The following is a 42,404-nucleotide window of genomic DNA, read 5'->3' as shown; positions in this document are numbered from 1 at the left end:
TTTAAAAGCCGTAATTCGTTACGGCTTTTTTACGCCTGAAATTTACCTTTTACCGGTAGAAAAAATAACATTTTTTTTAGTCCATTGTTTTTTTTTCATAACTTTAATTCTTCAATTTGCAGAAGAAAAAAAATCAGAGTACAATAAGATAATCTAACCTCTTTAATAATAAAATTATGGTAGTACAGTATCAGGGAGAACAACACGGAAAAGCGACAACATTTACAATAAGAATCATAGGAAACAATTTATCTAAAAGTAGTTCGAATTACCAGATTGATTTATTGGTTGGGGACAAACAATTGCCAACTTTTACAACGGGAATTCATCAGAGTTTGTCCAATTGTTTAAAAGAGATCTATTTGTTCAGAAAGCACAATGGTATTGTATTTCAGCCTTCGTCAGAAAAAGTAGCGCCGCTTTTAGTTCCTTATGATCAGGTTTTATACAATTATAATAAATATGCTTTGTTTATGGCTTAGGCCGAAGTTTGTTTATCGCAAAATATTTAGAAAGACTGTCTTTAGGGCAGTCTTTTTTTTGTTTTATAATGCGGCTTTTGAATTAAAGTTTTTATATTTTTTTCTTTTGGGTATTTCTGTTTCATAAATTTTATTATGTTTGCTAAATCGATTTAGCAACACTCAGAACCCTTTTGTTTATGAAGAAAATTCTTTTAACCTGCTTTTTTATTATTGTTTCGAATGCATGGATCAATGCTCAGGAACTGAAGTCTCCCGATGGGAACTTGATATTGACATTCAATTTAAATACAGAGGGTGCTCCGATTTATGCTCTAGCCTATAAGAAAAAAGAAGTCATCAAAGAAAGCAGATTGGGTTTTATTTTAAAGTCGGATATCAAAATGAATAAAGGTTTTCAGATTGCAGGAACAAAAAAACAATCAGAAGACAGTTCTTGGAAACCAGTACTAGGAGAGCAGAAAGAAATTAGAAATCAGTACAATGAATTGAAAGCTGATTTGATACAGGAAAAGAGCAAACGAAAGATATCCATTTATTTCCGTCTGTTCAATGATGGTTTGGGATTTCGATATGAGTTTCCGGTACAGGATAATCTGCGTCATTTTGTGATTCAGGAAGAAACTACCGAGTTTAATTTAACGGGAGATCATAAGCTTTTTTGGATTCCGGGGGATTATGATACAAACGAGTACAGTTATACCACTTCAAAAATTTCGGAGATGCAATCTTTGATGTACAATGCTGCTCACGTTTCGATGGCAGCACAAACAACGATTAAAAATCTGGCTACGCAAACGCCTTTGATGATGAAGACTAATGACGGACTTTATATTAATATTCATGAAGCAGCTTTAAAAAATTATCCGGCAATGTGTCTTAATGTTGATGATAAGGCTTATTCGCTGAATTCACATTTGGTTCCAGATGCTGTTGGGAATAAAGGATACCTTCAAACCGGAAGTTTTACGCCCTGGAGAACGATTGTGGTGAGTGATGATGCGCGAAATATTCTGGCTTCAAAAATGATTTTAAATCTGAATGAGCCATGTGCATTTGATGATACCTCATGGATTAAACCAGTAAAATACATTGGAGTTTGGTGGGAATATTTTACCGGAGGAGGATCTACCTGGGCGTATTCGGATGATCAGGATGTGGTGATTGGTACGACTGATTTTTCTAAATTGAAACCCAATGCAACACATGGGGCCAATACAAAACACGTGAAAGACTATATAGATTTTGCTGCTACAAATGGTTTTGATGCCGTCCTGGTAGAAGGTTGGAATGAAGGATGGGAAGATAATACCGCTTTTAAAAAAGAGCGTATTTATAGTTTTACCAAAGCCTATCCCGACTTTGATGTAAAAGATTTGAGTTTGTATGCGAACCAAAAAGGAGTGAAAATCATCATGCATCATGAAACGACTTCTTCAATTGCAGAATACGAACGACAATTGCATGATGCCCTAGATTTCATGGTTGATAATAAGTACAATGCTGTAAAGACGGGTTATGTAGGGCCAATTATTCCCAGAGGAGAACATCATGACGGACAGCAAATGGTCAATCATTATACCTATGTAGCCAAAGAGGCGGCAAAGCATAAAATCATGGTAGATTCCCATGAAGCAGTTCGCCCGACCGGATTGCATCGTACCTATCCCAACTGGTTTGCGCAGGAATCAGCTCGCGGAACTGAGTTTGAGGCTATGGAAGGAATTCACCCGGACCATACTACAATCTTGCCGTTTACACGACTTATGGGAGGTCCGATGGATTATACACCGGGAATTTTCCAGGGAGATTTATCGGTATACGGATCAAAGAAAAACAAACTGAGTACCACATTAACAAAGCAGCTGGCTCTTTATGTGACCATGTACAGTCCGTTACAGATGGCGGCCGACTTACCTGAAAACTATATGCGTTTCAAGGATGCTTTTCAGTTTATAAAAGAGGTCGCATTAGACTGGGATGAAAGTTACATTCTCGAAGCCGAACCGGGCGATTATATAACAATAGCCAGAAAAACCAAAGGAAAAGAAGAATGGTTTGTAGGCGGAATCACAGATGAAAATCCGCGCACCGCTTTGATTGATTTTAGCTTTTTGCCTGCTGGTAAATCCTATAGTGCAACGATTTATGAGGACGGAAAAACGGCAGATTATAAAACCAATCCGCAATCGTATAACATTCGTAAAGTGACAGTAAACAGTAAAACGAAACTAAAGCAAAAACTTGCTTCCAGTGGTGGAGTTGCTATTTCTATTAAGTAAGAAGTAAGAAGTGGTACACGGATTCCACAGATTCGCTAAAGCGAAAACGCGGATTAAACTGATTTAAAAAACAGCTAAAAAAAATCTGCATTATCTGCCTAATCTGCGAGAGAAAAAATTTAGGCATAGAATTAAAAAACCTTCCAATCCGTGGCAAAAAATAATAAATAACCAGAGGACGAGACCAATCCGTTCCTCTCAATGACATAAAAAATGAGCATGAAAATTTATCCTTTACAATTTGAACCTATTCTAAAAGAAAGAATCTGGGGAGGTGAAAAACTAAAAACAATTCTGAATAAACCCATCACATCAAAAATTACAGGAGAAAGCTGGGAGTTGTCTACCGTAGAAGGAGATGTAAGCATTGTTGCCAACGGAGCATTAAAAGGGCAATCGTTAACCGATCTAATTGACCAATCACCAAATAAAATTTTAGGAACAGCAGTTTACGAACGATATGGAAATCAGTTTCCTTTGTTGTTTAAATACCTGGACGCAAGAGAAGATTTGTCAATACAAGTGCATCCGAATGATCAATTGGCCAAAGAACGTCATAATTCTTTTGGTAAAACCGAAATGTGGTATGTGATGCAGGCGGATGCCGATGCAAGAATTATTGTTGGTTTTAAAGAAGATTCAAGCAAAGAAGAATATCTGGAGAATCTTAACAATAAAACACTAGTTTCGATTCTGGATGATGTAAAAGCCAAAGCCGGTGATGTTTTCTTTTTGGAAACGGGAACTGTTCACGCGATAGGTGCAGGACTGGTTGTGGCGGAAATTCAACAGACATCAGACATAACGTACCGTTTGTACGATTTTGACCGCACAGATGCTCAGGGGAATAAAAGAGAATTGCATGTTGATCTGGCATTGGATGCAATCAATTATAAGAAAGTCAATACGCAAAAAAGATATGAAACTGCCGTAAACAGATCAAATGTGATGGTAGATTGCCCTTATTTTACCACCAACTTTCTTCCGCTTGACGGAACATTGGAAATAAGTAAAAAAGGAACAAGTTTTACCGTTTACATGTGTACCGAAGGCAATTTTGAAATTCGCTATGAAAATGTAAATTATCAGTACAAACAAGGTGATACCGTCCTGATTCCGGCAGGAATGCACAGTTACGCCATAAAAGGGAAAGCTTCAATTTTAGAAGTATACATCGCGTAAAGAAAGTCAAGAGAAATATTTTTGTCACGTTACAGGTTTTTAAATAGACTCATCAAGACTTTATCGTTTTGAAAAATAGAGAATTGAAGAGAATTCATATTAAAAAAATAGCGATTTTCAGGAAGTAGAAAAAATGATTAATGGAGAAAATACCTGTAAATACTGATGATTATATGTTTAATTAACTTTAAAATAATGATTTGTATAAAAAAAATATTTACAAAATCGTTTTAGTAACTCTTTTTATATATATTTGTGATATAATTAATAACTGCTTAATAAAAAATTAACTTATTTGATGAAAAAGATTACTATTAAGGATATTGCTACAGAGGCTCAGGTATCCATATCTACTGTATCTTTTGTCATCAACGGTAAAGGGGAGAAAATGGGCATTAGTCCGGCGGTAATCAAAAAGGTACAGGAAGTGGCCGAAAAGCTCAATTACAGGCCAAGTATGATTGCGACCAGCCTTAGAACCGGGAAAACCAGATCTATTGGACTTATAGTCGAAGATATCTCGAATCAGTTCTTTGCAGATCTTGCCAGAGTTATAGAAGATGAAGCTAAGAGCATTGATTACAGAGTTTTTTATTGCAGTACAGGAGGAGATGACGGACGTTCTGAAGAATTAATACATAGTTTGTTGCAGGCAAATGTAGACGGCTTTATTGTGACGCCAACGCAGAATTTAGAAAATAGTATTGACCTTCTTTTAAAGTTAAAAAAACCGGTAGTATTAATCGACAGGTATTTTCCGGGACAAAGAGTGAGTCATGTGGTGATGGACAATTATGAAGCCTCCAATTCGGCTGCAAAATTTCTGATCAGTAAAGGACGCAAAAATATTGCGGTGGTAAATAATACATCCGAGATGATTCAGATGAAGCTTCGTGAGGATGGATACAGAGATGCTTTGAAGGAAGCAGAAATGTACAACCCGTCACTTGTTCTCCACATGGATTACCATACGAATGAAGAAACAAGAATCGCCGGAATAATTGGTTTTTTTGAGAAAAACCCTGAGATTGATGCCGTTTTGTTTTTAGCAAATTACATGGGACTTGCAGGACTTCAGGCTTTTAGAAGAATGGGGGTTAAGATTCCGGAAGACATTTCGGTTATTAGTTTTGACGACCACGACAGTTTTAAATTGCATACACCGACTATAACTGTTATTGCACAGCCCATAGAAGATATCGCTGTGAAATCCATCCAGTTGTTAATGAGTCAGATGACTGATATGGAAAAATTTGAAATAGAAAAAAGTCTTAAAAAAGGAAAATTGATTGTTAGAGAATCGGTTTAAAATTTTGAGAAAAAAAATAAAAAAGAAAAGAAACGGTTCGTTTTTTTTTAACCGTTTTACTAAATCGTTTTAGTAAATTTTAGATCAATTAAATTGGAAATGAGTTATGTTTCTGATCAGTTTACGATATCGATTTCTTAAAAGAGTGCTTATAAACATGACTATAAATAAGGCCGGGATATTTATAAGGTGCAAACCTTATAAGTATCCTAATTAAAAAGGAGTTCAAAATTTTTATTAATTATTTAAAACAATCAAATTTAAAACAATCACAAAAATCAAAACAAACAAATAACCAAAAAAAAATGCTTATGAAACGAATATTGGCAGTGTTAGGAATGGTGTTGTTAAGCAGCTTAGGAGCTGTGGCGCAAAACCGATTGATAACAGGCATAGTGGCTGATGCAGAGAACAAGGGAATTGTTGCTGCATCGATTGAGGTTCAGGGAAAACCGTTTAGTGCAATTACTGATGCGGAAGGCCGATTTAAAATGAATGTTCCTGAAGGACCGGTTACTTTAAATGTATCTTCTATAGGTTTTACACCGCAGTCGATAGTATTGCAGCAAAACCAAAACAAAATTTCAGTGGTATTAGTAGAAAATACTCAGGAATTAAAAGATGTTGTAGTAACGTCATTTGGAGTTAAAAAACAAAAGAAAAGTTTAGGTTATGCAGTTGGAGAATTGAAAGGCGATGAACTGACAAAAAATAAGGAAATTAACTTAGGAAATGCTCTTCAGGGAAAAATTGCCGGAGTTAACGTTTCTGCGCCAGTTACGGGACCGGGAGGATCCAGTCGTGTAGTAATTCGTGGAGCAACTTCGGCTTCAGGATTGAACCAGCCTTTGTATGTTGTCGATGGTATTCCAATTGATAACAGTCAGCAAGGAAACGCAGGAATGTGGGGAGGAGCTGATAAAGGAGACGGTATGTCTTCCTTTAATCCTGATGATATCGCGTCTATGTCGGTATTAAAAGGTAGTGCGGCTTCTGCTCTTTACGGATACAGAGGATCAAACGGTGTAATTTTAATTACAACCAAAAAAGGAAAGAGCGGAACAGGAATAGGAGTAGATTTTAGTACTAACGCTACATTTAACACGCCTGCAAGTTTATTAAACTGGCAAGATAAATATGGAGCGGGAGCACCGGTAAACGGCGTAGCTACAAGATTTAATAACCTACAGGAACTTAGAGATTCTTACTATTTTGCGTGGGGAGACAAATACGATGGAACACCATCTCTTGGTATTGATGGAACGACCAGACCTTATCAGGCTTACGGAAAAAATAATGTTGAAAATTTCTACAGAACCGGATTTTCTTCCAGTAATACTTTAGCAATTTCGGGAGGAAGCGAAACTACTAATTTCAGATTGTCTTTCGGAAACACCAAAGACGAATCTATTTTGCCGGGAACAAACTTTGGTAGAAATAACATTTCTTTAAGTTTAAATTCAGCAGTAAATAAAAAAATAAGCATCGAGACTAACGCTCAGTATATCACAGAGAAAAATCACAATAGACCTTATTTAAATGATTCGCCAAGAAACCCTTCTTTCCCAACCACTTTCCTGACACCGGGTACCGATATCAGATGGATTAGTAACGGTTTTGATGCAAATGGCGGAGAGGCAGATTATTTTGGAGCAAATGTTTATCATACAAACCCTTATTATGCAACACAATCACCTTTAAATGATGATCTTAGAAAACGTTTTATTGGTTCTGCAAAGGTAAATTACAACATCACCGACAAAATTTACGCAAAAGGTGTTATTGGAGTGGATGATATTAATTATGAGTATACTGAAATTGAACCAACAGGAATTAACTATAATCCTGGAGGGTCTTACGAGAACAGAATCGAAAACCGTTCAGAATACAATGCTTCGGCTTATTTAGGATATAAAGGCGATATCGCTAAAAACTTGTCATTAGATGCTTTCATTGGAGCTAACCGTCAACACAACAGGTTTAGTGGAATAAAAATGAAAGGGAATAACTTTATTGTTCCGTTCCAATATTTCTATGGAAATACACAACCGGCTCAAACAGAGAAATTATTTGGTGAAACCGAAGTAAACTCTCTTTTCTATTCAGCCGATTTAGGATACAAAGATTTCTTATATCTTAGTTTAACAGGTCGTGAAGACTGGTTCTCTACTTTAGATCCATCCAGCAACAGCACGTTTTACCCATCTGTAAGTTCAAGTTTTATTTACTCTGAAATAATCGATTTACCAAAATGGATGTCTTATGGAAAGTTAAGAGCAGGTTGGGGTAACGTAGGAGGTGGATTGCAGGAAGCTTATGCCTTATCTTTGAATTATACTGCACCAGATGGACAAACCGATGCTTTGGGACAACCAATTTTGGGTGTTAAAGGAGAAACAGTTCCGAACAAATTTTTAAAGCCTTATAATGTAACTACAATCGAGTTTGGTTTTGAAAATACCTTCTTCAATAACAGAGTAAGTACAGATTTGACTTTCTACAGCAAAAAAACGACAAATGATATTACGGATGCTGATATTTCTCAAGCTTCAGGTTACAGAACTACTAAAATTAACGTGGGAGAAATCCTGAACAAAGGGGTTGAATTTGCCATCAATGTAAAAGCAGTTAAAACACCAAGCTTCTCCTGGAGTGTAGGATATAATTTTGCTTATAACAATAGTGAGGTTCTTAATCTTTCAGACAAGATTACAACCAAATCATTGGAAGGAAACAGAGACGGAAGAGCTTCTGTGGTGTTAGAAAAAGGACAGCCTTTCGGAGTAATCAAAGCATATGACTATTTAAGAGATGCTAACGGAAATATAGTAATCGACACTAATGGTAAATTCCTGAGAGGAAACCTGATTATTGCAGGACAAGGTGTTGCACCAACTTCAATGGGACTTTCAAATGACTTCCAGTACAAAAACTTTACACTTTCCGTTTTTGTGGATGCTAAATTTGGAGGAGAGATTTATTCTGCGACCAACCAGTTAGGAACCCGCTACGGATTAACGGAAGAAACAGTTTCTGGCCGTGAAGGTGGAGTTGCAGTAAAAGGAACAGATGTTAACGGAAATGCAGTAAACACAACTGTTTCTGCTTATGATTATTGGAGAAGCTATAGCGATGTAACTTCAAATTTTGTGTACGATGCCGATTTTGTGAAACTAAGAGCCATTTCATTTAGCTATAATTTTCCAAAAACATATTTGTCAAAAACCCCATTCCAAGCGATCAGCTTAGCGTTTTCAGCACATAATTTATGGACGATTTACGACAAAGTTCCAAACATTGACCCGGAATCCAACTATTCTAATAGTAATGCGCAAGGTATGGAAAGAGCTTCTATGCCTTTGACCAGAAACTATGGAGTAACGCTTAATGTGAAATTTTAATAATCAAACCGAAAGATGAAAAATAAATATATAAAAATATTTTGTATCGCAATTGTGGGGGCAATGACATTGGCTTCATGCGATAAAGGATTCGAAGAGTTAAACAAGAATCCAAATGCTTTGCTTGATCCGGCTGTAAAATCAATGTTTACACTTGCCGAGATCTACGTTGACGGACAGGATTTTTCAAATACCAGAGGAAATAATCTGTATGCGGCACAAATCGTTCAGCAATTTTCTTCATTAGGAGGACCAGGTTCAAAATATAGTTATTCTCCGGAATACTCTGCGGCACTTTTTGGAGAGTCGTACGGTAAAGGATTGAATCAGATTTTTCAATTGATGTCGGTTGCAAAAGACGCACCGGAAAACTCAAATATGATTCAGGCTTGTAGAATCATGAAAGTGTTTATGTTTCAAAAATTGACAGATACTTACGGTGAAGTTCCTTATTTTGATGCAGGTAAAGGATACAATGGAAACGTTTTTGCTCCGAAATATGACACGCAGGAAGCTATCTACAATGATCTTTTAAAAGAATTAGACGAGGCAGGTGATGCTTTAGACGCTAATAAACCATTCGTAGGGAATGCCGATTTGTACTACCAAAGTAATGTAGCCAAATGGAAAAAACTGGCCAACTCTTTAATGTTGAGAGTAGCGATGCGTTTATCAAAAGTAAATCCTGCCAAAGCAAAACAATACGTAGAGAAAGCAGTATCGAAAGGAGTTTTTACTTCAAATGATGATAGTCTTGTTTTAAAACATGATTCAGGTCCGGTTGGGGTTAAAACCAATCCAATTACCTCTTCATGGGTTCAAAATGATCTGAACAAAGGAGAGGCGAATATTAAATTCAGTAAAACATATATCGATGCGTTGAAAAACAATAACGATCCGCGTTTAAGAATTTATGCTAAACTGGAAGCTTCAGGAAACAACAATCCGGCAAGTCAGCAAGGTCTTGCTAATGATGCTAAAGAATTTCCGGGTGGAGACAAAAAGAAGTTCTCAGATCCTAACACTTCTACAGTATTACGCTTAGATGCTCCTACTTTAATTATGTCCTACGCTGAGGTTCAGTTTATATTGGCAGAAGCAGCAGTAAAAGGATGGAGTGTTGGAGGAAATGCACAAAAGTTTTATGAAGACGGTGTAAAAGCAGCTATGGAAGTGCTTACTATTTTTGGCGACAAAGTACCGGCAGTTACGTCTGCAGAATATACCGCTTATATTACTGCAAATCCGTTTAAAGCGGCAGGAACCGAAGCTCAGAAAATCGAACAGATTATCACTCAAAAATGGATTGTATTACTATTCAATGGTTTTGAAGCATTTTCAGAATACAGAAGAACAGGATATCCGGTTTTAGTTCCGGTAAATGATCCAACAGGAGAAACAAAAGGAACTATACCAAGAAGATTAATCTACGATCAGTCAGAATTGATTACCAATTCCGCTAATTATAAAGAAGCAATTGCTCGCCAGGGGTTGGATTTAATGACAACCAGAATCTGGTGGGACAAGCAATAGTTTTATGCGTTAGGTGAGTTAGTTGAGTTAAGCCGGGTAGGGATACCTGTACCTCCCGGCTTATTTTTTAATTTTCTGTTTGATTTTCACTAAATTAGAGGAGTTGTATCCGAAAAAGTTCCATAAATCTTAATCCCTTTTTTTCGCAAAAGAAATTAGCTTCTGCTGAAAAAGATGGAATTATCATCCAAAGAACATCACAATTAGGACAGACTTTTAGGAAATCGAAAATCAGAAATCGAGAGTTTAAAATCAACGATCTAAAATGAATTAAAGCTTGGCAGCCGTAAAAAAAGGAAATGATTTCAGAGTATTTTGTTAGTTACTTTTATTCCGTATTAAACCCTTAAGCGAGAAGGAAATAATTAAAAAATAATTATCCTTCTCCAACTGCCGGCGACAGCATTAAAAAAATACAATAATTTATTATTCAGCGAAAATGGAGTATACAAAAAGATTTTATTGGTTTGTCGGCGTTTGTCTCGCCAATTTTTCATTGGCGGCAAATGCCCAAAACAAAGATTTGAAAACCGGCTGGCGGTATCGGGAGACTAAAACTACCCAATGGTACCCTGCAACAGTTCCAGGAGAAATACATACCGATTTACTGAACAATAAAACCATACCGGATCCATTTTACCGGGATAATGAAAAAAAACTGACCTGGATTGAAAAGAAAGACTGGGAATATAAAACCACTTTCAAAGTAAGCGCGGAAACTTTAAAAAAGAAAAACACCGACCTCGTTTTTGACGGATTGGATACTTACGCCACCGTTTATCTGAACAATCAGCTGGTTTTAAAAGCCGATAATATGTTCCTGCAATGGCGTGTTGATGTAAAAAAGATATTAAAATCAGGAAACAACGATTTGGTTATTGTCTTCAAATCGGCACAAAATGTAGTCGATTCCTTGGCTAAGAAAGATTTACCGTTTGTAATTCCGGACAATCCGCGTGCGTATGTGCGTAAAGCGCAATATCATTTTGGATGGGACTGGGGACCAAAATTCACCACTTGCGGAATCTGGAAAACCCCTCGTTTAGAAGCTTATGATAAAAAAGAAGCTGAGAAACCGTATGTGTTAGATCGTAAAATCGAGTTGGTTCAGGAACCGGATAAGGTAGGTAAAACCTTTTATTTTAAAATAGATGGAAAACCGGTCTATATGAAAGGGGCCAATTACATTCCGTCAGATGCATTTCTTTCCAGAGTGACCAAAAAAGAATATGAAAAAGTAATCGGTATGGCCAAAGATGCCAATATGAATATGCTTCGCGTATGGGGAGGTGGTATTTATGAAGACGATTATTTCTACGATTTATGTGATAAAAATGGTATCTACGTTTGGCAGGATTTTATGTTTGCCGGAACAATGGTGCCGGGAGATGATGCTTTTTTTGCCAATGTAAAAAAAGAAGTTCAGTATCAGGTAAAACGTTTACGCCATCATAAGAGTATTGTTTTGTGGTGTGGAAATAATGAAATCGACGAAGCCTTTAAAGATTGGGGATGGCAAAAAAGCATGAAAATGCCTAAGCAGGACTCTATTCGTTTATGGAAAGATTACGTTCGTTTGTTTCAGGACAGCATCCCAAAATGGGTAAAAGAAGTAGATGATAAACGACCATATATTAGTTCTTCACCATCATTCCACTGGTCGAAAGCAAAAAGTTTAACCGAAGGTGACAGCCATTATTGGGGAACCTGGTGGGGATTGGAAGATGTTGAAGCCGTACAAAATAAAACAGGACGTTTTGTGAGCGAATACGGAATGCAGGCGATGCCCAATTATTCGTCGATCGAAAGATTTACAAAAGCTGAAGATAGATATTTATATTCCGATATCTTACAGGCACATCAAAAAGCCGGAAAAGGATTCATGAAATTAGATTCGTATCTGAACCGATATTTCATAGATTCTACCAAAATAAAGAAAATGAATGTCGAGGATTATACGTATCTCACACAGTGTTTACAATATTATTCCCTTAAAAACATTATCGGTATCCATCGTTCGAAAGCACCTTACAATATGGGAACATTGGTTTGGCAGCTTAACGATTGCTGGCCGGTAGCAAGCTGGAGCGTTACCGATTATTACGACCGACAGCCGAAAGCAGCATGGTACGCCATGAAAGAAGCCTACCGTGATGATAAAACGCCGGAAATTGATTTAACCCGTCCGATCAATCTAAAATTGGAAGACCCAAAAATCACCTGGCAGGTAAAAGGAAATAAGGTGATTCTAAAAGCTTCGAAATTTGCCAAATACGTCAACGTTTCGATAAAAGGATATACCGGAAAGTGGAGCGACAACTATTTCGATTTGAAAGAAGGAGAAGAGAAAACCATCACGTTTGAAGGTGCGATAGCAAAGCCGATTATTAGAGTTTATTCTCTATATGATGTTCTTAAAAGGTACTAAGTCTTCTAGGTACTAAGCCTTCTAGGTACTAAGGTTCTGAGATGCTGAGGTTCTGAGATTTTTTAGTTACAAAGTTGCAAAGGTTCAAAGCGACAAAGGTTTTTAACAGAGGTGGAGTGCGTTTGCTTGGCGGACTTTGCGTAAATCGTTGCGCGCTTTGCGGTTAAATTTTTAGGTTAAATTTTAAAAAACAGCTGTGTAAATCAGTGTCATCCGTGACCAATCAACACAAGTCAATAAAAAAATAATATGTTTACAAAATATAACAAAATAGCTTTTAGCGGCATTTTAGCTTTAAATCTATTTTTTGCCAATCCGGTTGTTTCACAGCAAAAGAAGGCAAAACAAACCAATTTAGATTATACTCAATATGTAAATCCGTTTATAGGTTCTGCGGGTCATGGACACGTATTTGTGGGAGCCAATGTTCCTTTTGGAGCAGTACAACTGGGGCCTGTAAATGTTTTTGAAGGCTGGGATTGGTGCAGCGGATACAACTATGCCAGCAACACCATTTTGGGTTTCACACATACCCATTTGAGCGGAACGGGAATTGGAGATTTAAATGATATTCTTTTGTTGCCGGTATCCGGAAAAGTGCCGCTTACCAAAGGAATAAAAGAAGATATGACTACGGGTTATGGTTCTTATTTCTCTCATAAAAATGAAGTAAGCAAGGCCGGATATTACAGCGTTATCTTAGACAAATATAAAATTAAAGCAGAGCTGACAGCCACCGAAAGAGTTGGTTTTCATAAGTATACTTTTAATTCCACTACTGATAATCATGTTTTACTGGATCTTGCAGACGGAATTGGCTGGGACAAACCGGTTAAAACGTTTATCAAAAAAATCAATGAAACCACGCTTGTGGGTTATCGTTATTCTGCTGGCTGGGCTGCCGATCAGCGTGTTTTTTTCACAATGGAATTTTCCGAGCCAATATCTAATATGGCATTGTATGACAGCACCACTGCGGTTGCAGGAAACGAAGGAGAAGCACTAAAAATGAAAGCTGTTTTGGATTTTAAAACATTAAAAAACAAACAGATTTTAGTAAAAGTCGGAATATCTCCGGTAAGTTATGAGAATGCTTCGGCAAATATTAAAGCTGAGATTCCGGGTTGGAATTTTGAGGCTGTAGCCAAAGAAGCAACTTCAAAATGGAACAAAGAACTGAACAAAATTCAGATCAAAGCCGACGATAAAACGATGAAAGTTTTTTACACGGCAATGTATCACACCATGTTTGCGCCTTCCATCTTTAATGATGTCACCGGCGATTACAGAGGGACCGATAAAAAAGTGTACGAAAAAGCAAATTTTACCAACTATACCACCTTCTCACTTTGGGATACGTATCGCGGACTGCATCCGTTGTACACCCTTACACAGCCCGACAAAATCAATGATATTGTGAAGTCGTTCCTGGCCATTTATGAGCAGCAGGGAAGATTACCGGTTTGGCATTTAATGGGGAATGAAACCAATACCATGAATGGAAATCACTCCATAGCGGTTATCGTTGATGCTTACATGAAAGGATACAGAGGATATGATGTTGCATTGGCCTATGAAGCCATCAAAAAAACAGCGATGCAAACCCGCGACGGAATGGATTACGTACAAAAACTGGAATATATTCCTGCCGATAAAATGGTGGAATCTGTTGGAAATGCTTTAGAATATGCTATCGATGATTACTGCGTAGCCTTAATGGCAAAAGATCTGAACAAAACCGAAGATTATAATTATTTCTCTAAAAGAGCCAATTTATACAAACTCTATTTCGACAAAGAAACTACGTTCATGAGAGGGAAATTAACCAATGGAAATTGGAGAACACCATTCAATCCGCTTTCATCAGCACATCGTAAAGATGATTATGTAGAAGGAAATGCCTGGCAGTACACCTGGTTAGTGCCACAGGATCCTTATGGTTTGATTGATTTGTTTGGAAGTGAAGACAAATTTTTGGCCAAATTAGATTCTCTTTTCTTAATCACAGACAAAGTAGAAGGCGAGGAAATCTCTCCGGATATTAGCGGTTTAATTGGTCAGTACGCACAAGGAAACGAACCGAATCACCATATTCCGTATTTATATGCCTACGCAGGTCAACCCTGGAAAACGGCAAAACTAATCCGTGAAATCGATGAGAAATTCTATTCGACGAAACCGGATGGACTATGCGGAAATGAAGATTTAGGACAAATGTCGGCCTGGTACGTTTTATCCTCCATGGGATTCTATTCGGTTAATCCGGCCAACGGAATTTATGTATTGGGAAGTCCGTTAGTGAATACAGCAACGATACATCATAAAGAAAGTATTTCGTTTACCCTGAAAGCAATCGATAATAGCAAAACAAATATTTATATCCAAAAAGCAGAGTACAACGGGAAACCTTACACAAAATCATATATCACACATGATATGATTGTAAAAGGAGGAGAATTGAAATTGTATATGGGAAGTAAACCGTCGATTACTTTTGGAGTAAAAAAAGAAGACAGACCGCTTTAGAATTGTAGATTTTAGAATAAAGAACAAAGAATAAAGAACAAAGAATAAAGAGTATAGATTTAAGAAATGTAGCGTGAGAAAAAATTGATCACAATGCACACCTCACATTTTACATTTTACAATACACATTATTTGAAAATAAAGAGATTTTAGATTTTTAGAAGAGATCAGTTACCGTTTTTAGCTTATAGCTTATAGCTTAAAGCCTAAAGCAAAAAAATAAAAACATGAAAATAAAGAGTTTACTTTTTTTAGGACTATTGCAATGCTTCGGTTTTGTCAATGCACAGATCAAAGCAGTAGATGCTGTCGAGTATGTAAATCCTTTAATGGGGACGCAGTCCTTACATAGCCTTTCAAACGGGAACACCTATCCGGCGATTTGCAGACCCTGGGGAATGAATTTCTGGACACCGCAAACCGGAAAAATGGGTGACGGTTGGGCTTATATTTATACTGCCGAGAAGATTAGAGGATTCAAACAAACACATCAACCCTCACCCTGGATGAACGATTACGGACAGTTTTCGATCATGCCGGTAACTGGTAAATTGGCTTTTACCGAAGACGAAAGAGCAAGCTGGTTCAGCCACAAAGCGGAGGTTTCAAAGCCCTATTATTATAACGTTTACCTAGCCGATTATGATGTAACTACAGAAATTACGACTACCGAAAGAGCGGCACATTTCCAGATCACCTTTCCGGAAAATGAGCAGTCTTCTATTGTGATCGATGCTTTTGACAAAGGATCTTACATCAAAATAATTCCGTCTGAGAATAAAATCATTGGGTATACAACTCGCAATAGTGGTGGAGTTCCGGAGAATTTCAAAAACTATTTTGTACTGCAATTCGATAAGCCTTTTGCCACTACTGCTGCCTGGCATGATAAAGTTTTGGAAAAAGACAAACTCGAATTAAAAGACAATCATGTAGGTGCTATTATTGGATTTAAAACTAAAAAAGGAGAAATCGTAAACGTAAAAGTTTCCTCTTCATTTATTAGTTTCGAACAGGCCGAATTGAATTTAAAGAACGAATTAGGTAACGCATCGTTTACCGAAACCGTAGCACAATCCAAACAGGAATGGAATAAAGTTTTAGGAAAACTAACCGCCGAAGGTGGAAGTGAAGAACAATTAAAAACATTCTATTCCTGCCTGTACCGCACCGTTTGTTTTCCGCAAAAGCAGTATGAGATAAATGCAAAAGGAGAAACAGTGCATTACAGTCCGTATAATGGAAAAGTATTGCCGGGTTATATGTATGCAGGAACAGGTTTTTGGGATACTTTCCGTGCCTTGTATCCTTTGTTAAATTTGGTTTATCCTTCGATCAATAAGGAAATGCAGGAAGGATTAATCAACGATTATAAAGAGGGTGGCTTTTTACCGGAATGGTCAAGCCCGGGATTCAGAGACGTGATGGTGGGAAACAATTCGGCCTCTGTAGTTTCAGATGCTTATATCAAAGGACTGCGCGATTATGACATCAATAAATTGTATGAAGCCTTATTGCATGGCGCTAATAACGAAGGACCTTTAGAAGCAGTAGGACGAAAAGGAGTATCCTATTACAATACTTTAGGATACGTTCCTTATGATGTGAAAATTAATGAAAATGCAGCAAGAACCTTAGAATATGCCTACGATGATTTTGCGATTTGGAAATTAGCTAAAGCACTAAACCGTCCTAAAAAAGAAATCAGTTTGTTCGAAAAAAGGATGATGAATTATAAGAATCTTTATAATCCTGAAATAGGATGGATGAGTGGTAGAAATAAAGATGGAAGTTTCCCGAAAAATTTTAATCCGCTAAAATGGGGAGATGCTTTTACAGAAGGTAATGCTTTGCATTACAGCTGGAGTGTATTTCATGATGTACAGGGCTTGATTGATTTAATGGGAGGACAGAAAAATTTCACAGCCAAATTAGACGCTGTTTTTACAACACCTCCTGTTTTTGATGATAGTTATTACGGATCCGTTATTCATGAAATTCGCGAAATGCAAATTATGAATATGGGACAATATGCCCATGGTAATCAGCCGATACAACACATGATTTATTTGTACAACTATTCAGGAGAGCCTTGGAAAACACAATATTGGTCAAGAGAAGTGATGAACCGTTTGTACAAACCCACTCCGGATGGTTATTGCGGAGATGAGGATAACGGACAAACTTCGGCCTGGTATATTTTCTCGGCTATGGGATTCTACCCGGTTTGCCCGGGAACCGATGAGTATGTGCTTGGAGCGCCTTTGTTCAAGAAAATTACGTTGGAGCTCGAAAACGGAAAACAATTGGTCATCAATGCGCCAAACAATTCAGCAGACAACAAATACGTTCAGGAATTAAAATGGAATAACACCACTCATACCAAAAACTTCATCAACCATTTTGAAGTATTAAAAGGAGGTGAATTCAATTTTGATATGAGCAGTAAACCTAATTTACAAAGAGGAACTTCGGCAAGTGCCTATCCATATTCTTATTCAACTTCAAAATAATACTATGCAGTCACGTAGAAAATTTATAAAAGATACAGGGATTTTTTCAGCTGGATTATTAGCCCTTCAGACGGATGTTTTTGGGATGAATTCAGATGCTTTCAATTTTGCACTAAAAGATTTTATTACCAAAAGACCTCCTTTGGCAGAACGAAAATTTACCAGTAAAGCGATTGAAGCTGCCATTGTAAGAATCAAAAAGCAAATCGCCAATCCGGAACTCGCCTGGTTGTTTGAAAACTGTTTTCCAAACACCTTAGATACCACTGTAGATTTTGAAATCATTGACGGAAAACCGGACACTTATGTCATTACAGGAGATATCGATGCGATGTGGTTGCGTGACAGTACAGCACAAATTTGGCCGTATATTCCGTTTATAAAAGAAGATAAAAAACTTGCTGAACTGATAAAAGGAGTCATCAATCGTCAGACCAAATGTATCTTACTGGATCCTTATGCGAATGCTTTCTACAAAGATTTTGCGCAAGTAAGCGAGTGGAAAAACGACATGACCAAGATGCAACCCGGTATTCATGAACGCAAATGGGAGATCGACAGTTTGTGTTACCCTATACGATTGGCACACGGCTACTGGAAGGAAACGGGAGATATTAGTTTGTTCGACAGCAAGTGGAAAGAAGCTATGCTTTTGGTATTGCAGACTTTCAAAGAGCAGCAAAGAATGCATGATAAAGGACCTTACAATTTCCAGCGCGTTACTGCCTGGGCTACAGATGGTGTACCTTTAAGCGGTTACGGTTATCCGGTAAAACCATGTGGATTAATTGTTTCGACTTTCAGACCAAGTGACGACAGTACGCTGTTTGGTTATTTGATTCCGAGTAACATGTTTGCAATTGAAGTATTGGGGTATCTGATTGAAATTTTCTCTTTGCCGGCTTTAAAAGATGACAATTTAGTCGCTAAAGCCAAAGAATTGCGTGGGCAGGTTCAAAAAGGACTGGAAGAAAACGGAATCATCGAACATCCGAAATTCGGAAAAATCATTGCTTTTGAAGTAAACGGTTACGGCAGTTTTCACATGATGGACGATGCAAATGTTCCGTCTTTATTGTCGTTACCTTATTTAGGCGCTATCGCACCGGACAATCAACTGTATCTGAATACCCGTAAAGTAGTCCTCTCAGAAAACAATCCGTTTTTCTACAAAGGAAAAGCAGGAGAAGGTATTGGCGGTCCGCATACCGGGACAGACACCATCTGGCCGATGAGTATCGTTTTGAGAGCCATTACCAGCGTAGACGAGCAGGAAATAAAACAATGTATCAGCAACCTGATCAAAACAAATGCCGATACCGGTTTCATGCACGAATCTTTTCATAAAGATGACGTAACCAAATTTACCCGAAAATGGTTTGCATGGGCCAACACCTTATTTGGAGAAATGATTGTACATACCAGCATTCATTATCCTCAAATTTTAAAAGATAAAAACATTTAAACTAAAATATTTACCATTTAAGGAATTAGTAAAACTAGAGATAAAAATATTCACCATTAAGAAATTAAGAAAAATGAAGCAGTTAGACTTAATAGCTTAATTTCTTAATGGTGAAAAAAATAAAACTAAATTTTTGTAATCCCTATATTGGTTCAAATCCAAAATACAAAAGAATGAATAAAGAATATGCCGTTGGATTAGACATTGGAGGTACACATATCACCGCAGCGATTATTGATATAGTAGACATGAAAGTGATCGATTTTTCACTGCACAAAGAATCTTTTGATTCGAATTTGCCTGTAGCAGAAGTAATGACTATTTGGGAAAAAGCAATTCGTACTGCAATAGAAAATTCTAAAGTAGAAAATACCACGGGATTGGCAGTTTGCATGCCGGGGCCTTTTGATTATACGAATGGTGTTTGCTGGATAAAAGGACAATCTAAATACGAACATTTTTATGGTTTAAATGTTCGTGATTTGTTTCAGGATAAACTGAATCTTTCAAATGATTTTCCGATACTTTTTGAAAACGATGCTGTTTGTTTTGGTAAAGGAGAAGTATTTAAAGATGCTGAAAACCTTTCTAAAAAAGTAATGGCCATCACGTTGGGTACCGGACTTGGAGCTTGTTTTATAGACAAAGGCGAATCGATTAGCACTGGCGAGTTAGTACCAAAAGAAGGCGAAATATACGATCTGCCTTATCAAGACGGAATCGCTGAAGATTATGTTTCCGCACGTGGACTTATAGCGGGTTATTTCGCTTTAAGCGGAAAAAAAATAAACAACGGATTAGAGCTTTTTAATTTGGCTAAAGCCGAAGATAAAGTAGCGATAGAAGTGTTTGAAAAAATGGGAGAAGATTTAGCAGCGATTGTTATTCCGTGGTTAGAAAAATTTTCGGCAGATGGTTTTATTATTGGAGGGAAAATAGCAAATGCAAGCGAATATTTCTTACCGGTTTTCAATAAAAAATTAAAAGAAGCAGGAAGTGAAGTTAGCGTTTCTGTTTCTACAGATAATGAAATAGCAGCTTTATTAGGCGCAACAAGTTTGCTTTATACAGTATAGTTTTGATTATATTAGATGCCACAGATCAAAAAGATTTACAACACAGATTAGAGCATGCTTTTGAATCCTCTAATCTGTGACAAAAAAAATGATCAGTGGTTCATAAAACATTAGATATGACAAATTCAAATCGCAGAAATTTTATAAAAACGGCAGCTATAGCTTCAGTTGCTGTAGCCTTGCAATCTTTCAATTCAAATACTGAAGAAGAAGAAGAAAAAAACATAGTTTCTAAAAAAGGAAAAAAGCCAATTGTACTTTCTACCTGGAGATTTGGAATTCAGGCCAATGAAGCAGCCTGGGAAGTTTTAAAGAATAAAGGAACCGCTTTAGATGCTGTCGAAGCCGGAGTTAAAATTCCGGAGGCCGATCCTAAAGAAAGAAGTGTGGGGTACGGCGGACGTCCGGACAGAGATGGTCGCGTAACGTTAGATGCCTGTATTATGGATGAAAATGCCAATATAGGATCAGTTGCTGCTTTAGAATATATCAAACATCCCATATCGGTTGCGAGAGCAGTAATGGAAAAAACACCTCATGTGATGCTGGTGGGCGATGGAGCCTTGCAATTTGCAGTAGCACAAGGTTTCAAAAAAGAAAACCTGCTGACAGAGGAATCTGAGAAAGAATGGAAAGAGTGGTTAAAAGACAGTAAATACAAACCCATCGCGAATATTGAAAATCACGATACCATTGGAATGATCGCTTTGGATGCCAACGGAAACCTTTCAGGAGCCTGCACGACAAGCGGAATGGCATTTAAAATGCACGGACGTGTTGGAGATTCTCCAATTATTGGAGCTGGTTTATATGTTGACAATGAAATTGGAGCGGCAACAGCCACCGGACATGGTGAAGAAGTCATCAGGATTTCGGGTTGTCATCTGGTCGTTGAATTGATGCGACAAGGTAAATCTCCTCAAAAAGCCTGCGAAGAAGCCGTTGCCCGAATTGTAAAATTAACAAAGAACAGAAACAAAGACTTAAAAGACATTCAGGTAGGTTTTATAGCCCTGAACAAAGCGGGAGAGTATGGTTCATATTGTATTCAGGGAGGTTTTAACTATGCCGTTTATGACGATACCGGAAATCGTTTAATCGATGCCGATTTTTTTCTGAAGTAGGAAGAAGTCGACTGTTTGTAATAATTAATTTCGAGAGATCGCAGCGTACTAAAATAGTACCTCGTTTGTAATTTTTATGAATCAGGTTCAAAAGTTGTGGAGTGAAAAAAAGTATTCTCTTTATCGTAAAGCACTTTAGGAATGAAAGTGGCAGCCTTTTGCAATCTTTAAAGGTTTTACATTTTCCTGTAATTACTTAATTGTAAAAAATAATTTACAGCTTACCCCATAAGTGATAAGTGTTTGAGATCTGTTGCTCTGAAAGAGCCTTCGCAATAGTATGGTGTGAAGCACCATCAATAATGATGATGATTGTTTAAGCCCAGTAAGGGCGAAAGCATAACCCAAAAAGCACCTATCTTATTTTATGATATTTCTGAAAGTAAGTAACTCTTAATTAATATCTTATACTTTGTTTATAGCTGCTTATGCCCCTTCAGGGCAATATGATTCATTATATTAATTTATAGTGCGTTGCACTATTTTTATGCTTTTGGGCTTTCAGCCCTTTTTAAACATTTCAAATCTTTATACCGGAAGGTAACGCTAATTATAAAATCAGCTGTAATAAAATGATCTCTTAAATGAAGAGCTGAAATCATTAATAAAAGGAATAACTTCTATTAGCATCACAACATTTTGTATTGATCCATTTTTATTAGAAAATAGACACAAGCTATGTACAAAAAAAAGCTTCGGAGAAATCCGAAGCTTTTGATTTTTATAATCTTAACGTGCGTTTAATAATGACTTGAATAAGAAAGAAATCGGCGTAAATCCGCGTTTTCGCTTTAGTGAATTTGTCTTATCCGCGTACATTATTTGCAGTTCTTTTAGGTTAGTCTCACATTAAGTTTAAAATTTGTCCCCCCGTTGGCACACGTAAAGATAAACACAACGAATAGTTTCATGCCTACAAAGTTGAGAAGACAAAGTAAATTGCAAAAAAAAGCTTCGGAGAAGTCCGAAGCTTTTGATTTTTATAATCTTAACGTGCGTTTAATGATGACTTGAATAAGAAAGAAATCGGTGTAAATCCGCGTTTTCGCTTTAGCGAATCCGTCTTATCCGCGTATATTATTTGCAGCCCTCTTGGAGTAACCCATATTAATTTAGAACCTATTCCTCCATTGCAGTTTCAAATTCCATGTGATCGATGGTTTCTGCTGCTGCTTGTGCGGGTTTAGATGCTTTTAGGGCATTGAATCTTTCTAATCGTTCTGATTCACCTTCTTCACCGCTGAAATAAGGAAAAACATCCATAATAGGAGATTCAGAGACTGCCGGGATAGAATATTCTCCCATCGTACTTTGCATTACATGCAGCGTGTTGTCATAAGCTTCTCTTACATCATTTGCCTGAACCAGCATGTACATGTTTGATTTTCTTTCTTTACCGCTTTCTTCATCATAAGCCAATAGAGATACTTTGGATTTAAACCAACGGTCTGTATTTTCAAAAGGGTGAATTTCGGCGTAATTGGCCACTTTTATATTGGTGATTTTGAATTCCTCACTAATAAAAGCCGACATCTCTTCATTAATTCTTCTCTCAGCTTCTGTATAAGACAGAGCATCTACCAAATAAGGTTCTGTTAAAACCTTTTGTCCTCCGGTTTCGTCAGTCTTTCTATATTTTACTTTGCATTCGTACCAAGTTGCGCTCATCTTTGTTATTTTTTAAGGATGCCAAAGATAGATTTTACAGGAAAAAAAACTCGGAATTTACGAAATAGATATTCACAATTTCAAGACTTTTTTGGTAAGCTTTTGATTTTTAGAGCTTAACATTTAAAAGGTTGAATTTATTCGAATCGTTGCTTTTACCAAAGCTAATCCTTCAATATTTTTAAGAAGTACCTCCTTTGATTGATACTGGGCGTTTTCACTTACTAATTCGATCCTATCGTCGCCTTTGTCTGATTTTTGAATTCGTCTGATAAGCAGAAACTCTTCAAGATCATCTGTTATGATGGCGGTCAGATATAATTCTCCCCAGATAATATGTTCGGCCTTGTTGCTCATCTTTTTATAGATAATAAGATCTCCACTCTTTAAAATCGGATACATACTATCTCCACTAACATAGACAGCACCATCGCATTTAGGTAAATTGGGAACCGAAACGTAATCTACAGGTTTTTCGGCGTTTTCTTTAAACAAAGAAACGGTGCCTGCAGCAGTCTCAACATCGTATACAGGTATAAATTGTTTTTTAACTGTTTTTACGGTGGTAACTTCGTAAACAGAAGTAGGTTCTTCAATCTGACTCATTTTTATACCCCATTCATATTCAAAAAAAGCAGTATTTTCAAGCATATGACCTTTTCCCGTGAGGAGCCATTCCGGGCTAATTTCAGGATAGATTCGGAGTATCTGCTCTATTTTTGAGGCACCAACATCTTTAACCTTATCTAAAAAACCATTGGAAAGTCCTGTTTCAATATAAAATTTTCTTCTATTAATTCCTTTATAATCAATTATTTGTAAGATTCTATTTATAATCATTGTAATTATTTTTAGATTATTTGATCTTTTTATGAATTTGTATAGAATATAATCTATATATTTGTAAGTAAAAAGACACAAAAACGCGATTTTAGCAAACGTACGAAAAAAAACATAAAATACATTAATAAAGCGTAAGATCGTTAAAATTTCAGAAAGAAAATAGAGCTTGGTATTATCGAAGGTTCTTTAAGTTATGAAGTGATAGTCAGGAAAAGAGAGATGAGGTTTAACATAAAAAGAAGAAAACATGAATTATACGCCCAGAATAGACCAAAACAATCCAGATCGGGAACGATTAGAAAGAGCTATTACAAATTTGCTTCCGTATGTTGAAACAGAAGCCGTTTACCTATCTTGTAATCGAAGTAATAAAGTAATAGTGCTCACTTTTATTTTGAAAGAAGAGCGTGATCAGGATGGAGAGGCTTTGGATGATACAATATTGGATAAGATCATAATGATATATCCCGATTTTATTTTTAAGTTTATTAGTTCGGATAATGCCAGGCTTGGATTTAGAAAAGGTAAGCCTTACTTTATTCGGCATTGTACTCTTAAAGAGTTAGTATACTTCAAACCTGGGGCTGAAGTTTTTTACCCTCAAAAAAACACGTCGAAAAAGCTGATAAGGAGAGCTAAGAAAAGATTTTCTCTTGATATGGAAGCGGCAGTGGTGTCTCTTAGAAATGTATCGGTTTACACCAGAAACAATAATAGTGTTGCGACTGCCTTTGCCTTGTATCAAACCTTGAGATACATCTACATTTGTGCTTCAGAATTTTTTACGCCTGTTTTTATTACTTCTACCTGCTTGTTTGTTCATTATGATTATATAATCGATTTTGCACCTTCTCTAAAGAAAATACTCAATAAAGATGTTGAGATGGATAAAGAGATACTTGAAATGCTCAATAATGCCTATTTCTGTGTGGTGGAGAATAGGAACATAGATGATATTAATCCCGAGTTGCTTGCCAGAGCAAAAACAAAAGTAGAACTGTTACAAAAGGAGATTAATAAGCTATTTCTGGATTATAAAGCGTTGTGCAGTGAGAAGATGCAGAAATTGAGCTGTCAAAAATGTATTGGAAGACATATTTTCAACGAAAAGATTCCATCCAATTACTTTATCGAAGAGGCTTTGGAGAATATTGGAGCTGTAATGGCAGTGGATTTTGTTATAAGATGTATATATTGTTTTGGTTATACAATACGCCATAACCAGGACTATGGGGCTAAGAATTATTCAGATAAACTTCCCCGTTATCACTTTTATTTATTGGTAGTGAATCTGGAGGAATCGGAAGATGATTTACTAGTAATGAAAAATTTGATTCATGAAAAATTTGGAGCCGATTATAAAGTAACAATTTTGAATCATTGTCCAAAAATGATTCGTACCAGGAAAATAGATAAAAAGTATTTTTTTGATCATATCCTAACAAATGGACTTCTGACTTACAATAACCCAAGATATCTTCCTTATCCCAAAAAGTGTATTGCGAAATGGGATTCTGATGATAAAGAAAGATATGAGAAACACAAAGTTTCAGTGGCACGACAATTTTTTGAAGATGCGCAGGATTCTCTTAGTTATGATGCTACTATCATTAAAAGAGTACTTTTCAAGAAAGTCATAGAGCAAATTTGCTCAGGGCTCATCTATTTGTATTTGGGATATCTCTCAGATAAATTACCGATGCGTAGTTTATTCTCTTTATTAAGATATATTGAGGACGTCGAACTTCCTTTTGATTGTAACAGTGAAAAAGAAAAAATGATTTTTCAATACCTTTCTGAAGCAGTTGTAGTGTCTCTAACCAAGGCAAGACGCGATGCTAATCAGGAATATGACAAACTTATTGAGTATAAGTGCATCTTGTTTTTGAAGCATGCAAATGATTTGGCGGAGAAAGCAGCCGGAAAATTAGATTATAAAAAGACACGGTTTTTTAGTTAATTCCCGGACTCTGTAAAGAGTTCTATTAAAAATTGCACAAAGGCTTTTGACTTGGTGCAATTTTTTTATTTTCTACAGCTGGCTTTTTGTGAATATCTTCCACTTTTTTACCTAATGAAGGTACAGAGGTTTGCCCTTTTAGAATTATATGCTCCTTAGAATCTGACTTAGATTATCCTGGCCTTATACTATCTTATCTGATGTTGTTTCTGTGGTACTTCTTTTATGAAAATAATTGAATTGCGGTCTTTTTATTTGTTTTATTTGCGCCAAATTTTACCTTTTTAGGGTAGAATTTGACTTATGGATCATTGCGCGTTTTTTGGACGCATTACTTGGAAGGGTGATTTACTGTAATTAACAGGCTGTATTGTAGCGGTATTTTAAAGAGATATTGTCGATACGATGTTATTGTTTAATAGTATTTAAAGACTGTCGATTTGATAGTATAGTTAATCTCAGAATGAAAAAAATAATTACACTAACATTAATCATTAATTCATTTTTTGTTTTTTCTCAGGAAGTGGTTAAAAATGAGTGGAGTGATTCTTCAAAAGTAGAAGTTCTCAAAGAGATCAAAATCACTAAAAATAAGAGAAAAGCAGGAGTTTATAAACTTCACTTACCCAAAGAAATTTTAAAAAATGAAAGTATGGGTAAGACTTTGCGGAGAGTTGAGAACATTACTTTAGATAACAATAAAACCGTTTACTTTAAAGGGAAAAGAATCAAGAATTACATTTATAATGATAAAGTCATAACTCAGGAAGAATTTTTCAAACTATTGTCTGAGAATATCGTTTCTTTTCAGATTGTTGAGAATTATTTTAATTTGTCAACTGGTGAGACTGAACTCGTTATAAAAGTAAGGGACAATAATGGTAATGTAGATAACATAAAAGGTTCTGTTGACGGAACGCTTAGTTTTTTGCAGGAGTTTAATTTTTTAGGTTCGAGTTTATTTTACAAAAAGAATAAATTTTCGACAGTTCTGAATATTTCCGGGCTCAAGAATGTTTCGGATAACAGCTCGGAGGAAACTTATAATGAGAGCACTTTAAATTATGCGAACCACAGAGTTTTGTATCAGTCTAATTTCTCAATGCTTAACATTTATGAAATCGATAAGTCAAGTAGTATTTCATTACGGAATAAATATTCAGTAGTAGATGAAAACAGGATCAGTTTTTTTTCCGATTTATCAGAAGCAGCTTATTTTTTTCTTGTCCGCGATTATAATACCAATGTGAGGTACGAGAAACGAACAGTAAATGATTTAGAGTATAAACTCAATTTAGACTATGTAAACAGCAATAATAAAATTGAAAACAGGTTTAATAAATCGAATCAAAAATTTACCGAATGGACGTTGAGTTCCTCCGTCTCAAAATCAATTAATCAATTATATGTTCAATCGGCATTAGTACTAACGTATCGCAATTATGTTTTTGATAATATAACAGATAGAAGTGAGGTCAGGCAGAAAATTGTTACTCCTTTTGTCAGTTTTAGTTACGATCTAAATTCTAATAATTCGTTAGTATTTGGAAACAGATTTCAGTTTTCTGAGGATAAAGTCAATAATGATGTTGTTTTTTACCATAATTTTCATCTGCCAAATTTCACTTATTTCTCGAAAATTGACTCCATATTAGATGTAGAATTCAATTATAAAAGATATGTCGTCAGACCAAGTATCAGATCAATTTCTAATTTCACTTATCAGGATTTTAATAACAATTCAATTGTAAATCCTTCTTATATAAAACCTGAAATCGACAATTCTTTTTCTCTTGATTTGGTGAAGAACATAAAGAAAGTCGATTTAACCTTAAACTTCGGTTATTTAAAATCATCCAATAATATTTCTGTTGTCAATACACTAGATGTATACAAAATGGTTTCTGAAAATGTAAATCTGGATTCTTATAATAGCCGATCAGTGGGTACTTCTGTTTCGTTTAAATTTTATAAAGAATCCAGATTCAACTTAAATTATAGTTATACAAAGTTAAAAATGAAAAAGGTAAGTGAAACTCATAAAGGAGTTGTGAATTATCTGGATTTATCTGTTAGCGGCAATATAGATAAAAGCACTATGTATTCGATTAACTCTTATTATATCGACAGGTTTTACGATTTTAATTTATATCGTTCGGTGAAACCGGATCTTTCGTTAAGTGTATCACGTAATTTACTCAAAGACAGACTGAATATTAGCCTGGAATATAGGAACATATTGAATACTGATGCAAACAGAATGTTGCGGTTTAGAGATAGTGGCAATGAATATGTGTTAAATAATACCAATACATCTAATATGATCTTAATAAATGCATCCTATAATTTCGGAAAAACATTTAAAGAAAATCGCAAATACATTCGGAATATTAGTTCGGATATGAAGTTGTAAATTAGGGTACAATTCGATCCTTTTGGAATTTTAGGACGAGACATTTATAACAAAAAAAGCTTCAGAGAAATCTGAAGCTTTGTCTTTATAAGCGGGTGTCTTAAAAATTTGTATTTACTTTTTTAGAACGGTCTGCCACATAGGAGATAAGCCAGGTTATTGGACCTTCTTTTACAAAGTATATTTTTTTCTTCTCTAAATTAGGAATACTTTCTACGCAAGCTGATAGTATGTTATTTGCTGAAATAAGATATTTCTGGTCGTATATGTTTAATACTCTTGCTGCCTCTTTATTGGTTTTAGAAAGATTGTTAAACTTGTTGAAATTATTTTTCAGGACCGCATCGTAATCGATAATATCTTCAAGGGTTATAGGTAAGAAATGATCTTTGATGTTTTCATTATAGTACAATGTTGTAAAAGCCCAAACAGCTCCTCCAGACAAATAGATCTTTTCTTTTTTTAGTAAAAGAGGATTTGCATCGAGCATTTCTTTGATCTTCTTACGTACCACCGGGTTAAAATCAAAAGATTTTTCCTGATATACTGACATATCACCCGCCTGGCTTTGGTTTGCAACCGTTTTTTTTACAGCATCGGTAAGCGACATAGTACCAAAGTCAAGTTCTAAAGGCATAAACTCTAATTTACCATCCTGAAGTTCGTCAATATATCCACCTTTAGTACTGGCAGCACCAATATCAAGAAGCAAAGCGTTAGCATAATCAACTGGTGGAATAGAACCTTTAACTAGTATTTTAGCTTCTTCGTCAACATTAATAACATCAAGTTGTTTGTTGGTCAGGGTGCTGATTTTGTTTTTTAAAACATCAAGGTTGCGGGCAGATCCAAAAACAGAAGAAGCTACTAAAAAGATATTTTCTTCGGGAATTTTAAATTGAGATCTGATTTTCGTCAATTGAGTAAAAACGATAAGACCGGCTTTGCTGATGTCTTCCTGAGTAAGTTCGCCATTTGCAGTAATATGCTTGGCAAAACTAAGACCTTCATCATTCGAATAGTAGGCAATTTTATAGTCTGCTTTTTTGATATTGTTTACTTCAAGAACAGTAACCTTTATTGTTCGGCGTCCGATCTCAATTCCGGCATAAAGATTTTTTTGAGCAAATGAACTTATGGAAAAAAATAAACTGAAAAGTATAAAAACTAGAACTTTGGGGGTGTTTTTTTTAAGCATTGGATTTAATTGTAATGTAATTTTTTTGATAAAAACTGTAGGTTGTTGTTGTTGTTGTTGTTGTTGTTGTTGTTGTTGTTGTTGTTGTTGTTGTTGTTGTTGTTGTTGTTGTTGTTGTTGTTGTTGTTTGAAATTTAAAAGGTTAAGTAAGAAATAATGTTTTTTTAATGTAAATAATTTAAAACTGCAGAAGTGGATTTTTTAAAAGTAATTCAGATTTTGGTCGCGATAGCTTTAAAAAGCAAAAAAGGGTTTCATAATTATTAACATGTAAATGACTAGATTAAAGAGCAATCGCCTATTAATACGAATAAAAAACTGCTAAATATTCAGGGTGCAAATTTATAAAAACAATTACGAATACAAACCCGGTTATTAAGAAAACATATTATTTAATTGTTAAGGCAGTCCTGCAAAGTTAGTAGCATACAGTTCAGTATTTCTAAAGTATTGAAAAAGAGGAATAACAGGAAGTGATCTGGTAGAAGTATAGCTATGATATTTATGGAATCTCTTAAAATTATCCTGTTTTCAGCATAGCCCGTGGCAGGAAAAGTAAGGGGTATTGTGTTCCTATTGGTTGAAATTGTAAGGAATATTTGATGTGGTATTTACAAGAAATGTTGATTTTACTTCATCTTAACTTTTACTCTAGATCCCAATGACTTCAAGTATATTGGTTCAGTTTTTCTAAAAAAAAAGACTGCCAGGGATTTGGCAGTCTTTAATATATAGCAACGATAACTTTATAAGATTATTTTTTAGTCACTTTCATGACAGAGGACTGATCAGGGGAAACGATTTTTATAAAATAAGTACCTTGAGCCAATGGTGACAGATCAACCTTGGTTTGTACAGAGTGAACCGACTGTCTAATGAGTTGTTGGCCAGCAAGATTCAATACAATAACTTCTGTCATTTCGTGAGGCATCTCAATGTTTATCATTTCAGAAGTTGGATTTGGGTAAGCCAATCCCGAGCTTCTGCTTTTCTCAAAAGCAGGATCAGACAAAGTACCTGCATAATATGCTGTATTATCTATTGTCCAGTTACTGCCAGTAGGAGCAGTATTTTTATCGGCTTGAATAGCCGTAAGATTAGGATTTTTTGTGGCATCAAAAGTCCTTAAATTACTATTGTTTTTATTTTCAATATTCAAAGCCGTCAATTGATTGTTAGAGCAATCCAGATAAGTTAAGTCCTTATTTTTAGTTGCATCCAAAGAGGTCAATTGATTGAATGAACAATCTAAATAGGTCAAAGCAATATTTTTGGTTATGTCTAAAGTGAAAGCATTGGCTAAGACAGCATTTTTAGTACTGTTTTTTGTACCTCCTAATTTATTATGCGAACTATCCAAATAAGTCAAAGCTGTATTTTGGCTTACATCCAAAACGGTTAGCTGATTATAAGAGCAGTTTAAATACGTCAAAGCGATATTTTTACTGACATCCAAAGCGGTCAATTGATTTCCGTAACAGTTTAACTTAGCCAATGTCTTGTTTTTTGTCAGATCCAAAACAGTCAATTGATTTCGATGACTATACAAAGTGTCCAAAACGATATTTTGTGTTACATCCAAATCGGTCAGTGCGTTATCAGAACAATCTAACGTACGTAATGCCTTAAAATCCTGTATTCCTTTTAAATTCCTAATTTTTCCGTATGAAACGTTCAAGCGGGTTAGATTTTCAATCTTAGAAGTCAGTATTTTCCCGTCTATCTTGCCAGAGTCTATTCCCTGATTAATCAACGCTTGTTCAAAGTTAGTATCGGGAATAGCGGTGTATCGGAGTACAGTACAAGCGATCGTACTATAATTTGCCGTAACATCTTTTACCCAACCCGTATTTGGAGCTGTGACATTATCGGCTTGAATGCAGGTCAGTTCCGGATTCGAGGTAGAATTAAAAGTGGTTATCGTGCTGTTATTTCCATTTTTAACATTCAAATCCAGTAATTTATTAGAAAAGCAATACAATTGGGTTAAATGTGTGTTCTTACTTACATCCAAAGCGATCAATTGATTGTTGGCACAATGAAAACTAAGCAAAAGAGGGTTTTTAGTTACATCCAATGTGCTTAGCTGATTTTGAAAACAATCCAAAGATTCTAAAGCTGCATTTTTAGTTACCTCTAAATCTGTCAATTTATTACTGCCGCAAAACAGTGCTTTTAGAGCTGTGTTGTTGGTTACATTTAAGGAATTCAATTGATTATAGGAGCAATTTAATGAAGTCAAACCTGTATTTGGGGTTACCTCTAAAACACTCAATTTATTATTATTGCAATTCAAATCGATCAAAGTTGTACTCTTTGTTAAAGTTAAAGTGGCCAGTTGATTAGAATAGCAATATAGCTTAGTCAGGGTATTATTTTGAGTAACATCCAGAGCGGTCAATTTGTTTGAACTGCAATCTAAATAAGTTAAAGCAGTATTTTTGCTTACATCCAAAGCAAGTAATTGATTTGAAAGACAACGTAAATCGGTCAATGCTGTATTTTGCGTAACATCCAAAGCTGCCAGTTTATTAGCGGTACAATCTAACTTAGTCAACCCTGTATTTTTGGTTACATTTAAAGAAGTCAATTGATTACCAATGCTCTCCAACTCAACTAAAGCGGTATTCAGTGTTAGATTCAAAGTGGTCAATTGATTATAACTGAAATACAAGCCTGTCAAAGCAGTATTTTTAGTAATATCTAAAGTAGTCAGTTGATTTCTGGTACAATTTAATAAAGTCAAAGCAGTGTTTTTGGTAACATCTAAACTTGTCAATTGATTGTAATTGCAATATAAAGTCTGCAAAGCCACAAAATCCTGTATCCCTGTTAAATTTGAGATATTCTTATTAGAGACATTCAGGCTGGTTAGGTTGGCAATATTAGCAGTCGGTATTTTTCCGTCAATGCTACCCGAGTCGTAGCCTAAACTAATCAAAGCCAGCTCAAAATTGGGATCCGGAATGTTGGTGTAAGTTTGTACAAAACAAGCTGTAATGCTATAGTTTGCTTTAGTATCTTTTCTCCATCCAGAATTTGGAGCCGTGGTATTATCAGCCTGAATACAGGTAAGTTTGGGATTTTGTGTAACATCAAAATCGGTTATTTTACTATTATTTCCGTTTTTAATATTCAAAGTAGTCAATTGGTTTGAATAGCTTTTCAACTTATTCAGGGCAGTGTTTTTGCTTAAATCCAAAGTGGTTAATTGGTTTGAATAACAAGTCAAATCAGTCAAAGCAATATTTTTGGTTACATCCAAAGTGGTCATTTGATTGCTATTACACCACAAAGTAGTTAAAGCGGTATTTTTGCTTAGGTCTAAAGTGGTAAACTGATTTGAATAACATTGTAATACGGTCAAGGCGGTATTATTATTTAGATTTAAAGTGTTCAGTTGATTGTCAAAACAATAGAGGACACTTAGAGCAGTATTTTTGCTAATATCTAAAGTGGTCAATTTATTGCTGCTGCAATACAGGGTAGTCAAAGCTGTATTTTTACTTACATCCAAGGTGGTTAATTTATTTGCATAGGACTGTAATGTAGTTAAAGCTGTATTTTGGGTTACATCCAAAGTAGACAACGGATTTGATCCGCAAATCAATTCTGTCAGAGCTATATTTTGGCTTACATCCAAAGCAGTCAGTTTATTTAACCAACATACCAATTGAGTCAAAGAGAGATTTTTACTCACATCCAGAGCAGCCAATTCATTAGTATTGCAAATCAAAGTAGTCAACGCAGTATTTTTGGTTACATCCAAAGCTGTCAATACATTTCCTCGGCAATTCAAACTAGTCAGAGCCGAATTTTGGGTTACATTCAAGGTGGATAATAAATTTGAGGAGCAATCTAAAGTTTTCAAAGCTATAAAGTCCTGTATCCCTGTTAAGTTTGCAATGCCCTTATTGGAGACATTCAAATTAGTTACACGAATAATATTATCAGTAAGCACCTTTCCGTCTGTGCTGCCGGAATCGTATCCCATAGCAATAAGTTCTCTCTCAAATTTTACATCTGGAATTGCCGTGTAACAGGCAGTTGTACTATAGTTTGCAATATTGTCTTTGGTCCAGCCAGAGTTTGGAGGATTTATACCGTCGGACTGGATGCACTTAAGATTAGAATTGCTTCTGGCATCAAAAAATGATATATTGGTGTTGTTTCCGTTTTTAATATTTAAAGTCGCCAATTGATTGTTGTTGCAAGTCACAGCTGTTAAAGTTGTGTTTTTGCTAAGATTCAAAGCGATTAGCTTGTTGGAACTGCAATTCAAAATTTTTAATGCTGCAAAATCCTGTATCCCTGTTAAATCTGCGATATTTTTATCGGATATCTCTAAATTGGTTACGCCGGCAATATTGGAAGTAAGTACTTGCTTATCTAAAGGGGCAGAATCATAACCAAGATCAATTAAGGCTTGTTCAAAATTAGGATCTGGAATTGATGTATATCCGGTTGCGGCACAAAAAGTACTATAATTTGCAGCAGCATCTTTGAGCCAGGATGAATTTGGAGGAGTTAGGTTATCAGCCTGGATACAGGAGAGGGTAGGATTATCGGTAGCATCAAAACTCATTATATTGCTGTTGTATCCGTTTTTAACATTTAAGGATACTAACTTATTGGAATAACAATAAAAGGATGATAAAGCAGTATTTTGACTTACGTCCAGAGTGGTCAATAAATTAGAAAAGCAATTCAAATAAGACAGTGAAGTATTTTTACTTACATCTAAAACGGTTAATTTATTCTCTCTGCATTGTAAAAAATTCAAGGCTGTATTTTTACTTACATCCAAAGAAGTCAATTGATTTAAGTAACAATTTAATGTAGTTAATGCGGTATTTTTGCTGACATCCAAAGAGGTCAATTGATTTAATTCACAATAGAGTATTTCTAAAGCTGTATTTTTGCTCACATCCAAAGAGGTAAATGAATTTCCGCCACATTGTAAATTGGTTAAAGCAGTATTTTGAGATAAATCCGGGGCCTGATCAAACTTATTTACAATGCAATACAATCTGTTTAAAGCTTTGTTTTTGGTTAGATCCAAGGTCGACAATTGATTGTTACCGCAATCGAAATCCGTCAAAGCCATATTTTGGGTTACATCCAAAGAGGTAAATGCATTTTTAGCGGCAAACAGAATAGTCAAAGCTCGATTTTTGGTAAGATCTAAATTGGTTAACAGATTTTTAGTGCAATCTAAATCGGTCAAAGCAGTATTTTTAGTGACATCTAAAGCGGTCAATTGGTTATAAGAACACTTCAAATTAGTCAAAGCAGTATTTTGTGTTACATCCAAAACCGTTAATTGATTTGAGCCACAATCCAAATTAATCAAAGCGGTATTTTTGCTGACATCCAAAGTGGTCAATTTATTGCCTCCGCAACTCAAAGTTTTTAAAGCTGTAAAATTTTGTATCCCGGTTAAATTTGAAATATTATCACTGGTAAGATACAAAGCCGTTATATTGGCAATTTTGGAAGTAAGTACTTTTCCGTCTATAGTACCAGAATCGATACCTTGATTAATCAAGGCTTGCTCAAATTTAGCATCAGGAATAGCCGTGTACTGTGCATTGGCTGTAAGACATAAAAAAAATAACATTGCAAAGAATGTTGTAAAGAGTTTGTTGTTTCTCATTTAATTATGGTTAGTTTTATGTGTTGCAAGATATTGTATTCTCTTATAAATTACAACAAAATGCCTATAGGCTTTAGTAAGATATTTTATATATTCGCTGTTAACGCTAATCGATCTTATTGGGCAAAATTGTGATGCATTCAGGAGAACGTCCCGGGGAGCGAGGTTTAATAAATAAATGAAGAGATGAAACAGAATATTTACGATGATACAGATTTTTTTGAAAACTATGGTAAAATGGCGCGTTCGATTGATGGTTTGAATTCGGCAGGAGAGTGGCATGTTTTAAAAAAGATGCTGCCTGATTTTCAAGGGAAAAATGTTCTTGATCTGGGTTGCGGTTATGGATGGCATTGTATTTACGCAAAAGAAAAAGGTGCAGAGAGTGTCATTGGAATTGATTTGTCAAAAAAAATGATTGATAAAGCAAAGGAAAAATCAAAAGGATTATCAATAGAATATTATCAAATGCCAATAGAAGATATTGAATTTGAAAAGGAGCAGTTTGATGTTATTTTTAGTTCACTTACCTTTCATTATATACAAGATCTAAAAGCTCTTTTTCGTAAAATCAATAAGTATTTAAAGAAGGGCGGAAGTTTTGTTTTTTCTATGGAACATCCTGTTTTTACAGCAAAAAGTGAGCAAGATTGGTTTAAAGATGAAAATGGAAACCGACTACATTGGCCAGTTGACAATTATCAGTACGAAGGAGCAAGAGAAACCTCTTTTTTAGGCCATAAAGTAGTAAAATACCATCGAACAGTAGCAAGTATTCTAAATATTGTAATTGATTCAGGTTTTAGTATTACACAAATATCGGAACCAAAACCGTCGGAGGAAATTATTGAAAAATATCCGGAAATGAAAGACGAGTTAAGAAGACCAATTTTTATTATGGTTGCTGCGGATAAGTCATAAATCAATGAATTTTAGAATGCAAATAGTACACAGATTATACGGATTCGCTAGGCGAAAACGCTGATAAAAACGGATTTTAAATGTTTTTCCCTTTTTATAGCTTCTGATTTTGAATCTAAATGATTTGCCAAATCCGAAGAATGGGCTTAATTTAGTTCCAGACTCAGCAGTAGTCCCCGAAAATTGACGACAAGTTTTAAAAAATGAGAACACGAATTTTAATAATATTATTTCTGACTTTTTTGATTTCAAGTAAATCAGTTGCTTGCGAGTGTAAAATCCCTAAAAGTTTAAAAGAAATTCAAAATAGAGAGTTTACGAATTCAAAGTATATTTTCGTCGGAGAAGTTTTAAAAATTGATGCTAAAAAACATACTTTTGAAATTAAAGTTATTGAATCTTTTAAGGGAGTAAAAAACGGAAAAGTGTACAGCGGAATATATGGAGAATCATGTGGGCCTGTAATTGATGAAGTTGGAAAATGGCTGATTTACGCAAAGTCTTCCACAGGTAATGTGATTAAAATAAATATTTGTGGGTTAACGAGAAGTTTTAAGAATCCGGAACCTAATATTTCTGCAACAAAACTGCCAAAACCACCGTCTCCGAATGCGTCAAAATCTCAAATTAAAAAGGGAACTGCTAATAGGAAATTAAGATCAAAGTCTGATTTAGAAAACGAAATAACTAATCTGAGAATAAGAAGTAAATAAAAGCCTGTTGCCAACAACTACTACAGCGAATTTGGATAATAACGTTGATTGAAAGTTGGTTTTGTATTTAGGATGATTTTGTAAGTCTGAATAACGGGCATAATTTAGTCTTAAATCTGCTTTAGCTCCATAATATTATGATGAATTACTATAATTAACAATAACTAACAGCTTATCATTATGTTTTTTAGGTAGTAATTCTAACAAGAACATCGGAATTAAAAACTGAATTCCGTATATTGTTCTGCTAAAATCAAATATGCCAGTCATATACATTTTAAAATACCTGCTTTCAAACGTTTTTCAGTTCATTTTAATAGAAATAATTTAGATTATGAAAAAATCACTAATGCTCTTCATTGCATTCTTAGCTTTAACAGCGTGCTCTAAACATCAAAAGGAAAAAAACATTGCTATCACCGGAATAGATTCCACATTGCGTCCTGGTAATGATTTTTTTAAATATGTAAATGGTAAATGGTATGACTCTGTATCAATACCTGCATCTCAAACCGGAGTAGGTGTCTACATGTTTATGAATTACCCGCAACGAATGCGTCTGCAAGGAATATTGGACAGTATTTCGCAAAGTAAGAATTCAGCAGGAAGTATAGCACAAAAGGTAGGTGACTTTTATGCATCAGGTATGGATACCGTAACTATTGACAAACGCGGTTATACACCTATCAAACCTCTATTGGCTAAAATTGAAGCAATTAGCGATTTACCGTCTTTAATGAACTTTGTAGTTAATGAAGTAAAAGTGGGCAATTCTTCTATTATAGCTTTTGGAGTGTCAACCGATGATAAAAACAGCAGTATGAACATTGCTCAAATCTATCAAACGGGTATCGGTTTGCCTGACAGGGACTATTATTTCAAATCAGATGCACCAACTGTTGCGATACAGGAATCGTACAAAAAATACCTAACTACATTATTTCAACAAACAGGCAGCAATGCCGAAGAGGCTAAAAAGAATGCTAATTTGGTGTACGATATAGACAAACAACTCGCTGTTTCGCATAAAACAAAAGTTGAGCTTCGGGATGTACAGGCCAATTATAATAAAATAGCTGTAACAGATCTTGTAAAAAGACATCCCAACATAGGCTGGACTGCTTTTTTAAATAATTTAGGGGCTAAAACCGATTTTATTAATGTAGGTCAACCTGCGTATTATGATGCCCTTAATAAACTTTTAAAATCTGTTCCTATTGCTAATTGGAAAATTTACCTGAAAGCAAATTCTTTAGAAAGATATGCAGATGATTTAAGTAAACCTTTTGTAGATGCTTCATTTGAATATACCAAAGTGCTTTCTGGTCAGGCTGTTCAAAAATCACGTGGTGAAAAAATGGCTAGTGTTCTTGATGCTTACTTAGGCGACGCATTGGGCGAATTGTATGTTAAGAAATATTTTTCGGAAGATGCTAAAAAACGTATGTTAATCCTCGTGAATAATTTGCAAAAAGCTTATGCCATAAGAATTGATAAATTGGAATGGATGAGCCCTGTTACAAAACAAAAAGCAAAAGAAAAATTGGCCGCCATGACTAAGAAAATAGGATATCCGGACAAATGGAGAGACTATAGCAAGGTACATATTGCCAGGGATGCTTATTTTGAGAATATGGTTTCGGCCGCTACGGTTGACTATCAACTTCAATTGGCAAAATTGGGTAAACCAGTTGATAGATCTGAATGGTATACGACAGTTCCAACTGTTACAGCATATAATAACCCTACTGCAAATGAAATTGTTTTTCCTGCAGGTATTTTACAACCTCCCTATTTTGATAATAATGCAGATGATGCACTTAACTATGGAGGTATCGGAATGGTGATTGGTCACGAAATAACCCATACTTTTGACGATCAGGGGGCGCAATATGATAAGGATGGTAACTTAAAAAACTGGTGGACAAAAGAGGATTATGCACAGTTTAAATCAAGAGTACAGCAGGTGATCAATTTGTACAGCACCTATACTGTTTTGGGTGATCTGCACGTTAATGGTGCCATGACAGTTGGCGAAAATACGGCAGATATTGCAGGATTAGCAGTTGCTTATGATGCGTTTAAAATGACCGAACAAGGAAAAGGAAACACAAAAATAGACGGATTTACTCCAGACCAGCGTTTCTTTATTTCGTTAGCCAAAATATGGAGAGTAAAAATGAAAGACGAGTTCCTGCGTTTGTGGATTAATAATAACCCACATTCTCCACCAATTTGGCGTGTAAATGGTACTTTAATGAATACTACTCCTTTTTACGAAGCATTTAATGTACAACCCGGAGATAAAATGTTTTTACCGAAGAAAGACAGAATAACAATTTGGTAATATCTTAGTTGAAATTTTCCAATGAAAAGCTGCGCAAATGTTCCTGTGAACTTTGCGCATTTTTTTTGGTTTCTTAGAAATTGCAAACTTTATAAAAGGCTCTTAACTTTTTATGTTTTAACTTAAATAAAAAAACTCCAGATTTCTCTGAAGATTTGTCTTAGTATTGGGTAATATTGAGAAATTTAACGAGTTTAGTGATGATTTTCATAGGATTGTTAATATTAGTGATTATATTTAAAAAAACAATGGTTACTGTAAGCAGAGTATTTTGGTTTAACAGAATTGAATTTAAAAACGTTAAATCCATAGAAAATCTAGGTAACCCAAGCGGGTGATATAATCTGTTTTGTCAAAATATTTCCCACCACTTCTTCTTTTTCGTCAATTGTTTTACAGTTAATATTCTTGAAGGTTTTGGTTTTAAAAGTTCTGATTCAAACTGTTTTTCAATGGCATTGTTCATATTCCAACCTGATGAATAAGATGGACCGAATAAATATCCTTTCCCTACGTAATTTTTAACGTCATATTCAATTTCTATAGATATTTTACCTATATGCTCGTAAAGGGCTGAAAAATTTTTATAATAAAGGTCAGGCATATACCAAATCACATCTGGTTTATTTTGCCATTGTCCAAAATTACAAAGAAGTACTTCTGCATTTTCAAAATCAACAAGTGAAGGTTTAGTTTTTTTATTTAGTCGTGTAGTAGCTACCAAATTATAAGCTGTTTCTGGATTAGTATCGGTCGCCAAAATAACAGCACCACCATAATTTCCATTTTTCATTTTAAAAGTTAAACAGTCTCCAGTTGAAAATATTGGTGTTTTTAATTTAACTCGCTTTCTTGGTTTTGGTTTTGGTCTGTCAGACCTTATTTTATCTAAAAACTTATCTAAAGCAATTTTCCGTCTTTTAATATCTAGCTCAGTTGCATCAAAATTCGACCAGATTTGTATATCTGTACCTGATGTTACAATCTCTTCAATTGTCGATAATATTTTTGGTTCAAGTGATTTTGTTTCCCATTGAGCTAAAGCAAGAGCAAACCATAAACTATGTTTTTCTTCTTCAATTTCTAGTATTTCCCAATTGTCTGTAATTATTTTTTTAGAAATATCTTCTGGATGTCCACCTTTGTTATAAAGTTCAAAGAACTCATCATAAATGTCTGCAAATGCATCACTATCTTTTATCGCTGTTCCCCAAGTTCCCATATTTGTAATGTTTTTCTAAAACGGCTTATAATTTGTATAAATAATGCTTTATAGGGCATGTCCTTCCCCTGCTGGCGCGAGCGTCCCGCTCGTGAACGCAACGAAATGTTAACAAAGAAGGGAAGTTAATAAAAATAAAGCTTCAGATTTCCCCTGAAGCTTTATTTTGATATTTTTTATAAAAATGATTTATTCTGAAACTATTTATTGATTAATTTTTCAAGCCTTGCCATCATTTCATCTTTTTCTTTAAGCATGCCCTCGTATAATCGATTTTTTCTCCGTGTAGTTTTAAAACCTCTTTTTATAGGGTCGAAAGTTGGACGAAGATTATTGTTCGATGTGCATCTTACTGATTTATGATAAAAAATAGAGCACTTTATCACACAACGCTGTGCCAATTTGGAGAGCTTTGCGTAGTTTGTACAACATATAAAGAAGTTGACAGTAATTTTAAGCAGACATTATGAAAACAAATATATTTATGATCTTTCTCAGCCTTTTGATATTCAGTTCTTGTAGACAAGATAATGTTGACTGGATTTTTGTAAATGGCGGGACTTTTGAACAGGGCAAAAACCAAATCATCATTAGCCCCAAAGGCGACACAATAAAAGGATTTACAAGCCCGCACCGAATGGTTGAACTTGATGATTTTTACATAAGTAAATATGAAATAACTGTTAAACAGTTTCGGGAGTTTTGTGAAAAAACAGGCAGAAAAATGCCTGATGCACCTATTGAAAATGCATACGGAATAAAAGTATATTATAAATGGATAGACGAAAATCCAATGCTGGCAACTTGGGATGAAGCTAATGACTTTGCAAAATGGGCCGGTGGAAGATTACCAACAGAAGCAGAATGGGAATATGCCGCTAAAGGAGGAAAGAAAACTAAAAATTACAAGTATAGTGGTAGTAATAATCCAATCGAGATTGGATGGGTAAAAGAAAATTCAGACAGTATCTTTCATAAAGTTGGACTTCTCAGGCCTAATGAACTGGGAATTTATGATATGACCGGAAATGTTGGTGAATGGGTTTCTGATTGGTACAACCCTGAAAAGGATGGTTTAGTAAGTAAAAAGAACCCGCAAGGACCAACAGAAGGAGAAGGATCGTATAAAGTTTCGAAAGGTGTTAGTTGGTTTTACGAAACCCAAAGCTTAGATGGAAAACCATTAGAATATGGAATTCATATGCCAGAAGTTAGATACCAATCTCCAAAAGGTACACGAAATGACGGATTTGGATTTAGAATCGCGAAAAGTAAATAAAAAACTATTCGCAAAAGACTAAAATTGATTTGGGTAATAGGGTTTAAAAGGAAATAATTTAATGGTAGAATCAAGGTTAATCTCAAAAAAATGAGTCCTATATATGGGACTTATTATTATCTAATTTTAATTATAAATTCGTCTAAACTTTTGGGAGCAGTCTATTTTAATATATAAGATATTTTTTATTTTTGAACATGTCTTAATGAAAAATATTAATTAAATGAGTGTTTTAATTACGTAGTCAACAAAATATACTTATTTCATAATTCTTTAGAAAATGCATAAATTAAAAATATTAATCTTAATAGTTTTTATTACTTCTTTCAAATCTGTAAGATCACAGAGTAAAGAATTAATTGTTACTATTAATTCAAGTTTAATCGACATTGATAACTCAAATCCAGAATGCCCTTTTAAGGAACTATTTAAATTTCAAGATATATTTCAAAATGTAAAAATATTTGGTTTTGGAGAGGCAACGCATGGCACTAAAGAATTTCAGGATTTAAAAGATAAGTTTTTCAGATACTTAGTTACTAATTGTAATGTGAAAACATTTGCAATAGAGGCTAATTATAGTGACTGTTTGTCCATTAATTCATATATTAAGGATGGGAAGGGTAATCCAAAAGATCTTCTTAGTAAAATAGGATATTGGATATGGAATACGAACGAAATATTATCATTAATCGAATGGATGAGATTTTATAATTCAACGCAAAGTAAAGAGAGCCAATTAAGTTTTGTTGGTATAGATGTTTTGAATTGTAAAAATGCTGTAAATATACTTTACAAATACCTACAAAGTAATTTTTCACCCAACAATCAGAAGTATCTCACTACATTAAATAATTACATTT

Annotated in this window: 24 protein-coding genes; 19 read left to right on the top strand and 5 right to left on the bottom strand. The window is 35.1% G+C overall.

Going from position 1 to position 42,404, the window contains the following annotated elements; translation table 11 throughout:
• Positions 1-176: 176 nt before the first annotated feature.
• The 12 genes from FLA105534_RS10425 to FLA105534_RS10370 all read left to right on the top strand — a co-directional run bounded on the left by FLA105534_RS10425 (position 177) and on the right by FLA105534_RS10370 (position 21,321).
• A complete protein-coding gene (locus FLA105534_RS10425; protein ID WP_173966064.1) occupies positions 177-482 on the top strand; it encodes a hypothetical protein in 306 nt (101 codons plus the stop codon).
• Between the two features lie 179 nt (positions 483-661).
• Positions 662-2,764: a glycoside hydrolase family 97 protein gene (locus FLA105534_RS10420; protein ID WP_173966063.1), complete on the top strand. Its 2,103-nt coding sequence runs from the start codon at positions 662-664 to the stop codon at positions 2,762-2,764.
• Positions 2,765-2,977: 213 nt separating this feature from the next.
• Positions 2,978-3,946: a type I phosphomannose isomerase catalytic subunit gene (locus FLA105534_RS10415; protein WP_173966062.1), complete on the top strand. Its 969-nt coding sequence runs from the start codon at positions 2,978-2,980 to the stop codon at positions 3,944-3,946.
• 298 nt (positions 3,947-4,244) lie between these two features.
• Positions 4,245-5,255: a LacI family DNA-binding transcriptional regulator gene (locus FLA105534_RS10410; protein WP_173966061.1), complete on the top strand. Its 1,011-nt coding sequence runs from the start codon at positions 4,245-4,247 to the stop codon at positions 5,253-5,255.
• Positions 5,256-5,566: 311 nt separating this feature from the next.
• On the top strand, positions 5,567-8,656 hold the full coding sequence (locus FLA105534_RS10405; RefSeq protein WP_246253214.1) for a SusC/RagA family TonB-linked outer membrane protein: 3,090 nt from the start codon (positions 5,567-5,569) through the stop codon (positions 8,654-8,656).
• Positions 8,657-8,671: 15 nt separating this feature from the next.
• Entirely contained in the window at positions 8,672-10,189 is a 1,518-nt protein-coding gene (locus FLA105534_RS10400; RefSeq protein WP_173966059.1) for a SusD/RagB family nutrient-binding outer membrane lipoprotein, read from the top strand.
• 439 nt (positions 10,190-10,628) lie between these two features.
• A complete protein-coding gene (locus tag FLA105534_RS10395; protein WP_173966058.1) occupies positions 10,629-12,617 on the top strand; it encodes a beta-mannosidase in 1,989 nt (662 codons plus the stop codon).
• Between the two features lie 249 nt (positions 12,618-12,866).
• Entirely contained in the window at positions 12,867-15,143 is a 2,277-nt protein-coding gene (locus FLA105534_RS10390; protein ID WP_173966057.1) for a GH92 family glycosyl hydrolase, read from the top strand.
• A 227-nt stretch (positions 15,144-15,370) separates the two neighbouring features.
• Positions 15,371-17,656, top strand: coding sequence for a GH92 family glycosyl hydrolase (locus FLA105534_RS10385; RefSeq protein WP_173966056.1), 2,286 nt, complete (start codon positions 15,371-15,373; stop codon positions 17,654-17,656).
• A gap of 4 nt (positions 17,657-17,660) precedes the next feature.
• Positions 17,661-19,121, top strand: coding sequence for a glycoside hydrolase family 125 protein (locus FLA105534_RS10380; protein ID WP_173966055.1), 1,461 nt, complete (start codon positions 17,661-17,663; stop codon positions 19,119-19,121).
• 173 nt (positions 19,122-19,294) lie between these two features.
• Positions 19,295-20,197 (top strand): ROK family protein, encoded by a 903-nt coding sequence (locus FLA105534_RS10375; RefSeq protein ID WP_246253213.1) that lies wholly within the window; start codon positions 19,295-19,297, stop codon positions 20,195-20,197.
• 116 nt (positions 20,198-20,313) lie between these two features.
• On the top strand, positions 20,314-21,321 hold the full coding sequence (locus FLA105534_RS10370) for an isoaspartyl peptidase/L-asparaginase family protein (RefSeq protein WP_173966053.1): 1,008 nt from the start codon (positions 20,314-20,316) through the stop codon (positions 21,319-21,321).
• Positions 21,322-22,440: 1,119 nt separating this feature from the next.
• On the opposite strand, the gene FLA105534_RS10365 is transcribed toward FLA105534_RS10370, so the two are convergent.
• The gene (locus FLA105534_RS10365) at positions 22,441-22,989 is read right to left on the bottom strand and encodes a DUF4494 domain-containing protein (protein WP_173966052.1); all 549 of its coding nucleotides are present in this window, start codon (positions 22,987-22,989) and stop codon (positions 22,441-22,443) included.
• Between the two features lie 123 nt (positions 22,990-23,112).
• Positions 23,113-23,829 (bottom strand): S24 family peptidase, encoded by a 717-nt coding sequence (locus FLA105534_RS10360; RefSeq protein WP_173966051.1) that lies wholly within the window; start codon positions 23,827-23,829, stop codon positions 23,113-23,115.
• Positions 23,830-24,079: 250 nt separating this feature from the next.
• Between FLA105534_RS10360 and FLA105534_RS10355 the strand changes: the two genes are divergently transcribed.
• Both FLA105534_RS10355 and FLA105534_RS10350 read left to right on the top strand, forming a co-directional pair.
• Positions 24,080-25,792 (top strand): hypothetical protein, encoded by a 1,713-nt coding sequence (locus tag FLA105534_RS10355; RefSeq protein ID WP_173966050.1) that lies wholly within the window; start codon positions 24,080-24,082, stop codon positions 25,790-25,792.
• A gap of 463 nt (positions 25,793-26,255) precedes the next feature.
• Entirely contained in the window at positions 26,256-28,205 is a 1,950-nt protein-coding gene (locus FLA105534_RS10350) for an outer membrane beta-barrel protein (RefSeq protein WP_173966049.1), read from the top strand.
• A 100-nt stretch (positions 28,206-28,305) separates the two neighbouring features.
• Here FLA105534_RS10350 and FLA105534_RS10345 read toward each other — a convergent pair whose 3' ends face one another.
• Positions 28,306-29,403 (bottom strand): Ppx/GppA phosphatase family protein, encoded by a 1,098-nt coding sequence (locus FLA105534_RS10345; RefSeq protein ID WP_173966048.1) that lies wholly within the window; start codon positions 29,401-29,403, stop codon positions 28,306-28,308.
• A 754-nt stretch (positions 29,404-30,157) separates the two neighbouring features.
• Positions 30,158-35,059, bottom strand: a complete 4,902-nt coding sequence (locus tag FLA105534_RS10340; protein WP_173966047.1) for a leucine-rich repeat domain-containing protein — start codon at positions 35,057-35,059, stop codon at positions 30,158-30,160.
• 186 nt (positions 35,060-35,245) lie between these two features.
• Between FLA105534_RS10340 and FLA105534_RS10335 the strand changes: the two genes are divergently transcribed.
• The 3 genes from FLA105534_RS10335 (at position 35,246) to FLA105534_RS10325 (ending at position 39,040) form a co-directional block, all read left to right on the top strand.
• Complete coding sequence (locus FLA105534_RS10335; protein ID WP_173966046.1) at positions 35,246-35,980, top strand: class I SAM-dependent methyltransferase; 735 nt, start codon at positions 35,246-35,248, stop codon at positions 35,978-35,980.
• Between the two features lie 203 nt (positions 35,981-36,183).
• Positions 36,184-36,693 carry a hypothetical protein gene (locus tag FLA105534_RS10330; RefSeq protein ID WP_173966045.1) on the top strand — a complete coding sequence of 170 codons (510 nt, stop codon included), beginning with the start codon at positions 36,184-36,186 and terminating at the stop codon, positions 36,691-36,693.
• 334 nt (positions 36,694-37,027) lie between these two features.
• A complete protein-coding gene (locus FLA105534_RS10325) occupies positions 37,028-39,040 on the top strand; it encodes a M13 family metallopeptidase (protein ID WP_173966044.1) in 2,013 nt (670 codons plus the stop codon).
• A 352-nt stretch (positions 39,041-39,392) separates the two neighbouring features.
• Here the strand turns inward: FLA105534_RS10325 and FLA105534_RS10320 are convergent, their stop codons facing one another.
• The gene (locus tag FLA105534_RS10320; RefSeq protein WP_173966043.1) at positions 39,393-40,262 is read right to left on the bottom strand and encodes a hypothetical protein; all 870 of its coding nucleotides are present in this window, start codon (positions 40,260-40,262) and stop codon (positions 39,393-39,395) included.
• Between the two features lie 466 nt (positions 40,263-40,728).
• Between FLA105534_RS10320 and FLA105534_RS10315 the strand changes: the two genes are divergently transcribed.
• A complete protein-coding gene (locus FLA105534_RS10315; protein ID WP_173966042.1) occupies positions 40,729-41,541 on the top strand; it encodes a formylglycine-generating enzyme family protein in 813 nt (270 codons plus the stop codon).
• A gap of 280 nt (positions 41,542-41,821) precedes the next feature.
• The coding region (locus tag FLA105534_RS10310) for an erythromycin esterase family protein (RefSeq protein ID WP_173966041.1) at positions 41,822-42,404 on the top strand (583 nt) is incomplete at its 3' end.

The sequence above is a fragment of the Flavobacterium collinsii genome (genome assembly GCF_902804485.1).
GTDB lineage: Bacteria > Bacteroidota > Bacteroidia > Flavobacteriales > Flavobacteriaceae > Flavobacterium > Flavobacterium collinsii.
The sequence above is the reverse complement of the archived record's forward strand: the minus strand, read 5'-3'. Positions and strand labels throughout refer to the sequence as shown.

Coding starts and splice junctions, on each gene's coding strand:
- FLA105534_RS10425 (WP_173966064.1), top strand. CDS start 177: ATGGTAGTACAGTATCAGGGAGAACAACACGGAAAAGCGACAACATTT.
- FLA105534_RS10420 (WP_173966063.1), top strand. CDS start 662: ATGAAGAAAATTCTTTTAACCTGCTTTTTTATTATTGTTTCGAATGCA.
- FLA105534_RS10415 (WP_173966062.1), top strand. CDS start 2,978: ATGAGCATGAAAATTTATCCTTTACAATTTGAACCTATTCTAAAAGAA.
- FLA105534_RS10410 (WP_173966061.1), top strand. CDS start 4,245: ATGAAAAAGATTACTATTAAGGATATTGCTACAGAGGCTCAGGTATCC.
- FLA105534_RS10405 (WP_246253214.1), top strand. CDS start 5,567: ATGAAACGAATATTGGCAGTGTTAGGAATGGTGTTGTTAAGCAGCTTA.
- FLA105534_RS10400 (WP_173966059.1), top strand. CDS start 8,672: ATGAAAAATAAATATATAAAAATATTTTGTATCGCAATTGTGGGGGCA.
- FLA105534_RS10395 (WP_173966058.1), top strand. CDS start 10,629: ATGGAGTATACAAAAAGATTTTATTGGTTTGTCGGCGTTTGTCTCGCC.
- FLA105534_RS10390 (WP_173966057.1), top strand. CDS start 12,867: ATGTTTACAAAATATAACAAAATAGCTTTTAGCGGCATTTTAGCTTTA.
- FLA105534_RS10385 (WP_173966056.1), top strand. CDS start 15,371: ATGAAAATAAAGAGTTTACTTTTTTTAGGACTATTGCAATGCTTCGGT.
- FLA105534_RS10380 (WP_173966055.1), top strand. CDS start 17,661: ATGCAGTCACGTAGAAAATTTATAAAAGATACAGGGATTTTTTCAGCT.
- FLA105534_RS10375 (WP_246253213.1), top strand. CDS start 19,295: ATGAATAAAGAATATGCCGTTGGATTAGACATTGGAGGTACACATATC.
- FLA105534_RS10370 (WP_173966053.1), top strand. CDS start 20,314: ATGACAAATTCAAATCGCAGAAATTTTATAAAAACGGCAGCTATAGCT.
- FLA105534_RS10365 (WP_173966052.1), bottom strand. CDS start 22,989: ATGAGCGCAACTTGGTACGAATGCAAAGTAAAATATAGAAAGACTGAC.
- FLA105534_RS10360 (WP_173966051.1), bottom strand. CDS start 23,829: ATGATTATAAATAGAATCTTACAAATAATTGATTATAAAGGAATTAAT.
- FLA105534_RS10355 (WP_173966050.1), top strand. CDS start 24,080: ATGAATTATACGCCCAGAATAGACCAAAACAATCCAGATCGGGAACGA.
- FLA105534_RS10350 (WP_173966049.1), top strand. CDS start 26,256: ATGAAAAAAATAATTACACTAACATTAATCATTAATTCATTTTTTGTT.
- FLA105534_RS10345 (WP_173966048.1), bottom strand. CDS start 29,403: ATGCTTAAAAAAAACACCCCCAAAGTTCTAGTTTTTATACTTTTCAGT.
- FLA105534_RS10340 (WP_173966047.1), bottom strand. CDS start 35,059: ATGAGAAACAACAAACTCTTTACAACATTCTTTGCAATGTTATTTTTT.
- FLA105534_RS10335 (WP_173966046.1), top strand. CDS start 35,246: ATGAAACAGAATATTTACGATGATACAGATTTTTTTGAAAACTATGGT.
- FLA105534_RS10330 (WP_173966045.1), top strand. CDS start 36,184: ATGAGAACACGAATTTTAATAATATTATTTCTGACTTTTTTGATTTCA.
- FLA105534_RS10325 (WP_173966044.1), top strand. CDS start 37,028: ATGAAAAAATCACTAATGCTCTTCATTGCATTCTTAGCTTTAACAGCG.
- FLA105534_RS10320 (WP_173966043.1), bottom strand. CDS start 40,262: ATGGGAACTTGGGGAACAGCGATAAAAGATAGTGATGCATTTGCAGAC.
- FLA105534_RS10315 (WP_173966042.1), top strand. CDS start 40,729: ATGAAAACAAATATATTTATGATCTTTCTCAGCCTTTTGATATTCAGT.